This window comes from Nocardia ignorata NBRC 108230 (genome assembly GCF_001612905.1).
In the GTDB taxonomy this organism is placed as follows: Bacteria; Actinomycetota; Actinomycetes; order Mycobacteriales; family Mycobacteriaceae; genus Nocardia; species Nocardia ignorata.
Map to the genome: position 1 here is coordinate 1 of NZ_BDBI01000022.1, position 54,181 is coordinate 54,181.

Here is a 54,181-nt window from a genome sequence, read left to right on the forward strand (position 1 = left end):
CGCCCGCGCTGCCCGCGATCGCGATCCCGCCCGCACCCGGCATGCCGTCGATTCCAGGTGTCGCCGCGCCGAATGTGGCTGTGGCAGCACCGGCCCCGGCCGATGCGCCGCCGCCCCCGGCCGCCGCACCCGCGCCGCCTGCCGCCGCCGCGCCCGCTCAGGCCGCCAAGCCCAATCACGAGGTCCGGCCCACCAGCGACAACAACGGCCTGCCCGAACCCGAACTGCTGTCGGTGATCGGCGGTCTGATAGCGCTCGCCCTGGCCGGGACCGGTTCGGGCGCAGTGAGTTTTCAAGGTGCCGCGGCCGCCCAGGCGCGGGTGAACGCGGCGCGTGCCGAGTTCTTCGGACCGAGGTCGTGAGGGGATCTTCGATGAGCAAGAGCAAGACCCAGTCCACCTCGCGGTCCTATCGTCGCGTCGCCGCCGCCGTCGACGCGGTGTGCGCGGTCGCCGCCGACTTCGACGCGACCACCCTCGATGAGGTGGTCGCGGCGGTCTCGCTCGAGCGGCAGCGCGAAATCGAGATCACCAGTGCGCAATTGGGCCCCGGTGTGTGCGGCCAGCGGCGCTTCTACCCCGAGCGCGACATCATCGTGCTCGCCGACGCCCTGCCCAGCCGCGACCACACCCTCGCCCACGAACTCGGCCACATCGTGTTCGACCACGAGGGCGCGCCCGCGGTCGAGACGACACTCGAGGTCAGCGACGACCTCATCGCCTACATGCTCAGTCAGCGCGCCCACGCCCAGATCGTCGAGGACGGAGCCGACGACCTGGCCGAGTGGGAGGCCGAGACCTTCGCGGCCATGCTCATGACACGACTGCGCGTCTTCAACAACCGGGGCGCAGGCGTCTCGGTCCTTCGATTCGATGAGGCACTCGGATGACACTCTGGTTGACAGCCCTGCTGGTCTGGGTTGCCGCGGGTGCGCGAGTGGGGCGCGTGCTCGTCAAGCCCGCGACAACGGCCCGCGTGGCCATCGTCGTCGCGGTCGCCGCCGTCGCACTCGCCTCGACCGTCGCCATCCCCGATATCGCCGTCGCCGTCGACAACCTGCTCCCGGGCGGCCTGCACAGCGGCTGGCTGTCCACGGGCATCGTCGATTCGGCGTGGATCCTCTTCACCACCGCCACGTCGGTGGTCGCGTCCGCCGCCTGGCCGGTCGTGTCGCGACGCAACCTGCGCCAGGTCGCGATGATCGTCTACGGCATCGGCGCCCTCGCCATCGCGCTGACGCTGGCCTGGTCGTTCACCTTCGGCTGGATCGTCGTCGCGCTCGGCGCGGTCTTCATCGTCACCACCGGTCTGCGCAATCTGGACTGGACCACGCTGGGTCGCGGCATCGCGATCTACACGGCGGGAACGGCATTGGTGGCCGTGCTGGCCTTCGCCAACGCCGGCCGCGCCTTCCAGGGTGCCGAGCCGACCCCGCCCGGTCAGCCGACGTGGGGCTGGCAGGCATGGGAGATCGCGAGCCTGCTGATCTCGCTCGGCGCGGTGTCGATCGTCATCGAGCTGTGGTGGCGGGCCCGAATTTTGTTGCGGCGCATCCGCCCGCTGCACAAGCTGATGGTCGGCAGGTTCCCGGAGGTCGTCGCACCCGAGCAGAACGCCACCTCGGCGCAGCTGAAGGCCTCCGACCACGTAGCCCAGGTGATGGACGCGCTGTATCTGCTCTCGGGCAGCGGCATCGTCATCCCGGCGGCGGGCGAGCCGCCGAACTCCGTCCCCGAGCGCGCGGCCGTGGTGGCCGAGTGGGCGCGAAACCCGTTGGGGGACTTGTTCGTAGACGCGCGCTGGATCGCGCCGCCGCCCGGCGTGAGCCCACGCGGCTGGGTGCTGGCGCTGGCGAAGCGATACGAGGTGGCGGTGGCCACGGCGGGCGCACCGCAGAACGCCGCCGCGTCGAGCTGACGCAGACAACAAGAACGGGCCTGAGCTGGTGTTTCCACCGGCTCAGGCCCGTTCTTCGCGTATCCGCCTGGTTGTTCCTATTCCGTTCCGTCCGGAGGAATTTCGGGCAAGCCTTCGCTGGCCCGCAACTTCTCCGCCATGGAGGTGAGCAGATTCTGTGATTCTTCCGAGAGGTCGAATGCCCTGCTGGACAGACGACGCAGCCCGTAACCCTGCAGCTGCGCAAGCAGTTCCAGGTCGTGATCGATCTTGGCCGCGTAGATGTCGTTGAAGAAGTAGTCAGGCTTGACCTTGAAGAACTTCGCCAGGGCGGCCACCGTCTCGTCGGACGGGTTGGTTCGTTGTCCCGACCGCAGCTGCGAGAGATACGGCTTGGAGATCGGATGCCCGGAGGCAGTCAGCGCAGCCGCAACCTCTGCGTTGGTGTGCGGCTTGCGCCCCGGGGGATGCACGGTTTCGAACAGCTTGTTCAGCCGCGCCGCGAAATCAGCCATTGTGAGCCGCCCAATTCCCTTCACTGTACTAACAGTCGTTATCTCGGATACGTATCATTGATATTAGCGGCTCAGTAACTGAAAACCTACGCCTGATTCAGGATTTCTCTGCGGATTCCGACGCTCACCTGCGTACAGGGCCCGCGACGGCCGCGTTTGCGGGGTCACGTCAACGACTCTTGTGGAGTCGATGGGTGCCGGAGTTCGTGCCCGTCGCGGGGGTCTTCCACCTCGGACCCATGATAGCCCAAAGATTGCTGATGTCTCATCATCCCCCTCGCCCCTCGGATCGTGTGGCGTACGACACGTTCCGGGCGCCTGGAGATGAATGTTCAACCTGGGCGCCCGGTTTCGGTACGTCCAGTCTACAGCCGTTCGATGATCGTGCCGGTCGCGAGGGCTCCACCGGCGCACATGAGAACCATCGCGGTTCCCTTGCCGGTGCGTTCGAGCTCGTGTAATGCGGTCGTGATCAGACGAGAACCGGTGGAACCGACAGGATGCCCGATTGCGATCGCACCGCCGTTGACATTTACCCGTTCCATGTCCGGCTGATGTACAGAAGCCCACGAAAGGGCAACCGCCGCGAATGCTTCGTTGATCTCGAAAAGATCGATATCGCCGATCGCCATTCCCGAGCGTTCCAGCAGTCGCGTGCATGCCTGCACAGGTCCGTCCAGATGGAACTCCGGTTCGGCGCCGACGAGTACCTGGGTGCGGATCCGTGCGCGCGGACGCAAACCCTTTCGGCGGGCGACGGTTTCGTCCATCAGGAGCACCGCCGCCGCGCCGTCGGAAATCTGCGACGAGGTACCCGCGGTGTGTAGGCCGTCGGTGACCACCGGCTTGAGCTTGGCCAGCCCCTCGATCGTGCTCGCGCGCAAGCCCTCGTCGCGGGTCACCTCGGCCTTCTCGCCGGTCGGCGCACCCTCGCTGTCGAGCACGGGCGCGACCACGGGCAGCACCTCGCGATCGAAACGGCCTTCGGCCCAGGCGGCGGCGGCCAATTGCTGTGAGCGCAGGCCAAATCGGTCGAGGTCGTCGCGAGTGAGCCCGCGCCGCCGCGCGATTCGCTCGGCCGCGCCGAACTGATCGGGCAGATCGATCGACCACGACTCGGGCCTGCGCGGCCCCGCTTCCGTGCCCACATTGGCGCCGAGCGGCACCCGGCTCATCGCCTCGACACCGCACGCCATGCCGATGTCGATGGCCCCGGTGGCGATCAGCCCCGCGACGAGGTGGTTGGCCTGCTGTGCCGAACCGCACTGGGCGTCGATGGTCGTCGCGCCGGTCTGCCACGGCAGGCCCGCGTGCAACCACGCGACGCGGGTGACGTTGTTGGACTGCTCGCCGGCCTGGGTGACGCAGCCGCCGATCACCTGCTCCACTTCGGCCGGATCGAGATCAGCCCGGTCGAGCAGTCCGCGCTGGGCCAGGCCGAGCAGTTCGGCCGCGTGCAGGCCGGAAAGCCGCCCGCGCCGCTTGCCGATCGGGGTTCGCACTGCCTCGACGATTACCGGTGTGCCCATCTGCATCTCCCTCTGAACTGCAACGTGTTCTGTTTATGTAAGCGGGGCAAAACCGCGAGGTTCTTCCGTCGTGGCATACCCTGTGCTTGAATGATTGTAGAACGTGTTTCAGTTTGTCGAAGGAGACATCTGGTGGTAGATCCGCGCAACGAAGCCACGGGTACCCTGCCGAACCTGCCCGAGGGGTTCGACGTCACCGACCCGGCCATCTACGCCGAGCGTGTCCCGGCGGAGGAGTTCGCTGAGCTGCGCCGGTCGGCGCCGATCTGGTGGAACCCGCAGCCGCCCGAGGTGGGCGGTTTCCACGACGACGGGTTCTGGGTGGTCAGCAAGCACGCCGACGTCAAGGAGGTCTCGCGCCGCAGCGATGTCTTCTCGACCTACGAGAACACCGCGATCCCGCGCTTCAACGACGACATCAAGCGCGAGCAGATCGAGCTGCAGCGCTTCGTCATCCTGAACAAGGACGCCCCGGAACACACCAAGCTGCGCAAGCTGATCTCCAAGGGCTTCACCCCGCGCGCGGTGAACAGCCTGCGCGCCGAGCTGTCCTCGCGTGCGGAGAAGATCGTGAAGGCCGCGGCGGAATCGGGCGGCGGCGACTTCGTCACCCAGGTGGCCTGTGAGCTGCCGCTGCAGGCGATCGCCGAACTCATCGGCGTGCCGCAGGAGGACCGGATGAAGGTCTTCGAATGGTCCAACGACATGACCGGCTACGACGATCCCGACAATGTCGATGTCGACCCCGTCGCCGCGTCGATGGAGCTGCTCGGCTACTCGTACCAGATGGCCGAGGCGCGCAAGGCCTGTCCGGCCGACGACCTGGTCACCACCCTGATCGAGGCCGACGTCGACGGTGAGTCGCTGAGCGCGGAGGAGTTCGGCTTCTTCGTCATCGTGCTCGCGGTCGCCGGCAACGAGACCACCCGCAACGCGATCAGCCACGGCATGATCGCGTTCATGGAGAACCCCGATCAGTGGGAGCTCTTCAAGAAGGAACGCCCCGCCACCGCGGTCGACGAGATCATCCGCTGGGCCACCCCGGTCACCTCCTTCCAGCGCACCGCGCTCGAGGACACCGAACTCGGCGGCGTGCAGATCAAGAAGGGCCAGCGCCTCGTGATGCTGTACCGCTCGGCCAACTTCGACGAGGACGTCTTCGAGAACCCGGAGAAGTTCGACATCATGCGCAAGGAGAACCCGCATCTGTCCTTCGGCGGCACCGGCGCGCACTTCTGTGTCGGCGCGAACCTGGCCCGCCTGGAGATCGAGCTGATCTTCAACGCCATCGCCGACCACCTGCCCGACATCACCAAGATCGGCGACCCCAAGCGTCTGCGCTCGGGTTGGCTCAACGGCATCAAGGAGCTCCCGGTCGACTACAAGACCAAGGGATGCCCGGTCTCGCACTGAGGCCACCAGACAGAACAGCCCCGGACCGAAAGGCCCGGGGCTGTTGTGTTTTCGGCGTTCAGGAGGCCTTGCGGCTGGTCGCCATCGCCCGGTCGACCTCCCAGAAGGCACGCAGCGCCGCGATCTTGCCGTCGGCGTCGACCTTGTAGGTGAAAACGCCCTCGGCATCGATGAGGTAGCCGGCCATGGTGGTGCGGATCAGGCCGGTGAAGGCGATCTCGTTGCCGCAGGCGAAGGAGTCCTCGAACAGGAACTCGATCGAATCGGTGTTGGCGATGGCCTTGTCCCAGAACGCGCCGATCGCCTCGTGGCCGCGATGGCCCACGCCCTCGGGGTCGAAACCCGACGGGCCGACGGGATCTTCGACGATCCCGTCCTCGGCGAACAACGCGATCCAGGCGGCGCGATCCTTGGCACGGACCGCGGCCTGGGATGCCAGTCCCGCATCGCGCGCGTTCACGACGCCGCCACGATGGGATCGGCGATGTACTTCTCGGCGAAGCGGCGCAGCGAGTCCTGTTTGGCGGCGAGTTCACCGTCGAAGCCGATGCCGTCGAAGAGCCACGGCACCACGATGATGTCGGTGACGCCCGCGTCGGCCAGGTCTTGATAGCCGCTGCGGCCGTGGCGATCGATGCAGACCGCCTGGATCTCGAAGGGTTCGGTATCCCTGCCGTACTCCGCCCGCAGCGTGCGCAGGGTCGCGATGGTCTCGGTGAGCTCGTCGAACTTCATCATCGCCGAGGTCCAGCCGTCGCCCACGCGGGCCGCGCGGCGCAGGGCCGGACCGGTGTGGCCGCCGATGTAGAACGGCACCCGCTCGGTGGGAGCAGGGCTCATCTGCAACGGGTCGAAGTCGAAGAACTCGCCGTGGTACTCCACCATGCCGCCGTCGAGGACGAGTTTGATGACCTCGATCATCTCGTCCACCCGGGCGCCACGCTTGGCGTAAGGCACGCCGCACCACTCGAATTCCTCGGGCGCCCAGCCGATTCCGACGCCGAAGCCGAAGCGGTTGCCCGACATGTTGGCGATCGAGCCGACCTGGCGGGCCAGCAGCAGCGGATTGCGGGAGCCCAGCTTGAGCACGTTGGTGTAGAACCGCAGGTTCGTCGTCACGGCCGACATGGACGCGGCGGCGATGAGCGGATCCACCCACGGTGTCTCCGGGCCCCAGAACCGGCTCCCGTCCGGGGTGTACGGATAGTCGGCGCTCTGGGACTTCATGTAGAACAGCGAGTCGGGCAGGCCGATCGAGGTGAAGCCGCACTCCTCGGCCGTCTCGGCCAGCTCGGTGAGCTGGTCGAGCGGGCTCAGCGCGACCCCGAGAGTGAATTTCATTCGGGGCGCTCGCTTCCCACGACCCACATCGCGAAGTACTGCGACCCGCCACCGTAGGCATGGCCGAGGGCCTTACGCGCGCCCGCCACCTGGTAGTCGCCCGCCCGGCCCATCACCTGCTTGGCCGCCTCGGCGAAACGGATGAGGCCCGATGCGCCGATGGGGTTGGACGAGAGCACCCCGCCCGACGGGTTCACCGGCAACCGGCCGCCGATCTCGGTCTCGCCCTTGTCGGTGAGTTTCCAGCCATCGCCCTCGGCGGCGAAGCCGAGGTTCTCCAGCCACATCGGCTCGAACCAGGAGAACGGCACGTAGATCTCGGCGACGTCGATCTCCTCGAGCGGATCGGTGATGCCGGCGGCAGCCCACAGAGCGGCGGCCGCGTCGCGACCGGCCTGCGGATTCACCTGATCGCGCCCGGAGAAGGTGGTCGGTTCGGTGCGCATCGCGGTGCCGTGCACCCAGGCGACCGTCTTGCCCTGTGCCTCGACGGCGGCCGCGGCCTCGGCGTTGCCGAGCACTACCGCGCAGGCGCCGTCCGAAGAAGGGCAGGTCTCGTCGAATCGGATGGGGTCCCAGAGCATCTGGGAGGCCAGCACGGCTTCGAGGGTGATGTCGGGCTGGTGCAGGTGCGCGAGGGGATTCTTGGCACCGTTGCGCCGGTCCTTCACCGCCACCTGGGCGCCGATGTGCATGGGCGCGTTGGAGCGGCGGATGTAGGAGCGCACGTGCGGGGCGAAGTATCCGCCCGCGCCCGCGCCGACCGGCATGGTGAACGGCACCGGAATCGACAACGCCCACATGGCATTCGACTCCGACTGCTTCTCCCAGGCGATCGCGAGCACCTTGCCGTGCACACCGGCCTGCACCAGGTTGGTGGCGACGATGCCGGTAGACCCGCCGACCGACCCCGCCGTATGCACGCGCAGCAGCGGTTTGCCGATGGCGCCGAGTGCTTCGGCCAGGTACAGCTCGGGCATCATGACGCCCTCGAAGAAGTCGGGCGCCTTGCCGACCACGACCGCATCGATCTCGTCGATGGTCAGGCCCGCGTCGTCGAGCGCGCGATCGATCGCCTCACGGCACATGCCCGCCATGGACACGTCCGCACGTTTTGTCACGTGATGTGTTTGACCGGTGCCGAGCACCGCTGCGGGGAAGCTCATGATGCCTCGGATTCCAGGACGGCGACCAGGTTCTGCTGCAGCGCTGGGCCGCTGGTCGCATGGGCGAGGGTCCGGTTCGCGGTGCCGGACATGATGGCCGTGGCGGCATTGCCGATCCGCTCGAGACCCGCCGCGAACATCGGGTTGGCCGCGAGCGCACCGCCGGACGGGTTGATCGTTGTATCGGGGGACAGGCCGATCGCCTCGGCCAGGATCAGCTGCTGATGGCTGAACGGTGCGTGCAGTTCGGCCACGTCGAAGTCCGTGTTGCCCCGCGTCACCGCCGCAGCCGCGCGGGTGGTGGACGGCGAGCGGGTCAGGTCGCGGACGCCGAACCCCTGGGCGTCGATATTGTGCGCCATGCCGGTGATCCAGGCCGGGCGCTCGCACAGTTCGCGTGCTCGGTCGCCCACGGCGAGCACGATCGCGGCCGCGCCGTCGGTAATCGGCGCGATGTCGTGCGCCCGCAGTGGGTCGGCGACATACGGTGCGGCGAGCAGGGATTCGATGTCGGTACCGGCGACGGCCGCCATGTCCTGTTCGGTCCAGCGTCCCGCGTCGAGTCCCGCGCGCGCCTGCAGGCCCGCGACGGAGACGGAGTCGGGCCACAGCGGGCCGACCAGATACGGGTCGAGTTGCCGACTCAGCACCTGGCGCAGCGTGCCCGCCGATGACTTGCCGAAGCCGTACACGAGGGCGGTTTGTGCCTGTCCGGAGAGCAGTTTCACCCACGCCTCGTAGAGCGCCCACGCGGCGTCCATCTCCACGTGCGACTCGTTGATCGGCGGCACCGCGCCGATCGCGTCGACCGCCGAGATGAACGAGAACGCGCGCCCGGCAAGGTAATCCGAGGAACCCGAGCACCAGAAGTCGATGTCGGACTTGGTGATGCCGAGGTCGGCGTAGAGCTGCTGGAAGCACGGCACGAGCATCTCGACGCCGTTGGTGGTGCCGAAGGTCTCCGGCACGTGCGGTGCGTGGGCGAACCCCACCACCGCGATTTCGGGAATAGTCACGTCGCCTCTCTCAGAGGTGGTGCTGGTAGGACTCGTACGGGGCATCGGGCTCACCCGTCGGGCGGAAGTGGTCGATATTGGCCAGTGCGTGGCCCCACTCCTCACGGGGCTTCCACACGGCCTCGACCCGCATACCCATGCGCACCTCGGACGCCTCGCACCCGAGGACCAGGTGCAGGAACGGGATATCGGCACCGTCGAGAAGCACGTAGGCGGCGACGTAGGGCGGCTTGATCCGCTGGCCGAGGAACGGCACGTTCACGATGCAGAAGGTGGTCACCGTGCCCTTGTCGGGCAGTTCGACCAGGTCGTCGGTGGGGGTGCCGTCGGTCGGGTTGGCCCCGCGCGGCGGGAAGTACACGGCCCCACCCGCTTCGGAGCGTCCGCCGATCAGCTTGCCCTCGGCGAGGCCGCGCAGGTACACGCTCTCCTGGGGCGAGGCGGTGTGCTTGTAGCTCATGTCGACGGGCGTCACCAGCACGGTCACCGGCTCGGCGGCGTCCTCGGCGGGTGGCGCGGTCGCGCCCTCGCCCGGCTCGAAGCAGGCGATGTCGGCGATGGTGCCCGCGCGTTCCTCGGCCCAGCGCACGCGCACCCGCATCCCGGTGCTCACCTGCGCGGGCTCGGTCACGTCGAGGGCGTGGAGCATGCTGGTGTCGGCACCGTCGAGCTGTACGAGCACCCAGGCGAACGGGCGGTCGAACGGCTGACCGGGTAGCGGCTCGGCCACCCACGTCCACGATCGCACCGTGCCGGTCGTCTCCACCTGTACCAGTTCGGCCAGCGGGGCCGAGGTGATGGGATCGTATTCCTGGGCGGGCACGAGCACCCGGCCGTCACTGCCGCGCACGCCGAGTATGCGGCGTTCACGCAGTCCGGTCAGGAAGGCTCCGATGATCGGTCCGACGGATCTGGTGTAGTCGAACTGCACCCGAAGGGGTGCACTCAATACTTCCACTGCGGTATTCCCCTGGGTCACGATATCGAGTAGAACAGGTTCTTATTCTGCACGCAAGGATTCGCCGGAAAGGGCGTCGGCCATGAAATTCGGACTGCAACTCGGATACTGGGGTGCGCAGCCGCCCACAAACGCGGGCGAGATGGTCGTCGCGGCCGAGGAGGCCGGGTTCGACGCGGTGTTCGCGGCCGAGTCCTGGGGGTCGGATGCCTTCACCCCACTGGCCTGGTGGGGCTCCGCCACGCAGCGCGTGCGGCTTGGTACTTCGGTCGCCCAGCTGTCGGCGCGCACCCCGGCGGCGGCCGCCATGCACGCGCTCACGCTGGATCATCTCAGCGGTGGCCGGGCCATCCTCGGGCTCGGTGTGTCCGGCCCGCAGGTGGTGGAGGGCTGGTACGGGCAGCCGTTCGCGCAGCCGCTGCGGCGCACCCGCGAGTACGTCGACATCGTGCGCAAGGTGCTGGCCCGCGAGGCGCCGGTGACCTCCGACAGTCAGGCCTACGGCCTGCCCTACACCGGTCCCGGCGCCACCGGCCTGGGCAAACCGCTCAAGCCGATCGTCCATCCACTGCGCGCCGACCTGCCGATCTGGCTCGGCGCCGAAGGGCCGAAGAACATCGCGCAGACCGCCGAGATCGCCGACGGCTGGCTCGCGATCTACTACGCCCCGCGCCTGGCGGGTATGTACAACGAGTGGCTCGACGAGGGCTTCGCGCGGCCGGGCGCACGGCGTTCACGCGCGGATTTCGAGATCGCGGCCAGCGCGCAGGTGGTGGTCACCGACGATCCGGCCGCCGAGATCGAGCGGATGCGCTGGGTCACCTCGCTCTACATCGGTGGCATGGGCGCACCCGACCTGAACTTCCACGCCCAGGTCTACAAGCGGATGGGCTACGACAAGGAGGTCGACGAGATCTCGGCGCTGTTCCGGGCCGGGCGCAAGGCCGAGGCCGCCGCCGCGGTGCCCGACGAGCTCATCACCGACACCGCGATCTTCGGCGACGAGGCGCACGTCCGCGCCCGATTGCGGGAATGGGAGGACGCCGGTGTGACCATGATGCTGATCTCGGTTTCCGATGCCGAACAACTTCGTCGGCTCCAACCCCTTGTTACGCGGTAGAACACGTTCTAAATTCGTAGGGTGAGCAGTCAGCAGACAACGGAAATCCTCGGACTGTGGAATATCGCCGCGGCCGAACCCGAGCGGGTCGCCGTCGTCGACCCGGACGGCCGGGAGATCACCTATCGAGAATTGGCCACCCTCGCCAACCGGTACGCCAACGGGCTACGCGGAATCGGATTGCGAACCGGAGACGTCGTTGTCAGCATGCTGCACAACGGCGTCGAGGCGATCGCCGCGTACTTCGCCGCCTACCAGTGCGGTTTCTACATCGTCGCGGTCAACTGGCATCTGACCGCGCCCGAGATCGCCTACATCCTCCAGGACAGTGAAGCCTCGGCCTTCCTGGCGAGCGAACGGTTCGCCGCCACCGCCGCCGCGGCCGCCGACGAGGCCGGACTCCCCGCCGACGCGCGGTTCGCCGTGGGCACCATCGAGGGCTTCCGGCCGGTGTCGTGGCTCGGCGCGGCCGATACCGGCAGGCCGGACGAGCGCTCGGTCGGCGCACCGATGCTCTACACCTCCGGAACCACCGGGCGCCCCAAGGGCGTTCGCCGCCCGCTGACCGGCGCCGATCCCGACGAGGTCCCCGCGCCGAACAAGGCGTTCTTCAGCCTCTTCGGGCTGGCGCCCTACGACGACCACGTGCACATCTGCGGTTCGCCGCTCTATCACACCGCCGTACTGAACTTCTCGACCATCTCGATCCAGTTGGGGCACAAGCTCGTGCTGATGGACCGGTGGGACGCGCAGGACATGCTCGCGCTCATCGAACGGCACCGGGTGACCCACTCGCACATGGTGCCGACCCAGTTCCACCGCCTGCTCGCACTGCCCGAAGAGGTGCGCGCCCGCTACGACGTGTCGTCGCTGCGCAGCATGGTGCACGGCGCCGCGCCGTGCCCGCCGCAGACCAAGCGGCAGATGCTGGACTGGTGGGGTCCGGTCGTCACCGAGTATTACGCCGCCACCGAGGGCGGCGGCACGGTGATCTCCGGGACCGAATGGCTGGCCAAGCCGGGATCGGTCGGCAAGGCCTGGCCGTGGTCGGTCATCAAGATCCTCGACGAGGCCGACGGCACCGAATTGCCGCCGGGCAAAGAGGGTCTGGTCTACATGAAGATGGGCGCCTCGAGCTTCGAGTACCACCACGCCAAGGAGAAGACCGAGGAGTCGCGCGTCGGTGATCTGTTCACCGTCGGCGACATCGGTTACCTCGACGAGGACGGTTATCTGTTCCTCTGCGACCGGCGCTCGGACCTCATCCTCTCCGGCGGCGTGAACATCTACCCGGCCGAGATCGAAGGCGTGCTGATGAGTCACCCGAAGGTCGCCGACGTGGCGGTTCTGGGTGTGCCCGACCCGGATTGGGGTCAGCAGGTGAAGGCGTTCGTGCAGCCGGTCGACGGTGTCGCGGGCGACGACGAACTCACCACCGACCTGCTCGCCTTCGCGGCCGGTCAGCTCGCCAAGTACAAGCTGCCCCGCACGGTGGAATTCCGTGCGGAGCTGCCACGCGACCCCAACGGCAAGCTGTACAAGCGTCGGCTGCTCTGAAAGAGCCTGCCGCTCAGGCGGCTTCGCGCCACTCGGGCGGCAGGCCGAACAGCGGGAACAGGCGCTGGGTGTCGAGGAAGAAGTTGAGGCCGGCGATGGTGTCGCCCTCGAGTTCGAGCACCGTGATCGACCACGGCACCCAGACGCCGGGCTCCTCGCTCGGCTTGTAATGGCCGAACGCGGGCAGGCCGTTGGCGCCTTCCAGCGGGACCATCCGCGAATCGCGGCAGGCACTTCCGGTGCCGAGCATGAACGCCGCCACGTTCTCCGGACCGGAGATCCAGAGGTCGAAGGGCGGCATCGACAGCGCCACATCGGCTTTCAGCAAGGTGGTGAGCGCGTCCATGTCGTAGGCCTCGAAGGCCTTCACGAAATCGTCGACGAGCTTGCGCTGATCGGGGTCGGTGTCGTCGAAGCCGTCGGTGACGGTCGGCTGTACCTTCGACATCGTCGAGCGGGCGCGTTGCAGCGCGCTGTTCACCGACGCGGGCGACATCATCAGCGCCTCCGCGGTCTCGCTCGCCGAGAAGCGCAGCACCTCGCGCATGATCAGGATCGCGCGCTGGGTGGCGGGCAGATGCTGACACGCGGCGACGAACGCCAGACGCAAGGTGTCTTTGGTCGAGGCGTGCTCGGCCGGGTCGGCGCCGAAGGCGAGCGCGTTGGGGATCGGCTCGATCCACACGTAATCCGGCTGCGGCATCGGCAGCGGCGAATCCGGGCGGCCCGGGCCGTTCAGATCCATCGGTCTGGCTCGGCTCTGCGGGCGATCGAGCATGTCGAGACAGATGTTGGTGGCGATCTTGTAGAGCCACGAGCGAAGGCTCGCACGACCCTCGAAGGAATCGTAGGAGCGCCAGGCGCGCGTGAACGTCTCCTGCACCGCGTCCTCGGCCTCGAAGGAGGAGCCGAGCATGCGGTAGGCGTACGCGCACAACTCGCGCCGGTGGGTTTCGAATGCGGCGAGGACCTCGGGGTCCGGTCCGGTGGTTGCGGTTGTGGCGTCCGTCATGGTTTCACGATGCCACAGGGGTCCGACAGCCGACAGGGGACGAATCGGACTATCGAGATTTCGCGAATTTTCCGGTTCGGCGATGAATCCCCACGCGTCACAGCGTCTACATGAACGAGACCGCAACGACGCTCCGAAAGGCTGAAAACCATGAGCAGCAAGATGATCTTCATCAACCTCCCCGTCGCCGACCTCGACCGCTCCAAGGGGTTCTACGAGGCGCTCGGGTGGAAGGTCAACGAGGACTTCACCGACCAGAACGCGGCCTGCATCGTCGTCGACGACAACATCTGCCTCATGCTGCTGACCAAGGACTTCTTCACGACGTTCAGCAAGCGTCCCATCGCCGACACCGGCAGCCAGGTCGCCGCGGCTTACGCGCTGTCGCTGGGGAGCGCCGAGGAGGTCGACGCTCTCACCGACGCCGCCGTCGCCGCGGGTGCGCGCGAGGAAGTCAACGACGACAAGCGCGCCGAAGAGGCACAGGTCGGCATGCACGGCCGCACCTTCATCGACCCGGACGGCCACCAGTGGGAGCCGTTCTTCATGAATTACCCGGGGGCCTGAGCACCGTTGCCGAACAGGGCGCCGGGCACCTGCCCGGCGCCCTGTTCCGTGTCAGGAGCCGGTGAAGTTCGGCTTGCGCTTCTCGGCGAAGGCCCGGGGGCCTTCCTTGGCGTCGGCCGATTTGAAGACCTCGATGCCGATCTTCGCCTCGATGGGGAACGCCTCGTTCTCCGGCATGGCCTCGGTTTCGCGCAGGGTGCGCAGCATCGCCTGGACGGCGAGTGGGCCGTTGTCGGCGATCTGGCCTGCCAGGGCGAGGGCCTTGTCGAGGGCGGTGCCGTCAGGGACCACGTGGCCGATCAGGCCGATCTCCTTGGCCTCGGTGGCGGTGATGTGCCGGCCGGTCAGCAGCAGGTCGGCGGCCACGGTGTAGGGAATCTGGCGGGCCAGGCGCACGGCGGAACCGCCGAGCGGGAACAGGCCCCAGCGGGCCTCGGAGACGCCGAACTTGGCGCTTTCCCCGGCCACGCGCAGGTCGGTACCCTGCAGGATCTCGGTGCCCCCGGCGATGGCCGGGCCCTCGACCGCGGCGATGAGCGGCTTGCTCAGCCGCCGTCCCTTCAGCAGGGCCGGGAGGTAGGCCGGGTCCCAGCCGCCGCCCGCGGCGGTGTCGCCCGGATGCGACGAACTCATCGCCTTCAGGTCCATCCCCGCGCAGAACGCGCCGCCCGCGCCGGTCAGGACCGCGACGCGGATGTCGGGATCGCTGTCGACCTGGTCCCAGGCGTCGCGCATGATCGCCATCATCTCGCCGGACAGGGCGTTACGCGCCTCCGGACGGTTCATGGTGACGATGAGGACGTGGTCTCGCTTCTCGACCAGACAGTGGGCCATTTCGATGTCTCCTGACGTTCAGCCTTGTCAGAAACAGTAACACGTTCTATTTTTGTCTTTGTGAGCTACAACATAGCCGATCTCGTCGAACACGCCGTCGACCTGATGCCCGACCGGATCGTGCTGGTCGGCGAACATCGTGAGTCGACCTACGCCGAACTGGAGGAGCGGGCCAACAAATTGGCCCACTACCTGCTGGAACAGGGTGTACGTCCCGGCGACAAAGTCGGAATCTACAGCCGGAACACCGTGGAGGCCGTCGAAGCGATGGTCGCCGTCTTCAAGGCGCGGGCGGTGATGATCAACGTCAACTTCCGCTACGTCGAGAACGAGTTACTACACATCTTCGACAACTCGGACATGGTCGCCCTGATCCACGAGCGCCGCTACACCGACCGGGTGGCCGCGGTGCGCGACAAGGTGCCCGCCCTGAAGACGGTGATCGTCGTCGAGGACGGCACCGACACCCCGGCCGCGCCGGGAACGGTGGAATACGAAGCGGCCCTTGCCGATTCGTCCGGCGAGCGCGACTTCGGCGAACGTTCGCCCGACGACATCTACATGCTCTACACCGGCGGAACCACCGGCCTGCCCAAGGGCGTCATGTGGCGCCACGAGGACGTCTGGCGGGTACTCGGCGCCGGCATCAACTTCGTGACCGGCGAATACGTCAAGGACGAATGGGAGCTGGCCAAGGTCGGCGCCGCCAACCCGCAGATGGTGCGCTACCCGATCCCGCCGATGATCCACGGCGGCTCGCAGTGGGCCACCTTCCACAGCCTGTTCGGTGGCGGCAAGGCCGTGATGATCCCAGAATTCAGTGGGCATGGTGTCTGGCAGGCCGTCGACAAGCACGGCGTGAACCTGCTCTTCATCACCGGTGACGCGATGGCGCGCCCGATGCTCGACGCGCTCGCCGAGGGCAACCCGGAAACCGGTGAGCCCTACGACCTCTCGACGCTGTACGTGCTCGCCAGCAGCGCCGCGCTGTTCTCGCCCTCGCTCAAGGACAAGTTCCTCGAGGTACTGCCCAACCGGATGATCTCCGACTCCATCGGTTCCTCGGAGACCGGCTTCGGCGGTCTGGCGCTGGTAACCAAGGGCGCCACCCACACCGGTGGTCCGCGGGTGAAGATCGACGCGGCCACCCAGGTGCTCGACGAGGACGGCAAGCCGGTGGAGCCCGGTTCCGGCGTCGTCGGCATGCTCGCGCGCAGCGGCCACATCCCGCTCGGCTACTACAAGGACGAGGTGAAGTCGGCCGCGACCTTCAAGGAGTACAACGGGATTCGCTACGCCATCCCCGGCGACTACGCGCGCGTCGAGGAGGACGGCACCGTCACCATGCTCGGCCGTGGTTCGGTGAGCATCAACAGCGGTGGCGAGAAGATCTACCCCGAAGAGGTGGAGGGCGCGCTCAAGGCCCACCCCGAGATCTTCGACGCGCTCGTCGTGGGTGTGGAGGACGAGCGGTGGGGTCAGCGAGTGTGTGCCGTGGTCCAGTGTCGCGGTGACAAGCGCCCCACCCTCACCGAGCTGAGGCCGCTGCTCACCCAGGAGATCGCCTCCTACAAGCAGCCACGCAGCCTGTGGTTCGTCGACGAGATCAAGCGCTCGCCCGCCGGTAAGCCCGATTACCGCTGGGCCAAGGAGCAGACCGACGCCCGTCCCGCCGATGAGCACGCCGACGCAGGCGCCTCCTGAGCTGACACCATCGAATCGGCCCGCCCAGCATCTCGCTGAGCGGGCCGATTCGCGTCTACCGGGCCTTCGCCACCGCTGGACATGTGATCACCACGCTCTGGTGGCGGCCTCTCGGGCTTTGCCGCCACCAGAACGTGGTGGCTCAGCGGGCGCGGAGTTCGGCGAGTTGGTAGGCGAGCCGGGTGCGGACGGCGGGGATTCGGGTGAGGACGCGCATGGCGGTGTTGCGGAGGGCGCGGGCGGGGGTGGAGCCGAGGGTGGCCATTTTCGTCATGCGATCGGTGAAGGCTACGACTTCGGTCGCGATGGGCCTACGGGTCGTTTCGTAGGTGTCGAGCAGGGAATCCGACTCGCCCGCCGCGACTTTCGCGAGCAGGGTGCCGAGCAGGGCGGCGTCCTGGATGCCGGTGTTCATGCCCTGTCCGCCCGCGGGGCTGTGGACGTGGGCGGCGTCGCCCGCGAGCAGGACACGCCCGGCGCGGTACCGGTCGGCGACGCGGTGGTGCACGCGGAAGCGTGAGCTCCACAGGACCTCGTCGACGCGGACCTCGCCCGCCGGGCCGCGGGCGTCGAGGACGGCCTGGATGTCCGCGCGCGTGGGGTGTTCGGGTGCCTCGTCCACAGTGGCGACCACGCGGTAGCGCTCGCCGTCCGCGTCGGGGAGCGGGGCGACGACGGTGACGCCTTCGGGTGAAAGGTGTAGGGATACCTCGCTACGCGGGGACGGCCAGGTCATCCGGACGTCGGCGAGGACGAACGAGGCGGGGTAGGTGTCGCCGGTGAAGCCGATGCCCGCCTGCTCGCGGACCACACTGTGCATACCGTCGGTGCCGACCACGTAGTCGGCCGCGATGCTGCCCGGTGTGCCGTCGGCGTTCACGTATTCGACGGTGGCGGAGTCCTTTTCGTTCCGGACCGCGGTCACCGTGATCGGGCGGTGCACCCGCCCGCCCGCCTTGTGGAGGCGAGCGAGCAGGACACGCTCGGTGACATCCTGGGGGACCATCAGGGTGTAGGGGAACGCGGTCGGCAGGCCACCGAATTCGATGGTGGCCAGGGTCTTCGGGCCGTCGTGCACCTTGAAGGTCGGCACCTCGATGCCGAGTCCGACGAGTTCGTCGGCGATACCGAGCTCGTCGAGCACCTCGAGTGTCCTGGCGTGTACCACGGCGGCGCGAGAAGTGTTGGCGCCCTCGGCGAGACGGTCGATGAGCACGTGCTCGACGCCCGCTTCGGCGAGCACGATCGCGGTGGTGAGGCCGGCGGGGCCCGCGCCGACGATGACTACGGAAGTGGTTGCGGGGAGGGTGGTGGCGGCCATTTCGACTCCTGGTCAACGGATGTTTGCCAACGCTTGTAGGCATAACGGTAGACCCAGGGGCGCTAGAAAGTCAACAGCTGTTGGCCTACAATCGTTGGCATGTCATCCGCACAGCAAGAGCAGCCGGTCCGACGCTCCGATGCCACCCGCGCGGCCATCCTCGCCGCTGCCCGCGCCCGCTTCGCCGCCGACGGCTACGCCAAGGCCACCATCCGCGCCATCGCCGCCGACGCCGACATCGACCCATCGATGGTGATGCGCTACTTCGGTTCCAAGGACGGCCTCTTCGCCGCCGCGGCCCAGATCGACCTCGACCTCCCCGACCTCGGTGCCGCCGACCCGAACACGTTGGGGGAGCTGCTGATCCGCCGCTTCCTCACCATCTGGGAGGACAGCGACAACACCGTCCTGCTGATCCTGCTGCGCACCTCGATCACCGACGACGCGGTAGCCGAGCGAGTCCGCGAAATCTTCGCCGCCCAGGTCCTCCCCGCGGTCCTGCGCTTCGGCGATCCGGCCGACGCCCCGCGCCGGGCCGGATTGATCGTCACCCAACTCCTCGGCCTGGCCCTGTGCCGCTACATCCTGCGCATCCCACCGGTCGTGCAGATGCGCTCCGGGAGCCTTGTCGCCGATATCGGACCGGTAATTCAGCAGTACTTGGACTCGGGCAACTCCGGTCCCTGACCAGCTCCGCAGCGGGTTGCTCAGGCGGAGAAATTCCTGGTAGTACGCGGTACCGCCCGGTACCATACTGGCTATGGCGGGTCTCAATGTGCGGTTTTCCGACGACGAACTGGACGCTCTGCGGCAGCGCGCCGAGGCGGAAGGGCGCAGCATGCAGCAATTCGCGCACGATGCCGTCATCGCTGCGATCAACGAGCGCTCACGGTTGTTCAACGAAGCCGCAGATCACGTGCTGAGGGCAAGTGAAGAGCTGAATCGCAGACTCGCCTGATGCAGTTTTTGACGCTGTCCGAGCTGATCGCTTTGGCGAGGCGTCTGGGAACGCTGGATGTCCGGGACTACGGCTTGCTGGATTCGGCGCTGGCGCGGCCGCAGTCGAGCGTCTTCGGCCAAGACGCCTACCCTGACGTCTGGCAGAAGGCCGCCGCGCTGATGGAGTCGCTCGCACGAAATCACGGCTTGGTCGACGGGAACAAGAGGCTCGCGTGGTATGCGACGTGGGTCTTCTTGCACCTCAACGGGTATCCGCTGGATGAAGCGTTCGACGTGGACCGTGCCGAGCAATTCGTACTCGACGTATGCCAGGGCAACCTCGAAGTGCCCGCCATCGCAAAGGAACTCGTCTACTTCGCTGGGTAGGCGGGCACGGACCATGGGTTATCCCGCCAGTTGCGAGCCGAGGGCGAGGAGGTGGGGGGTCGCGCCGCCGAGGGCGAATTCGTGGTGCTTGGCGGCGGTGAAGTAGTTGTGGGTGATGTGATCGCGGTCGATGCCGAGGCCGCCGTGGACGTGGACGACGGTGTGGGCGACCTTGTGGCCCGCTTCTGCTGCCCAGAACTTGGCGATGTGTACCGCTTCGGTGGCGGGCAGGCCCTCGGACAGGCGCCAGGCCGCCTGGGTGACGGTGAGGCGGAGGCCGCCGATGTCGATGTAGGCGTCGGCCAGGCGCTGGGCCACCGACTGGAAGGAGCCGATGGCCTTGCCGAACTGTTCGCGGGTGCGGGTGTGCTCGGCGGTGATGTCGAGTGCGCGTTCCAGGGTGCCGAGCTGCAGGGCGGAGAGGCCGAGCCAGGCGCGCTCGCGCAGCCAGGTGAGGATGTCGGCGCCGGCTTCCACGGTGCCGAGCAGTTCGGCCGGGGTATTCGCGAACTCGACGAGGAATTCGGGGGACAGGTCGACGACCTGCTGCGGCGTCACCGCGGCATTCGCCGGGTCGACCAGGAATACCGCCACGGTGCCGGCAGCCGAGTCATTGCCGGAGATCAACGCGGGGACCAGGATTCGCTCCGCCCGGTCCGCGTACGGGACGGTCGTCGCGACGCCGGTCAATGTCCATGCGGCGCCGGTGCCGCGCGAAGGCGAAGCGCCACCGGCTGAATCGGTGGCCGAGATACCGGCAGCGGTCGGGTTGCTGCTCGCCGGATCGGCCGCGGAGGCGGGGCTGTCGGCAGAGGCGGGAGTCGCGGTGATCCCGGGTGCACCGATCGGATCGTGCAGTGACGCCGACAGAGCCGCCGTCAGCACCACCTCACCCGCCCCTGCGCGCTGTGCCAGCGCGTGCTGGTCCGCCTCGCCGAACCGCGCGAGCGCACCCGCACCGAGCACGATCGACCACAGGTACGGCACCGCGGCAACGCAGCGGCCGAGTTCGCGCAGGACAGCGGACTGCTCGAGCTCGCCGAAATCGCTGCCGCCCAGCGCGTCCGGCAGTGCGGCAGCGAGCACGCCGGTTTCGGCGAGCGCCTTCCAGAGCTGCTCGTCGAAGCGGCCCGGTGTGTCGAGCTCACGCAGCCGATCGGCGGTGACGAGTTTGGCGCAGACCTCGCCGGTGAGGCGGGCGAGGTCGGTCTGGGCTTCGGTAGGGGTGAAATCCATGGCGGTTTACCGGCTTTCGTGGATCAGCGGGCGGCGGCGGGCTGGCGCAGGGCGGTCATGGCGATGATGTCGCGCTGCACCTCGTTGGTGCCGCCGCCGAAGGTGAGGATCAGGGCGGCGCGGTGCATCCGCTCCAGCCTGCCGAGCAGTACCGCACCGGGGGAGTCCTGGCGCAGGTAGGCGTCGGCGCCGACCACTTCCATCAGCAGCCGGTAGGCCTCGGTGGCCAGCTCGGTGCCGTACACCTTGCACGCCGAGGCATCCCACGGACGCGGCGCGGCCTCGCCGCCCTGGTCGGCGCGGCTGGCGATCTCCCAGTTCAGCAGCTTCAGATATTCGACCTTGGCATGTACGCGGGCCAGATTCAGCCGTGCCCATTCCTGGTCGATCACGCGAGAACCGTCGGGCAGCAGCGTGTCGCGGGCCCACGCCGTCGTCTGCGCCACCGCGAGCGACAGCGGCCCGGCCGAAGTGAGAGCGACCCGCTCGTGGTTGAGCTGGTTGGTGATCAGCGACCAGCCGCCGTTCTCCGGGCCGACCATCGACGACGCGGGCACGCGAACATCCTGGTAGTAGGTGGCGCTGGTGTCGGGCCCGGCCATGGTGTGCACCGGTGTCCAGGAGAAGCCCTCGGCGGAGGTCGGCACGATGAACATGCTGATCCCCTTGTGCTTCTTGGCAGCGGGGTCGGTGCGCACGGCCAGCCAGATGTAGTCGGCGTAGGCGATGAGGCTGGTCCACATCTTCTGGCCGTTGATGACGAAGTCGTCGCCGTCGCGCACCGCGGCGGTGCGCAGCGAGGCCAGGTCGGTCCCCGCGCCCGGCTCGGAATAGCCGATCGCGAAGTGCAGCTCACCGGCGGCGATGCGGGGCAGGAAGAACTTCTTCTGCTCCTCGGTGCCGTACTGCATGATGGTCGGCGCCACCGAGTTGAGCGTCAGGAACGGGACGGGCGCACCCGCGATGGCGGCCTCTTCCACGAAGATCAGCTGATCCATGGTGGTCCGGTCCTGGCCGCCGTACTCCTTGGGCCAGCTCAGCGTGAGCCAGCCGTCGCGGCCCATCTGACGCACCACCTCGCGGTATACGTCGCCCTCGCCGTACTCGCCGGTCTGCAGGCTCAGCGCCTTCTTGCGCTCCGGTGTCATGAGCCCGGCGAAATACGCGCGCAGCTCGGCGCGCAATTCTTCCTGCTGCGGCGTGTACGCGACGCGCATGCTTCCCACCTCGGTGTCGAACTCCAGCTTCGGTGAGCCGATCATTGCACAGCAACTGGAACATGTTCCAGTATTGACAGTGAATCGGTGCCGGTTCCGCCGCGCGAGGTATGCCATCCGGGTTACTCTCGCCGAGACCGTCTGGAAGGAAGATCCCATGAAGATCATCGTCGATTTCGACCGCTGCGAAGCGAATGGCGTGTGCGTCGGAATCGCCCCTGACATGTTCGAACTCGATGACGACGATCAGCTGACCGTCGCCGAGGGTGATGTCGCCGCCGACCGCGTCGCCGACGCGGAGGAGGCAGTGGCGCAGTGCCCGAAGGCCGCGCTGAGATTGGCGTAATCACCTCTTGTCGTATGGTGAAACACGTTCTAGAGTCGGCCCGATGAGTGTGATGCAGACTTCACTGGAGGGCCGGGTCGCCATCGTGACCGGTGCGGGCGCGGGTCTCGGCCGGGCCGAGGCGCTCGCGCTGGCCTCGGCGGGCGCGGCGGTGGTCGTCAACGACCTCACCGAGGACGCGGCCGCCGAAACGATCGCCGCAATACGCGAACTCGGCGGAAAAGCGGAATTCGTCGGTGGAAGTATCGCCGAACGTGCCACTGCCGACGCGCTCGTCGCCACCGCGCGGGAATCGCTCGGGGGCCTCGATATCGTTGTCAACAATGCGGGTATTACGCGCGATCGCATGCTGTTCAACATGTCCGACGAAGACTGGGACGCGGTACTCGCCGTTCATCTGCGCGGCCATTTTCTTTTATCGCGCAATGCTTGCTCGTATTGGCGAACGGCCGCCAAAGCGGCGGGCGAACCGGTGTACGGGCGGTTGATCAATACCTCCTCCGAGGCCGGTCTGCTCGGTCCGGAAGGCCAGGCGAACTACGGTGCGGCCAAGGCGGGCATCACTGCACTCACCCTTTCGGCGGCGCGCGGATTGTCGCGCTACGGCGTGCGGGCCAACGCGATCTGCCCGCGTGCGCGCACGGCCATGACCGAGGCTGTTTTCTCCGAGGCGCCCGAGGGGCAGGTCGACCCGCTGGCTCCCGAACATGTCGCGAAACTGGTCGCCTACCTGGCCTCACCCGCGGCCGACGAGGTGAACGGGCAGGTCTTCGTGGTCTACGGCCCGATGGTCGCGCTGATGGCGCCGCCGACGGTCGAGCAGCGCTTCGACGCCGCGGGCGAACAGTGGGCCGAGGACGATCTCGCCTCGACCCTGCGGCAGTACTTCGCGGGCCGCCCGGCCGATCACACTTTCTCGGCGCGAGCGCTTCGCGATCTCGGCTGAGGTTGCCCGATGTTGGCCGGGCGGAAAGTCGCCGTCCCGGCTCGCCGCAGATCTGTTGTACGCCGGTCCAGGTATTGGTAGACATGGACGTCGGCATGTGTGGTGTCTCACAGGAGGTCTGGGTGAAGCGGTCAGGAGTCGTTTCAGTTCGGACGGCATTTTCCGGGAAAAACTCCTGGTACAAGTCTCCGGAAATCGCAGACATTCGCGAGAACGTGTTCTAGTCTTTGGGCAGTCTTCAGATCGGGGTGGCGGTGAGGTACGGAAACGCGGACGCCATGGTCCGCCCGTCTAACGAGGAGGATTGCCGGTGAACGACCTCCTTGCTGTCCCGTTGCGGGCAGTCGGCGGATTCTTCGAACTCGGCGCGGAAGTGGCACGAGCCGCCTTCCGCAGGCCGTTCCAATGGCGTGAGTTCGTCGACCAGTCCTGGTTCGTCGCCCGCGTCTCCATCCTGCCGACGCTGCTGGTGGCGATCCCGTTCACCGTGCTCGTCGTCTTCACCCTCAACATCCTGTTGCGCGAGATCGGTGCCGCCGACCTCAGCGGGGCGGCCGCCGCGTTCGGCGCCGTCACGCAGGTCGGCCCGATCGTCACGGTGCTGATCGTGGCCGGAGCGGGCGCGACAGCGATCTGCGCCGACCTCGGCGCCCGCACCATTCGCGAGGAGATCGACGCGATGAAGGTGCTCGGCATCGACCCGGTGAGCCGGCTGGTCGTGCCGCGCGTGCTCGCCTCGATGTTCGTGGCGCTGATGCTCAACAGCCTGGTGTGCACGGTCGGCATCGTCGGTGGCTTCGCGTTCTCGGTGTTTCTGCAAGGCGTGAATCCCGGTGCTTTCGTCAACGGCATTCCGCTGCTCACCAATCTGCCCGAGCTGATCATCTCCGAAATCAAGGCGGGCCTGTTCGGGCTCATCGCCGGAATGGTCGCCTGTTATCTCGGGCTGCAGGTGAAAGGCGGGCCCAAGAGTGTTGGCGACGCCGTGAACCAGACCGTCGTGTTCGCCTTCATGGCGCTGTTCGTGGTGAATGTCGTCGTCACCGCGATCGGCCTGAAATTCACGGTGCGGTGAACACATGGCCTTCGTAGTTCGTTCCAAATTCCCGCGGGCGGTCCGTCGTTACGAGCGGGCGTCCAAAGCGCTGGACTCCCTCGGTGACAAGGCGATCTTCTTCGTCAAGGCACTCGGCTCGGTACCGCGCGCACTTGTGCACTACCGCACCGAGACCATCCGGCTCATCGCCGAGATCAGCATGGGCAGTGGCGCTCTCGCCGTGATCGGCGGCACCGTGGTCATCGTCGGCTTCCTGACGCTGATGGCGGGCGGCACCATCGCGGTGCAGGGTTACAGCTCGCTCGGCAATATCGGCGTCGAGGCGCTCACCGGCTTCTTCGCCGCCTTCATCAATGTGCGCATCGCGGCGCCGGTGATCTCCGGTATCGGCCTGGCCGCGACCATCGGCGCGGGCGCGACCGCCCAGCTCGGCGCCATGCGCGTGGCCGAAGAGATCGACGCGCTGGAATCGATGGCGATCCGGCCGGTGCCGTTCCTGGTGGGAACCCGGGTGCTTGCGGGCATGATCGCGATCGTGCCGCTCTACGCCCTGGCGGTGATCGCCTCGTTCATCGCCAGCCGCTTCGCCACCGTGGTGATCTACGGGCAGTCGGCGGGCGTCTATGACCACTACTTCTCGACCTTCCTCATCCCCAGCGACATCCTGTGGTCGTTCGCGCAGGCGATGGTGATGGCCCTGGCCGTGATGCTGATCCACACCTACTACGGCTTCCACGCCGCGGGCGGTCCGGTCGGCGTCGGTGTGGCGGTCGGTAACGCGGTGCGGGCCTCGCTGGTCGCGGTCGTCACGGTGACGCTGCTGATCTCGCTGGCCATCTACGGCACCTCCGGCAACTTCCACCTCTCGGGATAGCGGTATGGACACCTCACGGATCGTTGCCGCACTGCAGGGCGGGCTCGGGCGCAAGCTCGCGGCCCTTGCCCTCGTCGGCGTACTCGTCGCGGGCGCGGCCTTCGCGATCGCGCTGTTCCAGGGCGCGTTCACCAACACCGCCGTGGTGCTGGTCGACGCGCCACGCTCGGGCCTGGTCCTCGACCCCGACGCCAAGGTGAAGGTGCGCGGCGTCGAGATCGGCCGGGTCGCCGACATCGACCTGGCCGCCGACGGCGCGACCCTGCGGTTGGAACTCGACCCCGACCAGCTGAAGCTCGTGCCCGACAACGCCGGGGTCGACATCCGCTCGACCACGGTGTTCGGTGCCAAATACGTCAATTTCATTGTGCCGGAACAGCCTTCTTCGAAGTCGCTGGCGCCGGGCAGCACCGTCTCGGCGAGCTCGGTGACCGTCGAGTTCAACACCCTGTTCCAGCACCTGTCCGATGTGCTCGCCCAGGTGGAGCCCGAAAAGCTGAACGCGACCCTGACCGCGCTCGGTACCGCCCTCGAAGGGCGCGGTGACAAGTTCGGCGATCTGCTCGTCCGATCGGATCGCTATCTGCGCGAACTGAATCCGTACCTGCCCACGCTGCAAACGGACCTGGACAAGACCGCGCAGGTGACCGGGATCTACGCCGATGTCGCCGATCCGCTGTTGCGCACGGTCGACAATTCGACGGGCACCGCGCAGACCATCACCGAAATGCAGGGTCAGCTCGACAACGTGCTGGTGAATGTGATCGGCCTGTCCGACACGGCCGGAACTGTCCTGCGGGAGAACGAGAACGATCTGGTGACCGCACTCGACCTGCTGCGTCCTTCCACCGCGCTGCTGTACGACTACCGCGAATCGGTGAGCTGTGTGGTCAACGGACTCGGCACACTGATCCCGATCGCCGAGGACATGATGGGTGGTTTGCTGCCCGGTGTCGGCATGAACGCGAGCTTCATGCTCGGTGCCAAACCCTACAGCTACCCGGACGACCTGCCCAAGGTGAACGCGACCGGAGGCCCGCGCTGTGAAGGCGTGCTGGACCGCGTCCCGGAGAGCCATTCGGACTACCTGGTGACCGACACCAGCGAGGGCGCTCCATACGCACCGACCACGCGCCACGAATTCCACGGCATGCCTCGGGTATTCCAGCTGCTGCTGGACGGAATGCCGGGAGTGACACGGTGAAGAACACAGGGACGACGATCAAACTGGCGATCTTCACCGTGGTGATGACGCTGGTATTCGCCGGTCTGGCAATCGTTTTGAGTCAGGCGCGGTTCTCCAGCGAGAACGGCTATCGCGCGGTGTTCACCAGCTCCTCGGGCATGGTGCCCGGCGCCAAGGTGCGCATCGCCGGTGTGCCGGTGGGTTCGGTGACCTCGGTGAAGGTCGGCGACGACAACCTCGCGCACGTCGAGTTCGATGTCGACACCAAGTACGCGGTCCTGGCCAGCACCCGGGCGGCGATCAAGTACGAGAACCTGGTCGGCGACCGGTATCTGGAGCTGCTGGAGGGGCCGGGTTCGGCTCGCCGGCTTTCCGACGGCGACACCATCGGCCTCGAGCAGACCCAGCCGGCCCTCGACCTCGACCTGCTGCTCGGCGGATTCAAGCCGCTGCTGCGCGGGCTCGACCCGGCGCAGGTCAACGACCTCACCGAGGCGCTGCTGCAGATCTTCCAGGGGCAGGGCGGAACGCTCGTGTCGCTGCTCAACAGCGGTGGCGGCTTCGCCAAGACCCTGGCCGATCGCGACGCGCTGATCGGCAGTGTGATCGACAACCTGAACACCGTGCTCGCCACGGTCAGCGATCGCGGCGACCAATTCGCCACCACCATCGACGAACTGCAGCGCCTGGTCAGCGACCTGTCCGCGGAGCGCGATCCGATCGGCAACGCGTTGCCGAGGATCGCGGGCGCGACCAAGGAGGTCAACGACCTGCTGGTGCAGGCCCGTCCCGATCTGCGCTCCACCATCGAACAGACCGGTCGGCTCGCCACCAACCTGGACGAGGGGTCCGATCACATCCAATGGGTGCTCGACAGACTGCCGGATACCTACAAGAAGCTCATCCGGATCGGCGCCTACGGCTCCTTCCTTCAGCTCTACATCTGCGGTACCAACTTTTTGATCAGTGGCCCCGATGGCAAGCCGATGGAAGTCCACATGCCGGCGCTGCAGGTCACCGGAAGGTGTAAGCCCAATGAATGACGAGTCCTCGCCTGCGGCGACGATCGGCATCGTCGGCGTGGTGCTGGCGCTGACGATCTCGCTCGCGACGCTGCAATTCACCGACCTGCCGTTCATCCGCTCGGGTGCGACCTTCACCGCGAACTTCCTCGACGCGGGCGGTCTCGTCCCCGGCGACCCGGTGCATGTGGCCGGTGTGCGCTCCGGCGAGGTACGGCAGGTGAACCTCGACGGCGACAAGGTCCTGGTGAAGTTCGACCTCGACGAGTCGATCGTGCTGGGGGAGAAGACGACTGCCGCGATCAAGACCAACACCGTGCTCGGCCGCAAATCGTTGGACGTGGTACCGGACGGCCCCGGCGCCATCGGCGCGCGGGACACCATTCCGGTCGAGCGGACCACCTCGCCCTACTCGCTCAACGAAGCACTGAGCGATCTCGGCGGTACGGTGCGTGACCTCGACCTGGAGCAGGTCGACCAGACCCTCGACACGCTGTCGGCGGCGTTCGCCGATACGCCGGGACCGCTGCGTAACGCGCTCGACGGTGTCACCGCGCTCTCCCGCAGCATCAACACCCGCGACCAGGCGCTGACCGACCTGCTGGCCAGGGCACAGAACGTCACCAAGATCCTGGCCGACCGCAGCACCCAGCTCAACACGCTGCTCATCGACGGCAACGCGCTGCTCGGCGAGCTCGACCGGCGCCGGGCCGCGATCAACCAGCTCGTCGTGTACATCGACGATGTGGCCAAACAGCTTTCGGGCCTGGTCGCCGACAACGAGCCGCAGATGCGGCCGACGCTGGACCGCCTGAATTCGGTCCTCGCCCTGCTCCAGCGCAATAAACAGAATCTCAACGACGCCCTCGACGGTCTCGGTCCCTACGCCGCCGCGCTCGGCGAGCAGGTCGGCAACGGGCCCTGGTTCAACGCCTACGTGGTGAACGCGTCCAGTGTCGAGCTCCGTCCGCTCGTCGACGCGCTGGTCTGGCCCGAACAACTGCCCCAGGACGTGATCGACATCTTCACCCACCCCAGGACGCCGTACATCGCTCCTGCCGAGGAGGATCCGCCGCGATGAGTGTCACCCAGCAGGTGCGCGGGTTGCCGCGCTGGACGATCGCGGTGGCGGTGGTGGTGATCGCGGCGCTTGTCGCGGTCGGTGTCTACCTCGTGACCGGCGTCGGAAAGAACACGGTGACCGCCTCGTTCACCTCGACCACCGGTCTGTACGCGGGCGACGAGGTGCGCGTTCTCGGCGTCACCGTCGGCAGCATCGACTCCATCGAACCGGGCCGCGGCCAGGTTCAGGTGAAGATGAGCATCGACAGCGATATCGACCTGCCCGCCGACGCGCGCGCCGTCATCATCGCGCCGTCCTTGGTCTCGGCCCGGTTCGTGCAGCTCGCGCCTGCCTACAGCGGCGGCCCGAAACTGGCCGACGGAGCGCAGATTCCGCTCGAGCGCACCGCGGTGCCGGTGGAGTGGGACGAGATCAAGGCCGAGCTGACCAAACTGTCGGCGGCGCTCGGTCCGGTCGGTGACGACAAGCAGGGCTCCTTCGGCCGCTTCGTCGACACCGCGGCCCAGAACCTCGACGGCAACGGCCAGAAGTTCCGCGACACCCTGCGTGAACTGTCCGCGACCCTGACAACCCTGTCCGACGGGCGGACCGACCTGTTCGCCACCATCCGCAACCTGCAGAAGTTCGTCGAGGTGCTCTCGGCGAGCAACGAGCAGATCGTGCAGTTCAGCGGCAGGCTCGCGTCGGTGTCGTCGGTGCTGGCCGGTGCGTCGGAAGAACTCGGCGCCGGTCTGGACAGTCTCGATGTGGCACTGGCCGATGTGAAGCGGTTCCTCGAGGGCACCGGTGGTGAGCTGACCGAGGGCGTCGAGCGACTCGCCGATGTCACCCAGACGCTGGTGGACAATCGGCCCGAGATCGAACGGGTGCTGCACTCCGGCCCCACGGCGATGGTGAACTTCTACCAGCTCTACAAACCGGCTCAGGGCTCGCTCACCGGTGCTGTCGCACTGAACAACACGGCCAATCCGCTCAGCTTCCTGTGCGGGTCGATCCGGGCCATCGAACACAACAACTCCGACAAATCCGCGGACCTGTGCGCGGAATTTCTCGCGCCCGTGATCAGTTCGCTCGCCATGAACTATGTGCCGATCATGACCAACCCGGCCAGCGGCGTCACCGCCTTCCCTGAGCAGTTGGTGTACAGCGACCCGAGCCTTGAAGGTGCGGTCCAGCAGGACCAGCCGCCCGGCGCGGCACCGATCACCGTGCCCGAAGGCCTTGCGGGGCTTGCTATTCCAGGAGGACCGCGATGAGGCGGCGCATACTCGCCGGGCTGGCCGTCGGCGTCGCCGTGGCGCTCGCCACCACCGGCTGTCAGTTCGACGGGCTCAACTCGTTGCCCATGCCGGGCTCCGAAGGGCGGATGGACGGCTCTTACACGGTGCGCATCCAGATGCCCAATGTCACGACGCTGACCCGGAATTCGCCGGTGCGGGTGAACGACATCGAGGTCGGCAACGTCACCGGGATCGAGGTCGAAGGCTGGCACGCGCTGGTGACGGTCTCGCTCAATCCCGATGTGCGCCTGCCTGCCAACGCGGTCGCCAAGATCGGGCAGACCAGTCTGCTCGGCAGCAACCACGTCGAATTGGCCGCCCCGACAAGCGAACCGCCGACCGGACAGTTGCGGGGCGGCGATGTCATCCCGCTCGAACGGGCCGGTGCCTACCCGACCACCGAACAGGTGCTGTCGTCGCTGTCGGTGGTGCTCAACGGCGGCGGGATCGCCCAGCTCGAGACGATCACCACCGAGCTGAACGCGATGGTGAACGGTCGTGAGGGCGAGATCGCCGACCTGCTCCCGCAGCTCAACGAGCTGACGACCGGGTTGCAGCGCCAGACCGGCAGCATCATCGCCGCGATGGAGGGTCTGGATCGGCTGGCGGTGAAACTGGCCGGTCAGCGTGAGGTGATCGCCGAGGCGATCGAGCAGATCCATCCCGCGCTCACCGCCCTGGCCGACCGATCGGCGAACATCGCCCGGGCGATCACGGCGCTCGGTGAGCTCGGCGACGTCAGCGAACGACTGATCAAGACCAGCGGCGACGACCTGGTGGCCAACCTGCGCAGTCTCGGCCCCGTGCTGCAGACGCTGGCCGACACCGGAACCAACCTGATCCAGGCGCTCGGCATCCTGCCGACCTTCCCGTTCCCGATCAGGAATATCGACAACGCGATCATGGGCGACTACCTGAATCTGTTCATCACCTTCGACCTGACCGCCAGCCGTCTCGACAGCAACTGGCTCACCGGTACGCCGCTCGGCGGTCGCTTCGGCGGTGTCGAGGGTGTGGTCGGCTCGTTCGCGCCGTCGACCGCCACGGATGCCGGTGACCCCGCCACCGCGCCGATGGCGCCCGCACCGGCTCCCGCACCCGCCATCCCCGGGCTACCGTCCATTCCCGGCCTGCCCGCCATCCCCGGTATCACCGCGCCGCTGCCCGGCCAGGAAGGGGCGGGTCGATGAAACTCACCCGGTTCGTGCGAGCCCAGCTCGCGATCTTCGCGGTGCTCACCGTGATCGGTCTGGTCGTGATGAGCGGCAGCTACCTGCATGTGCCCGCGATGTTCGGCATCGGCCGGTACGCGGTGACCGTGCAGCTCGCCGCCACCGGCGGGCTCTACCCGACGGCCAATGTGTCCTATCGGGGCCAGAACATCGGCAAGGTGGAGGCGGTGCGGCTCACGCCCGCGGGCGTCGAGGCAGACCTGTCGATCGACAGCGACTACAAGGTCCCCGCCGATTCGAGTGCCTGGGTGCGCAGTGTCTCGGCGATCGGCGAGCAGTACGTCGACCTCGTGCCGAGCGAACAGCCCGCCGACGGACACCTGCGCGACGGCTCGGTGATCCCGGTGCAGCGCACCCATCTGCCGCAGGACGTCGGCGCAATGCTCGACCAGGCCGACAAATTGCTCGCCACCGTCGCCGACACCCGCCTGCGCCAGGTGATCGACGAGGCGTTCCTGGCGTTCAACGGCGCCGGACCCGACCTGCAACGGTTCATCGACTCCGCGGCGCTGCTGATCCAGCAGGCCGAGACCGACATCGAACCGACCAAGAAGCTGCTCGACCAGATCGGCCCGCTGCTCGACACCCAGATCGAGTCCGAAGCCGATATCCGTTCCTGGACAAACGATCTGGCAACGATCACCGACCAGCTCCGCGAAAGCGACCCGACGCTGCGAAACCTGATGAACAACGGCCCTTCCGCGATGGAGGTGGTGAACAAGCAGTTCCAGGATCTGCGTCCCACCCTGCCGCTGCTGGCGCGAAACCTGGTGAGCCTCGGTCAGGTCGGCGTGACTTACGACGCCAGCGTGGAACAACTCCTGGTCGTCTTCCCGCCGTTGATCGCGGCGCTGCGCACCGCCATCCGCGGTCCGGCCAAATACGGCGTGATGGTCGACTTCATGACCGTGCTCAACGACCCGCCCGCCTGCACCACCGGCTTCCTGCCCGCGGAGCAGTGGCGCCAGCCCAGCGAGCTGACGCCGATGGACACTCCGCCCGGGCTGTACTGCAAGGTCCCGCAGGACTCGAACATCGCGGTCCGCGGCATCCGCAACACCCCGTGCATGGAGTTCCCCGGCCGCCGCGCACCCACCCCCGAACTGTGCCGGACCGGGTTCGTGCCCGAGGGCAACAACCCGCCGTTCGGCGAGGTCGAGCCGGTCGCTCCGGCGTCCGCACCGGCAGGCGCATCGACGGGCGCTGTGACGCCCGCCGCAGCGCGCCCCTATGATCCGTCGACGGGTACGTACCTGGGAACAGACGGACGCACCTACCGCCAAGGTGACATCGCCACCGATGGTTCGGGCACCGTTCCGGCCAGCTGGCAGGCGATGTTGGAGGAGCAGCAACGATGAACGACAACGACAACCGCCGCCCGCGTCGCCGGGCAGCACGCTCGGCCGGGCCACCGGTCGAGGACAAGGCGGCCGTGACGGTGGCCGTGAGTAAAAGCGAATCCGTATCACCAGCCGCTGAGGCCGCCGAGTCGGCGGACACGGTGAAGTTCACGAAGGGCGCCGCCGCACCCACCGTGAAGTTCGGCAAGGATGCCGTCGAGCCCACCGCCCCGACCGAGAAGATCGACAAGGACGCCGTCGATTCGTCCGCTCCGACCGTGAAGTTCACCGGCGGCATCGCGCAGTCCGAGGACGCGGCGGTGCCGAACGTTCCCGACGCGGAGAAGAAGTCGCGCGTGCGTCGCGTCCTCGCCGTCGCGGCGGCGGCCGTCCTCGTGCTCGCGCTCATGGTCGGCGCGGGGCTCTCCGCTGTCGCCGCGTTCATGACCGACGCCGAAGAGGACCTGCGCGCGGAGTACACCGAGACCGCACGTCAGGCCGTGCTGAACCTGACGACCATCCGCGCCGAATCCGCCAAGGAAGACATCGACCGCATCCTTGCCGTGGCATCGGGCGACTTCAAGTCCGAGTTCGACGGTCGAGTGGACCCGTTCATGGATGTCGTCAAGCAAGCCAACGTGGTGTCCAACGGCAGCGTTGTCGAGTCGGCCATCGTCTCGGCCGACCTCGAATCCGCGCAGGTGCTCGTCGCCGCCAAGCAGACGGTGACCAACAACGGTTCGCCCGAACCCCAATCGCGTCAGTACCGATTCCGCATCACCGTGACCAACGGTGAGACGGGCATGACCGTGTCGAAAGTGGAGTTCGTCGGATGAGCCGCAGAAGCGCACAGATCATTTTCGGCGTCCTCGCCGTCTTCGGCCTGATCGCCGCCGCCGTGCTCGGCGTCAGCGGCTACCAGCTGTGGGAGCACGACCGCACCGAGCAGGCCCGCGGCGAGGCGATGAGCACGGCGAGCCGCACGGTGAGCGCCATGTTCAGCTATGAACACGTCACGGTCGACACCGAGCTGCCCAAGGCCGCCGACGGCCTGAGCGAGTCGTTCCGCAACGACTACCTGCGGCTCATCGAGGAAGCCATCGCGCCCGGCGCCAAGGAGAAGCAGCTCACGGTCAAGGCGACAACGCAGGCCGAAGGCGTGATCTCCGCCGAACCCGAGCACGCGGTGGTGCTGCTGTACCTGAATCAGGTGACCACGAGCAAGGACGCGCCGCAGGGCACCGCCTCGGGCAGTCGCGTCCGGGTGTCGCTGGACAAGACCGGCGATCGCTGGCTGGTTTCCCAGGTCACGCCGGTCTGAGTCCTATCGGCTGGTGTCGGGGTAGTTGTCGTCGTCCTCGCTGAGTAGCGCGGAGCCGGCCACATTGCCCTGGGAGAGGGCGTCGAGGAAGGCGCGGGCCCAGCGGTCCACGTCGTGGGTGAGGACCTGGCGGCGCATGGAGCGCATGCGGCGGCGTTTGGTGTCGCGGTCGTCGTCGAGGGCGCCGACGATCGCGTCCTTCACGCTGTCCAGGTCGTGCGGGTTGCACAGGTAGGACTGCCGCAATTCGGCTGCCGCACCGGTGAATTCGCTGAGAACCAGGGCGCCGTTGAGGTCGCTGTGGCAGGCCACGTACTCCTTGGCGACCAGATTCATGCCGTCACGCAGCGGTGTGACGAGCATGGCGTCGGCGGCCACGAAGAAGGCGATCAGCTCGTCGCGGGGGATCGGCCGGTGCAGGTAGTGCACCACCGGGTAGCCGACGCGGGCGAATTCGCCGTTGATCCGGCCCACCTGACGTTCGATGTCGCCGCGCATCTTGATGTAGCTCTGTACGCGCTCACGCGACGGCGTGGCCAGCTGGACCATCACTGTCTCGGCCGGGTCGACGCGGCCCTCCTCCAGGAGCTCCTGGAGGGCATTGAGGCGGATGTCGATGCCCTTGGTGTAGTCGAGGCGGTCGACACCGAGCATGATGTTCTTCGGGTTGCCCAGTTCGGCGCGGATCTTGGCCGCGCGTTCACGCACCGACCGGCGCCGTGAGTGCTCGTCGAGTTCGGCGGAATCGATCGAGATCGGGAACGCGCCGACGCGCACCGTGCGGAAACCGACCTGGACCACACCCAGCTTGGACCGCACCCCGATGGTGCCGCGCGAGGTGGGCTGACCGGCCAGCCTGCGGGCCAGGTACAGGAAGTTCTGCGCGCCACCGGGCAGATGGAAACCGATCAGGTCGGCGCCGAGCAGGCCCTCGACGATCTCGGTGCGCCACGGCATCTGCATGAACAGCTCGACCGGTGGGAACGGGATGTGCAGGAAGAACCCGATCGTCAGATCCGGGCGCAACATGCGAAGCATCTTCGGCACCAGCTGCAGCTGGTAGTCCTGCACCCAGACCGTCGCGCCCTCGGCGGCCACCTTCGCGGTCTCCTCGGCGAAGCGCCGGTTGACCTCCACATAGGCCGCCCACCAGGCCCGGTCGTACACGGGCCGCACGATCACGTCGTGGTACAGCGGCCACAGGGTGCCGTTGGAGAACCCCTCGTAGTAGTCCTCCACCTCCTGCGACGACAGCGGCACCGGATACAGCTCGAGCCCGTCCTCGATGATCGGCTCGACGTCGACATCGGGCACCCCGGCCCAGCCGACCCAGGCGCCCTTGTTGCTGCGCAGTACGGGTTCCAGCGCGGTCACCAGACCGCCGGGGCTGCGCTTCCACCGGGTTGTGCCGTCGGGCAGTTTCTCGAGGTCGACCGGGAGCCGGTTGGCGACGACGACGAATCCCGATCCCGCACCCGAGGGTGCCACGGGTTCTTCGGACGGACGGTCGTTGGACTGTTCATCGATCATCTGGTCCACTCACGCATCCTTTGCGTCGCAGGGTGCCGTTTTGAGGTTGTAGTAGGTGGTTGCTCAGCTGGGGCCGATGCCGAGCATCGACAGCAGCATGCGGCACTCGTCGGCGTCCTCGGCATATGCCGCGACCACGCGCTGCGCCTGGCGAGCGGTCTCGTCGGCCAGCGGCTCGAGCTCGTCGTCGGCGATGTCGTTGGCGGTGCTCTTCGCGGCCATAGTGGTTCGTCCTCCCGGTTTTCCAACGCTCTTCGTGCGAGTAGTCAATAGTATCGGGCGCCGGTTACCGTGGATTGGTTCGTCAACCCGACCGAAAGGTTTCCCCATGCCACTGGCCACGGTGAACGGCATCGCATTGAACTATCAGGTCAAGGGCGACCGTACCAAGGGCACCGACGTCAAGGGCGGCGGTCCGCTGGTGGTGTTGATCATGGGAACCGGTTCGCCCGGCCGCGTCTGGGAGCTGCACCAGGTGCCCGCGCTGGTCGCGGCCGGATACCGGGTCTGCACCTTCGACAACCGCGGCATCGCGCCGTCCTACGAGGCCGCGGGCGGTATGCGCATCGAGGAGCTGGTCGCCGACACCGCCGCGCTCATCGAACTCCTCGGCGAGGGTCCCGCGCTGGTCGCCGGCACGTCGATGGGTGCGCGGGTGGCCCAGGAACTGGCCCTCGCCCGTCCCGATCTCGTGCGCAAGGCCGTGTTCATGGCCGGGCACGGCCGTCTCGACCAGTTCCAGAAGACCCTGTCGGCCGGTGAGCAGGACCTCGACGCCTCGGGCGTGCAGCTGCCCGCCAAGTTCGAGGCGGCCGTCACCGCGGTGATGAACCTGTCGCCCGCCACCATGGCCGACCGCAACGCCGCCCGCGACTGGCTCGACCTGTTCGAATTCACCGGCGGACCGGCCACCGCGGGCATCCGCGCCCAGCGCGCCATGGACCACGACTTCGACCGCGTGGCCGCCTACCGCGCGATCACCGTGCCCTGTCTGGCGATCGGTTTCGCCGACGACCGGATGATTCCCCCGTACCTGTCGCGCGAGGTCGCCGAGGCCATCCCCGGCGCCCGATACCAGGAAATCCCCGACGCGGGTCATTTCGGCTACCTCGAACGGCCCGAGGCCGTGAACAAGATCCTGCTCGATTTCTTCGCGAGCTGAGGTAACCGCCTACGCGTAACGTATGGCTTGCTAGGGTCGACACAACGCTCGGGGCTTGCCGGCCTCAGCGATCCCGTACACAGCGCCAGTATCCAGTGAGGTGAAATGAGCACCAACCCCTTCGACGACGAGGACGGCCGCTTCTTCGTTCTGGTCAACGACGAAGAGCAGCACTCCCTGTGGCCCGCGTTCGCGGAGGTCCCGGCGGGTTGGCGTGTCGTGTTCGGCGAAGAAAGCCGGGCCGCGTGCGTCGAGTACGTCGAGAAGAACTGGACCGACATGCGTCCCAAGAGCCTGCGCGACGCCATGGCCGCCGACGACGCCGCCCGCGCCCAGTCCTGACCGGTACCTTCCGAATACTGCGCCGGGACCGCTCGCTGGGCGTCCCCGCGTGACACCGAACTCGGTGTCACGCGGCGGACGTGTCCGGTTATGATGGTCGCTGCCCTCCGGGGACCCGCCTCCTTAGCTCAGTGGTAGAGCACCGCTCTTGTAAAGCGAAGGTCGTCAGTTCAATCCTGACAGGGGGCTCTCTCAGCCCTGACCCGACGTTCGGGTCAGGGCTTTTTCGTGCGGCATCGCTCGACAAGCCGATCGTCTGTCTACTGTGAAATGGTGAGCTCGTCCTGATTCATCGGTGCGGTAGCAACGGGATGGAGGATCGGCGTGGCTGTTTACGAGGTGGGGCATCGGTCGGCTGTGGTGAGTGGGGCGGGGTCGGGGATCGGGCGGGCGGTGGCGCTCGGGCTGGCGGGGAACGGGGCGTCGGTGGTGGTGTTCGATCTGAACGAGGGGGCGGCGCGGGAGGTCGCCGACGAGATCGTGGTCAACGGGGGGACTGCGGTGGCTTTGGCCGGGGATGCGGCTGATCCGGGCGATGTGGCCAGGAGTGTTGCCGCAGCACAGGAGATGTTGCCGTTGGGGATCGCTGTGAACAATGCGGGGATCACGGGGGAGCGCAACGCGATCGGTGATTATTCGATCGAGGGGTGGCGCAAGGTGATGGCGGTGAATCTCGATTCCGTCTTCTACGGAATGCGCGAGCAATTGCCGGTGCTCGCGGCGAACGGTGGCGGGGCGATCGTGAATATGGCCTCGATCCTCGCCAGTGTCGGAAATCCCGAATACGCCGGATATGTCACCGCCAAGCACGCGCTGCTCGGCCTGACGAAGAACGGTGCGCTCGAATACGCGCGGCAGAATGTCCGTGTGAACGCCGTCGGACCCGGCTACATCCGCACCCCGCTCCTGGCCGACGATCCCGAAACCACCAAGTTCCTGGAAGACAAGCATCCGATCGGCCGCCTCGGTACGCCGGACGAGGTCGCCAACCTGGTCCTGTTCCTCGCCAGCGACGCCGCCAGTTTCATCACCGGCAGCTATCACCTCGTCGACGGCGGCTACACCGCGCAGTGAAAGAGTCTGCCTACCAAGCCGACTGGTTGTGATCGGCGGCGGCTCGGGCGATGAGGTTTCGGAGCTCGTTGTTCAAGCGGTCGGCGGTCAGGGGGTGGGCTGAGACTCGGGTGGCGTCGCGAAGGAGATAGCGGCCGTCGTCGGTGTAGTCGATGACCTGGAGTGTTGTGCCACCCTCTTGCCAGCCGTCCAGGGCAGGGCCCTTGTCGACGCGGAATTCGGCGTAGGTGCGGAACGGGCGTTCGAGGAAGGCCAGGGCGTGTTCGGCCGGAGTACGACGGGTGGCGTAAGGGTCTGGGGTGGTGGTGAATTCGTCGCGGTGCAGGTCGAAACCCTGGCTTGTGCCCGGCGGAACCGTCGGCAGGATGGAGATCAGCCGCTGGGTCACGGCGTGGGCGGGGCGCAGGTAGATGAGGATATTGCCGCCCTGGCCGTATTCGGGGCCGGGGAGTTGAGCCGCGACGGTGCCGATGGTGGACTCGGTTGTCGCACACGCTCGGACCATGCGGGTCCGGCCGTCGAAACGGTGACCGAACAATTCGATGCGGATCTCCGGATGCGCCAAGGCGTGCAGGGCGTGGTACAGCGACTCGTCGTCGCCGATCTTGGCGATGAGGGAGTCGGCGGCGATCCGGCATTCACGGTCGAACTCGGCCTGGGTTTCCACACCCGCGGTGAAGGTCAGTGGCCACGGCATGCGGTCGCGGCCGAGAGTTTCCCAGGCGACCCAGAATTCGAACTGGGTGAGTTCCCAGTTGTCGGTCATGCGTCGCCACCGATGACCGGTGGGACATGCGCCCGGTCCGGACCGAGCAGTTCCTCGTGCACGCCGCGCAGATAGTCGGGAGCACCGTGTTCGTTCTCGTCGTCCTTGCCGCCGCGCGCGCCCGGTGCGCCCATGCCGCCCATGCCGGGCATCCCCGCCCGGCCGGCCGAGCCGCCTGCGGACGCGGCGAGCTTCTGGCCCGCGCCTGCGCCGGGGGCGGCACCGCCTGCGCCGGGGAGGGAGCTGCCCGCGCCGGGAACGCTCGGGCTTCCGCCGCCCGCACCCGCGCCTGCACCTGCGCCGCCGCCTGAGCCCAGGCCGTTCGGGGTGGTGCCTGCGGGCGTGGTGGCGGCTGGGTTGGTCGCCGGGGTGGAGGCCGGGGTGGTGTCCTCGGGTGTCGTGGCGGCGGGTTCCTCCGTCGACGATGCGGAATCGTCGCCGCTGTCCTCGTCGTCGCCCGGTTCGGTCGTTGTCGGGTCTTCCGGCTCGGCAGTCGTGTTCGCCGGGTTCGTACCCGGGGTTCCACCGGTGTTGTTGTTGTCGCCGTTGGTGATTCCGCTGCCGGGGCCGTCGCCGGGATCGCCGTTCCCCGGGTTGTCCTGCTGCGGCTTGGACGGTCCCGGAACCTTGGGGACCTGGGTGTCGGACTGCTGGGCAACCGGCTGGTAGACGGTTCGCATGACTTCACGGGCGGCTGCCTGCGCGGCTTCCGCCCGGCCGGCGCTTGCGCTATCGATGACCTTCCCGGTGGCGGGAGAGAGGACGGACACCAGAATTCCCAATTTGCTGTCGCCCTGGTCGTCGGACTCGTGCGGCACCGAGTACTTCACCTGTTGAAAGCCCGACCGCGCCTCGTCCATCTTGTTGGCGATCAGCCTGGCGGCCTGATCGACCTTGTGGATATCCGCGAGATACGCCTTGGTGCTGGCCAGCGCCTGCGTGGCAGCGCTACCGGCCCATCCACGCTCCATCTCCTTGCTGATGTTGTCGTGGAATGCGGTTGCTTTGGCCGTCGTGTCGTTGGCGAGCTGGGTCCAGCCTTGAATGCTTGTGCTCATCTGGCCGATGTCGATCGACTCGACGAACTGCATGATGCGGGAATGCGACATGTCGGTGAAAGATTCCATCACCGGCGGCACGACCTGCTGGGTGTACTCACCGGAGAAACCCGAGGCCAGGGCCTGGTTCTCACCGTAAATGCGGTTCCGCTCCTTGTTTCCGTCGGCCTGCGCGTCCAGTTCGGACTGCGCCGGCGAGATATCGGAATCGAACAGTGAGCCGACGCGATCCGTGGCCGCGCGTAGATTCGACAGTCCGGTCATAAAAGCTACGAACGGCATGGTTCCCCCAGTAGTCAGTCGAGCGTGTTGGTCTGCTGCTTGATCGCCAGTTGAGAGGCTTCGTCGCAGTTCTTGAATGCGGCGCCGGCTTTGCGGTACATATCGGCCATCGCGGTGAGTACTTCTTGATGCTCCCGGATCGCCGCGATATACGATCCAGTTCCTGATTCGCCGTTCGCCAGATCAGCGAATTTCTTTCCGAGGGCTTGAGCTGAACCGAGGTCGCCGAATGATTCAACTTGAACCATTCGCTGTGAGCGAAAGGCCAGTGCATCGAGTTCGCTCCGATAGTCTTCGCACCATTTCGCGCATCGCTCGGCCGCATCGTGCTCGATGATGAGACGGCCGGCTGAAGCTTCTCCTGCTAGCGTCTCGAATTGCTTCGCCGTTGCGTTTTCGTCAGCCATCGCTGGTTCTTCCTGGTCTCTTATGCGCTATTGGGGCAGGATCGATGCGAAGTGTGGGGCCATCTCGTTTACGCGCGCACACGGATCGGTGGTCGATTTGCTACTCAACGCCTTACTTGCCACGATCTCTATTCGGCCCTGGGTCGTATCGAAAACGATGCCGCATTCCTCGGAGGGGCTCTTGTCGCCGAGTTGATACTGCAGTCCACTTCGATTGTCGATCGTGACTTCTTTGAAGTCGCGGTAGTACGTATTCGTGCGGTATTCCGAGATCGTGTAGGTACTCGACAGAAGCGACAGGAAGAAGTCCCCAGCTCGCCATCCGCACCCCTTCCACTCCGCCCTCGGCACCGAGAACGGATTGTCGTCCTTGGACGCCGGATCGGCCCCCGCCGCGACCAATGCACTCTCCGGCACCCCACACGGATCGAACAACTGCTCCTTCGTCAACGGAGCCCCACTCACCTCCGGCTGCCCGTCCACACTCTGCCCACACCCGGAGAGCACGAGCGCAACGCCCACCCCCACGGCGATCCCCACCAGTCGCATCGTCTCTCCTCTTCGCACAGAACCACTCGATGTCTTCAGACGCACGCCGACCCGTTCCGGTTCCATTGCTGACCAACCCCTCGAGTTGACGGGCCGACGCTGTCAGCCTCCCGCGGCCCGCGAGCGTTGCGGCTGGGCCGGGCGACGTAAAGCCGCTTGCCCACCGTATCCACGGTGTCCATATCGGCGGCGACCGAGTTGTCGCCGTGGCGGTGCCCGTGGGTTGGCACGGGCACCAGTAGCGATCAGGCGGGGACGTTGGCTCCGTAGCCGAGGTCGCGGAGGGCGGCTTTGATCTTGGACTGGGCTTCGTCGAGGGATTCGGGGGTGGGGGAGTTGTCGGCTCCGGAGATGTCGAAGTCGCCCATGGAATAGGCGGGGAAGACGTGGGTGTGCAGGTGGGGGACCTCGAGGCCGGCGATGAGAAGGCCGGCGCGTGGGGCCTCGAAGGCGGCGCGGACGGCCTGGCCGATCTTCTGGGCGACGGCCATCAGGCGGGCCATCACGTCGGGGTCGATGTCTTGCCACTGGTCGATCTCGGCGCGGGGCACCACGAGGGTGTGGCCCTGGGTGACGGGGGCGATGGTGAGGAAGGCGACGAATTCGTCGTCCTCCCAGACGAACCGACCCGGAATCTGACCTGCGATGATCGCGCTGAAAACGGATGCCATGCAGGCGAGCCTAGTTAGATCGCGACGTAGTGGGACAGGATGCCCTGCACCTCGTAGATGTCGACCTGACGGTTGAATCGCTGCTTCACGGGTTCGTGGCTGCCGCTGAGCCAGATGTAGAGCTCGGCGTCGAGGTCGAAGGTGCCCGCGGTTTCGACGGCGAAGTGGGTGATCGAGCGGTACGGGATGCTGTGGTAGCTGACTTTGCGGCCGGTGACGCCCTGTTTGTCGATCATGATGAGGCGGCGGTTGGTGAACAGCATCGCGTCGCGGACCAGGAGGTATGCGGCGTACACCTGCTCGCCCTGGCCGAAGAGTTTGGCGTATTCCTGCTGGGCGGCGGCGGGGTCGATGCGACCCGCGTTGCCCATCATGCCGTCGAGTAGTCCCACGATCGTCCCCCGGTTCCGCTGTTGGTTCCATTGTGGCCCAGCGGAACCCGGTTCGGCCAGGGTGAACGGTGGTGGACGGGCAGATGTCGGGATCAGGGGGTCGCGAGTGGACGCGCGGCGGCGCGACTAATCTGTGGCGGTGCGCGTACTCGTCATCGGTTCCGGAGCCCGTGAACATGCCCTCGTCCTGGCGCTGCGCCGGGATCCGTCGGTGACGGCGGTGATCGCCGCCCCGGGCAATCCCGGTATCGGCCAGCAGGCCGAGCTGCGACCGGTCGATCCCTGCGCGGCCGAGGACGTGACCGCGCTGGCCCGGGAGGTCGCGGCCGACCTGGTGGTGATCGGGCCCGAGGTGCCGCTGGTGCTCGGTGTGGCCGACGCGGTGCGCGCCGCCGGGATCCCCGTGTTCGGCCCGTCGGCCGACGCGGCACGGATCGAAGGGTCCAAGGCGTTCGCCAAGGATGTGATGGCGGCGGCCGGTGTGCGGACGGCGCACAGCGAGATCGTCGACAACCCGGCCGACCTGGATGCCGCGCTCGACCGTTTCGGCCCCACCTGGGTGGTCAAGGACGACGGCCTGGCGGCGGGCAAGGGTGTGGTGGTGACCGCCGATCGCCGGGCCGCCCGCGATCACGGTGCCGAGCTGCTCGAGCAGGGTCATCCGGTGCTGCTGGAGTCGTTCCTCGACGGGCCGGAGGTTTCGCTGTTCTGCCTGGTCGACGGCGAGACCGTGGTGCCGCTGCTGCCCGCGCAGGACCACAAGCGCGTCGGTGACGGCGACGCGGGCCCCAACACCGGCGGCATGGGCGCCTACACCCCGCTGCCGTGGCTGCCCGCCGAGACGCTCGCCGAGATCGTCGACGATGTCGTGAAGCCCGTTGCGGCCGAACTGGTTCGGCGCGGCAGCGGTTTCTCCGGGCTGCTGTACGCCGGTCTGGCGATCGGCGCCAACGGTCCCGCCGTCGTCGAATTCAATTGCCGTTTCGGTGATCCCGAGACCCAGGCGGTGCTCGCGCTGCTCGACAGCCCGTTCGCCGAGCTGCTGCACGCCACCGCCACCGGCCGCCTCGCCGAGGTCGAACCGCCGCGCTGGAAGGACGGTTCGGCCATCACGGTCGTGCTCGCCGCCGAGAACTACCCCGCCCGGCCCCGCACCGGCGACGTGATCACCGGCGCCGAGGAAGGCGCCCTCGACGGTGACACCCTCGTCCTGCACGCGGGCACGGCCCTGCGCGAGGACAAGGCGCTGGTCTCCGCGGGTGGCCGCGTCCTCAATGTCGTGGGTATCGGCGAGGACCTGGCCGAGGCCCGCGAACGCGCCTACGCCCGTCTCGCCAAGATCAAGCTCCCCGGCAGCCACTTCCGCACCGACATCGGCGCCACGGAAGTCGTTGTCCCGGAACGGAAGCAGTAAACGGTCAGGTCAGGCTGAGCCCGTGACGGGCCAGCCAGGCCTGCGGGTCCACGTGCTGGCCGTTCTGGACGATCTCGAAGTGCAGGTGGGGGCCGGTGGAGTCGCCCCGGTTGCCGATGCGGGCGATCTGCATACCCGCGGGGACGCGTTCGCCCGGGGAGACGAAGAAGTCGTACATGTGGCCGTAGATGCTGATGGTTCCGTCGTCGTGGCGGATGCGGACCCACAGGCCGAAGCCCTGGGCGGGGCCCGCCTCGACGACGGTGCCGTCGGCGACGGCGTAGATGGGGCTGCCGATGGGGCCCGCGATGTCGATGCCGCGATGCATGGTGCCCCAGCGTGAGCCGAATCCCGAGGTGAACAGGCCCTTGGCGGGCAGGCTGAAACCGCCCGTCGACGGGGTGCTCGAACCGGGAACCATGACGCCGGGCACCACGGGGGCGCGCTCACCCATCCAGTCCTGCCACTGTCCCGACGACGCGGCCGCCGCCTCGGCCTTGGCGCGTTCCAGGGTGGCGCGGGCCGCCGCGGCGACCACCGCGGCCTCGCGGCGCTTCTCGCCGTTGTCGATGGCGACGAGCAGGCGGCGCACCGACTGCGGGTTGGGCGGGATCTGCGGGGGATGGGCGATGGCGACCCGCTGGGCCTCACCCGGTGCGAGCGGCCGGTCGACGAGCCCGCTGAACTGCCCGTCCGAAGCCACGAGCACCGCGACCACCGCGACGCCCGCGACGAGCACACGCCGCTCGACGAGCACCGCACGCAACTGATCGCTGCTCGGCCTGCGCGACCACAGTTCCGTCGCCTGCCGAGAAGGCCGCTGCCAGAACACTTTCCGAACGTCACCGCGCCGCAGGTCGGCCGCGATCTCCCCGAGTGCGGGATACTTGCCGACCCACGCCGCCACCCGATCCCGCACCGGAACCTGCGCAGGCAGGTGCTCGCGCCAATTGGCGCGCAGGACAAGGCCGTTCACATTCGAACGACGCGGACGTGAGGTGCCCGACCTGTTCGGTGTGTCGTCGACGGATGCGGTGTCGCGGTCGGGCTCGCGCACCTCACCCGACGCGAGTCCGTGCACCTCAGTCCGCCTCATACCGCCCCCACGACCCTGCCCGGCGCCCCACTGCCGGTGGCGTCGGTGCCTGCGTATTCGCTGTCGGAGCCATTGTGCCGACCATATCTGTGCAGGCGCGCGATCGGGTGATCTACCGTCTCTCGGGTGTCCACAGAATCGCTACGGTCGACCATTCCTCCCTTCTACGTGATGGACGTGTGGAAGGCGGCCGCCGAACGCGCCAGGTCGCACGGTGACGTGCTGGTACTCGCGGCGGGGCAGCCGTCGACACAGGCGCCCGCACCGGTGCTGCGGGCGACACGCGCGGCGATCGACCACGAGCTGCTCGGCTACACCGAGACGTTCGGGATCCTGCCGCTGCGCGAGGCCATCGCGGGCCATCACAGCGAGACCTACGGCTACGACGTGCACCCCGACGAGGTGGTGGTGACCACCGGATCGTCGGGCGCGTTCACGCTGATCTTCCTCGCCGCCTTCGACGTGGGCGACACCGTCGTGGTCGCCCGGCCGGGCTACCCGGCCTACCGCAACACCCTCACCGCCCTCGGCTGCCGGGTCGTCGAGCTCGACTGCGGCCCGCAGACCCGCTTCCAGCCGACCGTGGCGATGCTCGAGGCGCTACCCGAACCGCCCGCGGGGCTGGTGTTGGCGAGCCCGGCGAATCCGACCGGGACCATGATCGACCCGGCCGAACTGGCCGCCATCGCCCGCTGGTGCGAAACGCACGGCACGCTGCTGATCTCCGACGAGATCTATCACGGCATCACCTACGCGGGCGCGAGCACGCCGACCTCCTCGGCGTGGGAGTTCTCCCGCGACGCGGTGGTGATCGGGTCGGTGTCGAAGTACTTCTCGATGACCGGATGGCGGTTGGGCTGGATGCTCGCGCCCGCGCACCTGCGTCCCGCGTTGCAGCGGCTGGCGTCGAACATGACCGTGTGCCCGCCCGCGATCTCGCAGTACGCGGCGGTGCACGCCTTCGGACCCGAGGCCAAGGACGAACTCGACGGGCACGTGCGTCGGTACGCGACCAATCGGGCGTTGCTGTTGGAGGGTTTGCCAGCGCTCGGCATCACCGATCTGGCGCCCGCCGACGGCGCCTTCTACGCCTACGCGGATATCGGTCATTTGACCAGTAATTCACTGGAGTGGTGCGCACGGGTTCTCGCCGAAACCGGAGTGGCGGTGGCACCGGGTCTGGACTTCGATACCGAGCGCGGTCTTCGCACGATTCGCTTTTCCTTCGCAGGCGCCACAAACGACATTTCCGCAGCGCTGGACCGGTTGTCAACGGTGATGTCCCCCAACAACTTTCCCTAGTACGAACACATCGGTGCCGGGATACGGTAAAACTCAGATATCCCGAATTCCCAGCGTTTCCCCGATGACGATTGCGCACGGTTGAACTGATGATGACTGGCACGATGGCACGGTGACCACCGCGACGACTCCGAAAGGCGAACGACGTCGCCAGGCTCTGGTGGCGGCGGCGGCTGAACTGTTGCTCGAAGGCGGCTTCGACGCCGTGCGACATCGTTCGGTGGCCTCGAGAGCCGATCTTCCCCTCGCGTCCACCACCTACTACTTCGCCTCACTGGAAGATCTGATCGCCAGCGCCGTCGAGTTCAGCGGCGCCCGTGAACTCGACGCGATGCGCCGCCGCGTCGGCGATGTGAGCCACCGCAGGCGCGGCACCGAGGCGACCGTCGACCTGGTGCTCGACCTGCTGGTCGGCCCCGACGACAGCGATCTCGACGCCCGTGGCCAATTGATCGCCCGCTACGAGCGGTCGGTCGCCTCCGCGCGGCACCCCGAGCTACGCGAGGTGCAGCTGCGACTACGCACCCAGCTCGAAGACCTGCTCGCCGACGTGTTGCGCCGCTCCGACCGGGTGGTGCGCCCCGAGCAGTTACGCAGGCTCGTCGCCGTCGTCGACGGTGCCGTCGTCGCCGCGCTGATCGAGGGACACCCCGAGCCGCGCCGCCCCGCCCGAGCCGGATTGCTCGAGATGATCGACATCGTGGCCCCGCCCGTGGTGCCCAACATGATGCCCCAGCAGGGCGAACGGGTCAGGCAACTAGACTGAGTGCTCGTGAGCCTCGTCCCGAATGTCCTCGCCACCCGATACGCCAGCCCGGAGCTCGTCGCGCTCTGGTCGCCCGAGAACAAGATCGTGCTCGAGCGCAAGCTGTGGCTCGAGGTGCTGCGCGCCCAGTCGCAGCTCGGGATCGACGTTCCCGCAGGGGTGGTCGAGGACTACGAGCGGGTCATCGATCACGTGGACCTGGCCTCGATCGCCGAGCGCGAGCGGGTCACCCGCCACGATGTGAAGGCCCGCATCGAGGAGTTCAACGCGCTGGCCGGGCACGAGCACGTGCACAAGGGCATGACCAGCCGCGACCTCACCGAGAACGTGGAGCAGCTGCAGATCCGGCTCTCGCTCGAGCACGTCTACGACCACGGTGTCGCCATCGCCGCGCGGCTCGGTGAGCGGGCCGCCGAGTATCAGGCGCTGGTGATGGCCGGTCGCTCGCACAATGTCGCCGCGCAGGCCACCACGCTCGGCAAGCGTTTCGCCTCCGCCGCCGACGAGGTGCTCGTCGCGCTCACCCGGCTGCGCGAACTGATCGACCGCTACCCGCTGCGCGGCATCAAGGGCCCGATGGGCACCGCCCAGGACATGCTCGACCTGCTCGACGGTGACGCGGGCAAGCTCGCCGCCCTCGAACAGCAGGTGGCCACCCACCTCGGTTTCAAGAACGTCTTCACCAGCGTGGGCCAGGTGTACCCGCGCTCGCTCGACCACGACGTGCTCTCGGCGCTGGTGCAGCTGGGTGCCGGGCCGTCGTCGTTCGCGCACACGATCCGTCTGATGGCGGGCCACGAGCTGGTCACCGAAGGGTTCCAGCCGGGTCAGGTCGGGTCCTCGGCCATGCCGCACAAGATGAACACCCGGTCCTGTGAGCGGGTGAACGGTCTGCAGGTGGTGCTGCGCGGCTACGGCTCGATGGCCGCCGAGCTGGCGGGCGCGCAGTGGAACGAGGGCGACGTGTTCTGCTCGGTGGTGCGTCGCGTCGCGCTGCCCGATGCATTCTTCGCCATCGACGGGCAGATGGAGACGTTCCTGACCGTGCTCGCCGAGTTCGGCGCCTACCCGGCCGTCGTCTCGCGCGAGCTCGACCGGTACCTGCCGTTCCTGGCCACCACCCGGATCCTGATGGCGGCGGTGCGGGCCGGTGTCGGCCGTGAGACGGCGCACGAGGTCATCAAGGAGCACGCGGTCGCCGTCGCCTTGGCCATGCGTGAGCAGGGTAGCGAACCCGATCTGCTCGATCGGCTCGCCGCCGACGAGCGGATGCCGCTAGACCGTGCCGCACTCGACGCGGCGCTGGCCGACAAGTCCGCGTTCATCGGCGCGGCCACCGATCAGGTGTCCGAGGTGATCGCCCAGGTGCAGAAGCTGGTCGAGGCCAACCCGGAGGCCGCGCGGTACACCCCCTCACCGATTCTGTAGAGCCGTGCGCGTGAGCCCGCCACTGCCCGCCGTGCGGCGGCGGTGGCGGGCTCTCGTGCGTTTTCGATACCGTGCGCGGATGAATCCGTACACGATCTTCTCCGACATCGTCGCCGGTCGGGCGCCCGCTTCCAAGGTGTACGAGGACGACGATGTGCTGGCGTTCATGGATATTCGTCCTGTGACGCCCGGCCATGTGCTCGTGGTGCCCAAGGTGGCCGCGCCGAGCCTCGCTGAACTCGATCCGGTGTTGGGCGGCAAGCTGTTTCAAGTGGGGCAGCGGATCGCGGCGGCCCTGCGTGACAGCGAGGTGGCCGCCGACGGCGTGAATTTCTTTCTCGCCGACGGTGTTACGGCCGGCCAAGAGGTATTCCACGTGCACCTGCACGTCATTCCGAGAACGCCCGGCGACGGCTTCGGATTGCGCGCACGACCCACCTCGCCCGCGCGCGCCGATCTGGATTATCTCGCCGGCTCGATCCGGGGCGCTCTTACCCGCTGACCTGCGATTTCGGACGAAGCGGGCAATACGTACCCAAAAGTTTGCCGAAGAAACGCCCAAATCGCCGAATGCTTCCTCGACGTTCATCGGTGGGTTACTTTGGACTGTCATTGGCATGCGGTTATGGAGGGTAGATCGTGCGTCGTTCAGGTGTTGCTGCTTCAGTGCTGGCATTCGCCATCGCGTTCATCGGTCCGGGCGTTCTGCAGCCCGCACCCGCCGCGGCCGCGGACATCGTCGGGGAGCGTGTGCTCACCCCGAACCGCACCGCGATCACCGTCACCTCGCCCGCGATGGGGCGCAATATCGAGCTGCAGGTTCTGCACCCGGCGGGCGGCGGGGCGCGCGGTACGTACTACCTGCTCGACGGCCTCGATCCGGGCATCGGCCAGAGCACCTGGACCAATGCCACCGACGCCGAGGCGTTCTTCCGTGGCAAGCACGTGAACGTGGTGCTGCCGATGGGCGGACAGGCCAGCTACTACACCGACTGGATCGCCGACGACCCGCGTTTCGGCCGATACAAGTGGGAAACGTTCCTCACCCGCGAACTGCCCGGCCTGATCGACGCCCGCTTCGACGGCAACGGCGTGAACGCCATCGGCGGCCTGTCGATGGGCGGCAACGCGGCCTACATCCTGGCCGCCCGCAACCCCGGCCTCTACCGGGCCGTCGCCGGCTACAGCGCGTGCCCCGACATGGGCATGGCGGCGGGCGCGATGATGTTCTCCATCACCAACCGTGGTGGTAACCCGCTCAACATGTGGGGTGCGCCGGGCAGTCCCGAATGGGCGGCGCACGACCCCGCCCAGCTGCTCGACAACCTGCGCGGCAAGGCGCTGTACATGTCGACCGGCACCGGTATCCCCGGCCACCACGAGGCCCAGCTCAAGCCTCAGCTGCCGGAGAACATCGTTCTCGGCGGTCCCATCGAGGTCGGCGTCAACGGTTGCATGGCCTCCTTCGGTCAGCGTCTGGCCGCCGCGGGCATCGGAGCCGACATCGACTACCACCCCGTCGGCACTCACTCGTGGGGCTACTGGCAGGACGCCCTGCACCACTCCTGGCCCACCATCGGGCCCGCTCTCGGGGCCTAGCGGGTCGAGCGGCGGCGCAGCAATGCGCCGCCCGCCACGGCCAGGATCGAAAGCGCCACGGCGACAAGGACATAACCGGCGGGGAAGCCGAGAATTTCGACGTACTCCTTCTTGACTATGCGGTCGCGCACGGTGGTGTCGGTGTCGGCCGGGGCGAAAGTGAAGTCGGAGGTGATGGCGGCGGGGCGGGGTATGGAGACCGACAGTTCGGTCAGGTAGGTCTTGCCCGCGGCGAGCGCGATCAGATCGGGGTCGGTGAGCGCACCCACGGGGGACGCGAATTCGGTCGTGGTGGACTGGGATTCGGTGTCGGCGTCAATGCGGGTGAGGCGGTGGTCGCCGAAGACGTAGAGGTGCACCGATTGGGGAGTGGTCGCCGCGGCCGACATGCGCATCGGATAGACGAGGCGATCGGAATCGAAGGTGAGGCGCACCGGGTCGAGGGCTCCGTCGAGGGGTTCGGGGCTGGTGAGCCGCATGGCGACGAACGACCAGCCTTCGCGCAGATACGGCTCGAGGGTGGCGCTCACCTCCGGCCGCAGCTGATAGCCGTTGGTGGACAACCACTCCCGCACGCCGGTGAGGTCGCCGCCGCGTAGCGTCGTCGCCTCGAGCGGACCCAGTTGCACCTGGCCGAGCACTTCCGGCCCGGAACCCGGTGCACCGGCGGAGGATTCGTACCTGTCGCTGTCGAACCAGGAGCGGTCGACGACCACCTCCGGCGCCGTGAGTCGCGACAACTCGGCGAACGACGCGGCACTACCGGCCGACACCGTGGCAGGAGTGGGGGTCGGCACGATGAGCGCCGCATCGGCGCCGGTGAACCGCATCCCCAACCGCATCAGAATGGTTTCGCGCCGACCGTCCCAGCCGAGCACGGCGGTCTCACTGTCCACCCGCGCCGAGCCGTCGCCGCTCACCACCCCGCCACACGCACACGCCACCGCGGGCGCGACGACAACCGAACCGGAAGCCAGCAGCAGCGCACCGGCGACAACAAGCGAACGAACCGTCCCGCGAATCCCCATGCGAGCAGGTTACGGATTCCACCCCGAGCCGCCATCCGCAGAAATACTCACCCCGATGAGCGGGGCGGATCCCGGTGACGGCCGAGTTGGCGGGCCGGGGTCGAGGGCGGCGACTACGGTGGACCCATGGCTGGCGAGAATCAGACGGTGGTGTCGGCGCCGATCGCGAAGAAGGTGCCCGTCGAACGGGTGCACCACGGCGACACGTTCGTCGACGAGTACGAGTGGCTGCGGGACAAGGAAGATCCCGAGGTCATCGCGTACCTGGAGGAGGAGAACGCCTACACCGCGGCGCGCACCGATCAGCTGCAGCCCCTGCGGGACAAGATCTTCGACGAGATCAAGGCGCGGACCCAGGAAACGGACCTGTCGGTGCCGACCCGGCTGGGGGAGTACTGGTACTACTCGCGCAGCTTCGAGGGCAAGCAGTACGGCGTGCACTGCCGCTGTCCGATCGACGCCCAAGCCGAGGGCATCGACGCCTGGACGCCGCCGCAACTCGAGGTGGACACCTCCATCGAGGGTGAGCAGGTGCTGCTCGACAGCAATGTGCTCGCCGAGGGTCTCGACTTCTTCGCCCTCGGCGCGTTCTCGCTGAGCCACGACGGCAACCTGCTCGCCTACTCGGTCGACAGCACCGGCGACGAGCGCTACACCCTGCGCATCAAGGACCTGCGCACCGGCGAACTGTTGCCCGACGAGGTCGTCGGCGCCGCACCGGGGGCCACCTGGTCGCTGGACGGGACGCACATCTTCTATCAGACCGTCGACGAATCCTGGCGCCCCGACACCGTGTGGCGGCACCGCGTCGGCACCGCATCCACCGACGACGTGAAGGTCTTCCACGAGCCGGACGAGCGCTACTGGGTGAGCGTCGGCGCCACCCGCTCCGAGAAGTACCTGATGATCTGGCTCGGTTCCAAGATCACCACCGAGGGCTGGGTGCTGGAGTCGGACAACCCCGAGGGCGAGTTCCGGGTGCTGCTGCCCCGGCGCGAGGGCGTGGAGTACTCGGCCGAGCACGCGGTGATCGCGGGTGCGGACCGTTTCCTGATCCTGCACAACGACGTGGTCGACGGCGTGAAGGCGGAGAACTTCGTCCTCGCGCAAGCGCCTGCCACCGACCCGTCGGACATGACGATCCTGATCGGGCACCGCGAGGACGTGCGGCTCGAGGACATCGACGCCTTCGCCGACCACCTGGTGCTCGGCTACCGCCGCGGCGCCCTGCCCCGCCTCGCGGTGTGGCCGCTCACCCCGGCGGGCTACGGCGAGCTGACCGAACTCGAGTTCGGGCTCGAATTGTTCTCCGCCGGTATGGGTTCCAGCCCGGAGTGGGAGCAGCCGACGCTGCGGGTCGGTGTCACCTCGTTCATCACCCCGATGCAGGTGTTCGACTACGTGCCCGCCACCGGGGAACTGCTGCTGCGCAAGGAGCAGCCGGTACTCGGCGGCTACAACGCCGAAGACTATGAGCAGCACCGTGATTGGGCAGTCGCCTCCGATGGCACCCGCATCCCGATCTCGCTGATCCAGCGGCGGGATCTGCCGCCGGGCCCCAAGCCGATGCTGCTCTACGGGTACGGCTCCTACGAGGCGAGCATCGATCCGTCGTTCTCGGTATCGCGGCTGTCGCTGCTCGATCGCGGCATGGTGTTCGCGGTGGCGCACGTGCGCGGCGGCGGCGAGATGGGCCGGCTCTGGTACGAGCACGGCAAGACCCTGTCGAAGATGAACACCTTCACCGACTTCGTCTCCGTCGCAAGCCATCTCGTCGACGCGGGCACCACCGCACCCGACCGGCTCGTCGCCGACGGCGGCAGCGCGGGCGGTCTGCTGATGGGGGCGGTGGCCAACCTGGCGCCGGAGCTGTTCGCGGGCATCCTGGCCAATGTCCCGTTCGTCGACCCGCTCACCTCCATCCTCGACCCGTCGCTGCCGCTGACGGTGATCGAGTGGGACGAGTGGGGTAACCCGTTGGCCGACAAGGACGTCTACGAGTACATGAAGTCGTACTCGCCGTACGAGAACGTCGAGGCCAAGGACTATCCGCCGATCCTGGCGATCACCAGCCTCAACGACACCCGCGTGCTGTACGTGGAACCGGCCAAGTGGGTCGCCAAGCTGCGCGCCACCAAGACCGGTGACAGCGAAGTGCTGCTGAAAACGGAGATGAGCGCGGGTCACGGCGGGGTGAGCGGCCGCTACGAGAAGTGGAAGGAAGTCGCGTTCGAGTACGCCTGGGTGCTGGACACCGTGGGCCTGGCCGACAAATAGACGCTCGCTACTGTTCATCGCGCAACCACGCTGCCGTCACCTCCGGCTGCCATCGTTGACACATGAACGGCGAGCTGATCGTTTCGGTGTCGGGAATCCGGGATACCACGCGCGATGCCGCGATCGAGTTCGCGGAGCTGATGGATCAGCGCGGGGTGCGGCTGTCGCTGCTGGTCGCGCCCCGGCTGAAGGGCAAGTACCGGCTGGTCGACGACCCGGCGACGCAATCGTGGTTGCGCGGGCGACGGCTGGCCGGTGACGCCATCGTGCTGCACGGCTACGACCAGGCGGCCACCAAGTCGCGGCGGGCCGAATTCGCGACGCTGCCCCGGCACGAGGCGACGCTGCGGCTCAAAGCGGCCGACCGGGTGATGGAGCAGGTGCAGTTGCGCACCCGGCTGTTCGCGGCCCCGCGCTGGGACGCCTCCGCCGGTGCGCTCGCCGCCCTCCCCGACGTGGGTTTCCGGCTCGCCCTCGGCCTGACCACCATGCTCGACTTGGAAAACAACGTGACGCAGCGTTCTCGTGTGTACGGCATCGGCGAGGGCTTCCGGGCCGAACCCTGGTGGTGTCGGGCGCTGGTGATGGGCGCGGCCCGCACGGCCCGGCGCGGCGGCGTCCTTCGTCTGGCGATCTCGGGCGCGCAGTTGCAGCGTTCGGGTCCGCGTCAGGCCGTGCTCGACGCGGTCGACCTCGCGCTCTACCACGGTGCCCGCAGCACCGTTTACCGCTGGGAGCCGGTCCCGGCCAGCAAGGCCGCCTGACCGGCCCCGCCGCGCGCGGATCGGCGATCACCCGCGCGCGGCGGCGGCCTATCGGCCGCCCTGCCTTCGCTGTCCGAATATTCGCGCTGTAATCGTGCCCGTTTCGAAGCCGCCGGTCGGCTGCCGCACGGTTACGCTCCTCGAGCGTTATTCGAGGGGTTTCCGCTAGTTGTGTGAACACAGCAGGAGGCAGCGCTGATCACGGGCACCGCGACGAAAGCCGCGACCACGACGAAATACCTGTCCTGGGTGACATTGGCGCTGATGACCACGAGTTCGGTGGCCAGTCTGCGTTCGGCACCGACAATGGCCGTCTACGGGCTTGCCTGTGTTTTTCTCTACATCGTTCCCGCCGTTCTCTTTCTCATGCCTACCTCGCTGGTGGCGGCGGAATTGGCATCGGGCTGGGACGGCGGTGTCTACAAATGGGTGGGCGACGGCCTGAGTATTCACCCCTCGCTCGCGTCGAACGGCCCGTACGTGGCGATCGTGATCATCACCGTCTACTGGGCGGGGGTGTATGTGTCCTCGTGCGGTCCACGTGTCGTCGTTGCGCAATCCCGGCAAGGAATTCCCCAAGGCCATGGCATTGGCGGCAGGGTTGGTGCTGGTCATCTTCATCCTGCCCGCCCTGGCGATCAGCTGGGTGGTGCCCTCGGCCAGCCTGAGTCTGACGGCCGGTGTGATGCAGGCGTTCGACGGATTCTTCAGCCACTTCCACATCGGATTCCTCACCCCGATCGTCGGCATCGCCCTGGTGGCCGCCGCACTGGGCCGGTGATTCCCAATGTGTCGAGCGCGTATTGGATTCTGTCGGTGATCACCACGCAGGTGTATCTCATCATGTGTGTGCTGATG

Annotated in this window: 56 protein-coding genes, 1 tRNA gene and 1 pseudogene; 36 read left to right on the forward strand and 22 right to left on the reverse strand. The window is 67.4% G+C overall.

The genetic code is table 11. The annotated features are described in order from the left end of the window. The 3 genes and pseudogenes from NI2_RS34480 to NI2_RS18200 all read left to right on the forward strand — a co-directional run. Window positions 1-362, forward strand: a pseudogene (locus tag NI2_RS34480) (cell surface protein); the annotation flags it as partial. An 11-nt stretch (window positions 363-373) separates the two neighbouring features. After that, window positions 374-889: a M78 family metallopeptidase domain-containing protein gene (locus NI2_RS18195; RefSeq protein ID WP_067492264.1), complete on the forward strand. Its 516-nt coding sequence runs from the start codon at window positions 374-376 to the stop codon at window positions 887-889. Next, window positions 886-1,917, forward strand: coding sequence for a hypothetical protein (locus tag NI2_RS18200; RefSeq protein ID WP_067492265.1), 1,032 nt, complete (start codon window positions 886-888; stop codon window positions 1,915-1,917). The genes NI2_RS18195 and NI2_RS18200 overlap by 4 nt, the downstream gene beginning before the upstream one ends. A 77-nt stretch (window positions 1,918-1,994) precedes the next feature. Here the strand turns inward: NI2_RS18200 and NI2_RS18205 are convergent, their stop codons facing one another. Beyond that, the gene (locus NI2_RS18205; protein ID WP_019044759.1) at window positions 1,995-2,411 is read right to left on the reverse strand and encodes a helix-turn-helix domain-containing protein; all 417 of its coding nucleotides are present in this window, start codon (window positions 2,409-2,411) and stop codon (window positions 1,995-1,997) included. 365 nt (window positions 2,412-2,776) lie between these two features. Beyond that, a complete protein-coding gene (locus NI2_RS18210; RefSeq protein WP_067492308.1) occupies window positions 2,777-3,940 on the reverse strand; it encodes a steroid 3-ketoacyl-CoA thiolase in 1,164 nt (387 codons plus the stop codon). 132 nt (window positions 3,941-4,072) lie between these two features. On the opposite strand from NI2_RS18210, the gene NI2_RS18215 reads away from it, so the two are divergent. After that, the gene (locus NI2_RS18215) at window positions 4,073-5,353 is read left to right on the forward strand and encodes a cytochrome P450 (protein ID WP_174552215.1); all 1,281 of its coding nucleotides are present in this window, start codon (window positions 4,073-4,075) and stop codon (window positions 5,351-5,353) included. Window positions 5,354-5,411: 58 nt separating this feature from the next. Here the strand turns inward: NI2_RS18215 and NI2_RS18220 are convergent, their stop codons facing one another. From NI2_RS18220 to NI2_RS18240, 5 genes are read right to left on the reverse strand one after another with little or no spacing between them, the layout of a single operon-like run. Beyond that, window positions 5,412-5,813: a nuclear transport factor 2 family protein gene (locus NI2_RS18220; RefSeq protein ID WP_067492266.1), complete on the reverse strand. Its 402-nt coding sequence runs from the start codon at window positions 5,811-5,813 to the stop codon at window positions 5,412-5,414. Next, window positions 5,810-6,694 carry a TIGR03619 family F420-dependent LLM class oxidoreductase gene (locus NI2_RS18225; protein ID WP_067492267.1) on the reverse strand — a complete coding sequence of 295 codons (885 nt, stop codon included), beginning with the start codon at window positions 6,692-6,694 and terminating at the stop codon, window positions 5,810-5,812. The genes NI2_RS18220 and NI2_RS18225 overlap by 4 nt, the downstream gene beginning before the upstream one ends. Then, window positions 6,691-7,860, reverse strand: coding sequence for a thiolase family protein (locus NI2_RS18230; protein ID WP_067492268.1), 1,170 nt, complete (start codon window positions 7,858-7,860; stop codon window positions 6,691-6,693). The genes NI2_RS18225 and NI2_RS18230 overlap by 4 nt, the downstream gene beginning before the upstream one ends. Next, window positions 7,857-8,870, reverse strand: a complete 1,014-nt coding sequence (locus tag NI2_RS18235) for a thiolase family protein (RefSeq protein WP_067492310.1) — start codon at window positions 8,868-8,870, stop codon at window positions 7,857-7,859. Before NI2_RS18235 ends, NI2_RS18230 begins: the two co-directional genes overlap by 4 nt. Before the next feature lie 16 nt (window positions 8,871-8,886). After that, on the reverse strand, window positions 8,887-9,855 hold the full coding sequence (locus NI2_RS18240) for a Zn-ribbon domain-containing OB-fold protein (protein WP_067492269.1): 969 nt from the start codon (window positions 9,853-9,855) through the stop codon (window positions 8,887-8,889). Window positions 9,856-9,916: 61 nt separating this feature from the next. Between NI2_RS18240 and NI2_RS18245 the strand changes: the two genes are divergently transcribed. Together NI2_RS18245 and NI2_RS18250 are read left to right on the forward strand one after the other, a co-directional pair. Further along, a complete protein-coding gene (locus tag NI2_RS18245; RefSeq protein WP_067492270.1) occupies window positions 9,917-10,954 on the forward strand; it encodes an LLM class F420-dependent oxidoreductase in 1,038 nt (345 codons plus the stop codon). Between the two features lie 21 nt (window positions 10,955-10,975). Further along, complete coding sequence (locus NI2_RS18250) at window positions 10,976-12,511, forward strand: acyl-CoA synthetase (protein WP_067492271.1); 1,536 nt, start codon at window positions 10,976-10,978, stop codon at window positions 12,509-12,511. Between the two features lie 13 nt (window positions 12,512-12,524). Here NI2_RS18250 and NI2_RS18255 read toward each other — a convergent pair whose 3' ends face one another. Beyond that, window positions 12,525-13,523 (reverse strand): sigma-70 family RNA polymerase sigma factor, encoded by a 999-nt coding sequence (locus NI2_RS18255; RefSeq protein WP_067492272.1) that lies wholly within the window; start codon window positions 13,521-13,523, stop codon window positions 12,525-12,527. Between the two features lie 150 nt (window positions 13,524-13,673). On the opposite strand from NI2_RS18255, the gene NI2_RS18260 reads away from it, so the two are divergent. Further along, window positions 13,674-14,090, forward strand: a complete 417-nt coding sequence (locus tag NI2_RS18260) for a VOC family protein (protein WP_067492273.1) — start codon at window positions 13,674-13,676, stop codon at window positions 14,088-14,090. 51 nt (window positions 14,091-14,141) lie between these two features. Here the strand turns inward: NI2_RS18260 and NI2_RS18265 are convergent, their stop codons facing one another. Then, entirely contained in the window at window positions 14,142-14,924 is a 783-nt protein-coding gene (locus tag NI2_RS18265) for a crotonase/enoyl-CoA hydratase family protein (RefSeq protein ID WP_067492274.1), read from the reverse strand. A 60-nt stretch (window positions 14,925-14,984) separates the two neighbouring features. Between NI2_RS18265 and NI2_RS18270 the strand changes: the two genes are divergently transcribed. Beyond that, complete coding sequence (locus NI2_RS18270; protein WP_067492275.1) at window positions 14,985-16,628, forward strand: acyl-CoA synthetase; 1,644 nt, start codon at window positions 14,985-14,987, stop codon at window positions 16,626-16,628. 142 nt (window positions 16,629-16,770) lie between these two features. Here NI2_RS18270 and NI2_RS18275 read toward each other — a convergent pair whose 3' ends face one another. Continuing rightward, window positions 16,771-17,949, reverse strand: a complete 1,179-nt coding sequence (locus tag NI2_RS18275) for an FAD-dependent monooxygenase (RefSeq protein WP_067492276.1) — start codon at window positions 17,947-17,949, stop codon at window positions 16,771-16,773. A gap of 99 nt (window positions 17,950-18,048) precedes the next feature. Between NI2_RS18275 and NI2_RS18280 the strand changes: the two genes are divergently transcribed. The 3 genes from NI2_RS18280 (at window position 18,049) to NI2_RS18290 (ending at window position 19,275) form a co-directional block, all read left to right on the forward strand. Continuing rightward, window positions 18,049-18,636, forward strand: a complete 588-nt coding sequence (locus NI2_RS18280; protein ID WP_067492277.1) for a TetR/AcrR family transcriptional regulator — start codon at window positions 18,049-18,051, stop codon at window positions 18,634-18,636. A gap of 73 nt (window positions 18,637-18,709) precedes the next feature. Next, complete coding sequence (locus NI2_RS18285) at window positions 18,710-18,907, forward strand: YlcI/YnfO family protein (RefSeq protein WP_067492278.1); 198 nt, start codon at window positions 18,710-18,712, stop codon at window positions 18,905-18,907. After that, window positions 18,907-19,275 carry a type II toxin-antitoxin system death-on-curing family toxin gene (locus NI2_RS18290; RefSeq protein WP_067492279.1) on the forward strand — a complete coding sequence of 123 codons (369 nt, stop codon included), beginning with the start codon at window positions 18,907-18,909 and terminating at the stop codon, window positions 19,273-19,275. The genes NI2_RS18285 and NI2_RS18290 overlap by 1 nt, the downstream gene beginning before the upstream one ends. Window positions 19,276-19,293: 18 nt before the next feature. Here NI2_RS18290 and NI2_RS18295 read toward each other — a convergent pair whose 3' ends face one another. Both NI2_RS18295 and NI2_RS18300 read right to left on the reverse strand, forming a co-directional pair. Beyond that, window positions 19,294-20,511, reverse strand: coding sequence for an acyl-CoA dehydrogenase family protein (locus NI2_RS18295; protein ID WP_067492280.1), 1,218 nt, complete (start codon window positions 20,509-20,511; stop codon window positions 19,294-19,296). 23 nt (window positions 20,512-20,534) lie between these two features. Continuing rightward, the gene (locus NI2_RS18300; protein WP_067492311.1) at window positions 20,535-21,728 is read right to left on the reverse strand and encodes an acyl-CoA dehydrogenase family protein; all 1,194 of its coding nucleotides are present in this window, start codon (window positions 21,726-21,728) and stop codon (window positions 20,535-20,537) included. Between the two features lie 157 nt (window positions 21,729-21,885). Here NI2_RS18300 and NI2_RS18305 point away from each other — a divergent pair, with 157 nt between their 5' ends. The 12 genes from NI2_RS18305 to NI2_RS18360 all read left to right on the forward strand — a co-directional run bounded on the left by NI2_RS18305 (window position 21,886) and on the right by NI2_RS18360 (window position 33,416). Then, window positions 21,886-22,074: a ferredoxin gene (locus NI2_RS18305; protein WP_067492281.1), complete on the forward strand. Its 189-nt coding sequence runs from the start codon at window positions 21,886-21,888 to the stop codon at window positions 22,072-22,074. A 43-nt stretch (window positions 22,075-22,117) separates the two neighbouring features. Beyond that, window positions 22,118-23,020, forward strand: a complete 903-nt coding sequence (locus NI2_RS18310; protein ID WP_067492282.1) for a 3-oxoacyl-ACP reductase — start codon at window positions 22,118-22,120, stop codon at window positions 23,018-23,020. Between the two features lie 310 nt (window positions 23,021-23,330). After that, window positions 23,331-24,095 (forward strand): MlaE family ABC transporter permease, encoded by a 765-nt coding sequence (locus tag NI2_RS18315; RefSeq protein ID WP_067492283.1) that lies wholly within the window; start codon window positions 23,331-23,333, stop codon window positions 24,093-24,095. Between the two features lie 4 nt (window positions 24,096-24,099). Then, window positions 24,100-24,951, forward strand: coding sequence for an MlaE family ABC transporter permease (locus NI2_RS18320; protein ID WP_067492284.1), 852 nt, complete (start codon window positions 24,100-24,102; stop codon window positions 24,949-24,951). Between the two features lie 4 nt (window positions 24,952-24,955). Next, window positions 24,956-26,155 carry an MCE family protein gene (locus NI2_RS18325; RefSeq protein ID WP_067492285.1) on the forward strand — a complete coding sequence of 400 codons (1,200 nt, stop codon included), beginning with the start codon at window positions 24,956-24,958 and terminating at the stop codon, window positions 26,153-26,155. Next, window positions 26,152-27,180 carry an MCE family protein gene (locus tag NI2_RS18330; protein WP_084476514.1) on the forward strand — a complete coding sequence of 343 codons (1,029 nt, stop codon included), beginning with the start codon at window positions 26,152-26,154 and terminating at the stop codon, window positions 27,178-27,180. The genes NI2_RS18325 and NI2_RS18330 overlap by 4 nt, the downstream gene beginning before the upstream one ends. Next, window positions 27,173-28,240 (forward strand): MCE family protein, encoded by a 1,068-nt coding sequence (locus NI2_RS18335; RefSeq protein ID WP_067492286.1) that lies wholly within the window; start codon window positions 27,173-27,175, stop codon window positions 28,238-28,240. The genes NI2_RS18330 and NI2_RS18335 overlap by 8 nt, the downstream gene beginning before the upstream one ends. Beyond that, complete coding sequence (locus NI2_RS18340; protein WP_067492287.1) at window positions 28,237-29,499, forward strand: MCE family protein; 1,263 nt, start codon at window positions 28,237-28,239, stop codon at window positions 29,497-29,499. The genes NI2_RS18335 and NI2_RS18340 overlap by 4 nt, the downstream gene beginning before the upstream one ends. Then, the gene (locus NI2_RS18345; protein ID WP_067492288.1) at window positions 29,496-30,713 is read left to right on the forward strand and encodes an MCE family protein; all 1,218 of its coding nucleotides are present in this window, start codon (window positions 29,496-29,498) and stop codon (window positions 30,711-30,713) included. The genes NI2_RS18340 and NI2_RS18345 overlap by 4 nt, the downstream gene beginning before the upstream one ends. Further along, complete coding sequence (locus tag NI2_RS18350; RefSeq protein WP_067492289.1) at window positions 30,710-32,113, forward strand: MCE family protein; 1,404 nt, start codon at window positions 30,710-30,712, stop codon at window positions 32,111-32,113. The genes NI2_RS18345 and NI2_RS18350 overlap by 4 nt, the downstream gene beginning before the upstream one ends. Beyond that, entirely contained in the window at window positions 32,110-32,931 is an 822-nt protein-coding gene (locus tag NI2_RS18355; protein WP_067492290.1) for an Rv1363c family protein, read from the forward strand. The genes NI2_RS18350 and NI2_RS18355 overlap by 4 nt, the downstream gene beginning before the upstream one ends. After that, entirely contained in the window at window positions 32,928-33,416 is a 489-nt protein-coding gene (locus NI2_RS18360; protein ID WP_067492291.1) for an Rv1363c family protein, read from the forward strand. Before NI2_RS18355 ends, NI2_RS18360 begins: the two co-directional genes overlap by 4 nt. Before the next feature lie 3 nt (window positions 33,417-33,419). Here the strand turns inward: NI2_RS18360 and NI2_RS18365 are convergent, their stop codons facing one another. Both NI2_RS18365 and NI2_RS34485 read right to left on the reverse strand, forming a co-directional pair. Then, complete coding sequence (locus NI2_RS18365; RefSeq protein ID WP_067492313.1) at window positions 33,420-34,946, reverse strand: alpha,alpha-trehalose-phosphate synthase (UDP-forming); 1,527 nt, start codon at window positions 34,944-34,946, stop codon at window positions 33,420-33,422. A gap of 63 nt (window positions 34,947-35,009) precedes the next feature. Continuing rightward, window positions 35,010-35,168, reverse strand: coding sequence for a hypothetical protein (locus tag NI2_RS34485; RefSeq protein WP_166655756.1), 159 nt, complete (start codon window positions 35,166-35,168; stop codon window positions 35,010-35,012). 106 nt (window positions 35,169-35,274) lie between these two features. On the opposite strand from NI2_RS34485, the gene NI2_RS18370 reads away from it, so the two are divergent. The 4 genes from NI2_RS18370 to NI2_RS18385 all read left to right on the forward strand — a co-directional run bounded on the left by NI2_RS18370 (window position 35,275) and on the right by NI2_RS18385 (window position 37,524). Next, on the forward strand, window positions 35,275-36,108 hold the full coding sequence (locus tag NI2_RS18370) for an alpha/beta fold hydrolase (protein WP_067492292.1): 834 nt from the start codon (window positions 35,275-35,277) through the stop codon (window positions 36,106-36,108). Between the two features lie 105 nt (window positions 36,109-36,213). Beyond that, window positions 36,214-36,450 (forward strand): MbtH family protein, encoded by a 237-nt coding sequence (locus NI2_RS18375; RefSeq protein WP_022565839.1) that lies wholly within the window; start codon window positions 36,214-36,216, stop codon window positions 36,448-36,450. A gap of 117 nt (window positions 36,451-36,567) precedes the next feature. Further along, a tRNA-Thr gene (locus tag NI2_RS18380) sits at window positions 36,568-36,639 on the forward strand. 135 nt (window positions 36,640-36,774) lie between these two features. Further along, window positions 36,775-37,524, forward strand: coding sequence for an SDR family NAD(P)-dependent oxidoreductase (locus tag NI2_RS18385; RefSeq protein WP_067492293.1), 750 nt, complete (start codon window positions 36,775-36,777; stop codon window positions 37,522-37,524). Between the two features lie 10 nt (window positions 37,525-37,534). Here NI2_RS18385 and NI2_RS18390 read toward each other — a convergent pair whose 3' ends face one another. The 6 genes from NI2_RS18390 to NI2_RS18415 form a co-directional block, all read right to left on the reverse strand. Continuing rightward, window positions 37,535-38,290, reverse strand: coding sequence for an ESX secretion-associated protein EspG (locus NI2_RS18390; RefSeq protein ID WP_067492294.1), 756 nt, complete (start codon window positions 38,288-38,290; stop codon window positions 37,535-37,537). Further along, the gene (locus NI2_RS33875; protein ID WP_067492295.1) at window positions 38,287-39,612 is read right to left on the reverse strand and encodes a PPE domain-containing protein; all 1,326 of its coding nucleotides are present in this window, start codon (window positions 39,610-39,612) and stop codon (window positions 38,287-38,289) included. Before NI2_RS33875 ends, NI2_RS18390 begins: the two co-directional genes overlap by 4 nt. Window positions 39,613-39,644: 32 nt before the next feature. Beyond that, on the reverse strand, window positions 39,645-40,037 hold the full coding sequence (locus tag NI2_RS33880) for a hypothetical protein (RefSeq protein ID WP_133733947.1): 393 nt from the start codon (window positions 40,035-40,037) through the stop codon (window positions 39,645-39,647). A gap of 27 nt (window positions 40,038-40,064) precedes the next feature. Beyond that, complete coding sequence (locus NI2_RS18405) at window positions 40,065-40,586, reverse strand: DUF3558 domain-containing protein (RefSeq protein WP_067492297.1); 522 nt, start codon at window positions 40,584-40,586, stop codon at window positions 40,065-40,067. Window positions 40,587-40,831: 245 nt separating this feature from the next. Beyond that, a complete protein-coding gene (locus NI2_RS18410) occupies window positions 40,832-41,257 on the reverse strand; it encodes an HIT family protein (protein ID WP_067492298.1) in 426 nt (141 codons plus the stop codon). Window positions 41,258-41,271: 14 nt separating this feature from the next. Further along, window positions 41,272-41,649 carry a PH domain-containing protein gene (locus NI2_RS18415; protein WP_084476517.1) on the reverse strand — a complete coding sequence of 126 codons (378 nt, stop codon included), beginning with the start codon at window positions 41,647-41,649 and terminating at the stop codon, window positions 41,272-41,274. Window positions 41,650-41,788: 139 nt separating this feature from the next. Between NI2_RS18415 and purD the strand changes: the two genes are divergently transcribed. Beyond that, entirely contained in the window at window positions 41,789-43,063 is a 1,275-nt protein-coding gene (purD, locus tag NI2_RS18420) for a phosphoribosylamine--glycine ligase (protein ID WP_067492314.1), read from the forward strand. 4 nt (window positions 43,064-43,067) lie between these two features. On the opposite strand, the gene NI2_RS18425 is transcribed toward purD, so the two are convergent. Next, on the reverse strand, window positions 43,068-43,895 hold the full coding sequence (locus NI2_RS18425) for a M23 family metallopeptidase (protein WP_443093644.1): 828 nt from the start codon (window positions 43,893-43,895) through the stop codon (window positions 43,068-43,070). A gap of 390 nt (window positions 43,896-44,285) precedes the next feature. Between NI2_RS18425 and NI2_RS18430 the strand changes: the two genes are divergently transcribed. The 5 genes from NI2_RS18430 (at window position 44,286) to NI2_RS18450 (ending at window position 49,254) form a co-directional block, all read left to right on the forward strand. Next, a complete protein-coding gene (locus NI2_RS18430; RefSeq protein ID WP_133733948.1) occupies window positions 44,286-45,461 on the forward strand; it encodes a pyridoxal phosphate-dependent aminotransferase in 1,176 nt (391 codons plus the stop codon). 112 nt (window positions 45,462-45,573) lie between these two features. After that, complete coding sequence (locus NI2_RS18435; protein WP_067492301.1) at window positions 45,574-46,227, forward strand: TetR/AcrR family transcriptional regulator; 654 nt, start codon at window positions 45,574-45,576, stop codon at window positions 46,225-46,227. A 6-nt stretch (window positions 46,228-46,233) separates the two neighbouring features. After that, on the forward strand, window positions 46,234-47,655 hold the full coding sequence (gene purB, locus NI2_RS18440) for an adenylosuccinate lyase (RefSeq protein WP_067492316.1): 1,422 nt from the start codon (window positions 46,234-46,236) through the stop codon (window positions 47,653-47,655). Window positions 47,656-47,734: 79 nt separating this feature from the next. After that, window positions 47,735-48,157 (forward strand): HIT family protein, encoded by a 423-nt coding sequence (locus tag NI2_RS18445; protein WP_067492302.1) that lies wholly within the window; start codon window positions 47,735-47,737, stop codon window positions 48,155-48,157. A gap of 164 nt (window positions 48,158-48,321) precedes the next feature. Beyond that, entirely contained in the window at window positions 48,322-49,254 is a 933-nt protein-coding gene (locus tag NI2_RS18450) for an alpha/beta hydrolase (protein ID WP_243749833.1), read from the forward strand. Here the strand turns inward: NI2_RS18450 and NI2_RS18455 are convergent. Next, complete coding sequence (locus tag NI2_RS18455) at window positions 49,251-50,282, reverse strand: DUF2330 domain-containing protein (protein ID WP_067492304.1); 1,032 nt, start codon at window positions 50,280-50,282, stop codon at window positions 49,251-49,253. The genes NI2_RS18450 and NI2_RS18455 overlap by 4 nt on opposite strands. Window positions 50,283-50,408: 126 nt before the next feature. On the opposite strand from NI2_RS18455, the gene NI2_RS18460 reads away from it, so the two are divergent. The 3 genes from NI2_RS18460 (at window position 50,409) to NI2_RS35600 (ending at window position 54,104) form a co-directional block, all read left to right on the forward strand. Further along, window positions 50,409-52,559, forward strand: coding sequence for a S9 family peptidase (locus NI2_RS18460; RefSeq protein ID WP_067492305.1), 2,151 nt, complete (start codon window positions 50,409-50,411; stop codon window positions 52,557-52,559). Window positions 52,560-52,621: 62 nt separating this feature from the next. After that, a complete protein-coding gene (locus NI2_RS18465; RefSeq protein WP_067492306.1) occupies window positions 52,622-53,323 on the forward strand; it encodes a DUF2334 domain-containing protein in 702 nt (233 codons plus the stop codon). Between the two features lie 520 nt (window positions 53,324-53,843). Next, entirely contained in the window at window positions 53,844-54,104 is a 261-nt protein-coding gene (locus NI2_RS35600; RefSeq protein WP_307657492.1) for an amino acid permease, read from the forward strand. Window positions 54,105-54,181 lie beyond the last annotated feature (77 nt).

Excerpts from the sequence above, each read along its gene's own strand:
- NI2_RS18195 (WP_067492264.1), top strand. The coding sequence starts at position 374 with ATGAGCAAGAGCAAGACCCAGTCCACCTCGCGGTCCTATCGTCGCGTC.
- NI2_RS18200 (WP_067492265.1), top strand. The coding sequence starts at position 886 with ATGACACTCTGGTTGACAGCCCTGCTGGTCTGGGTTGCCGCGGGTGCG.
- NI2_RS18205 (WP_019044759.1), bottom strand. The coding sequence starts at position 2,411 with ATGGCTGATTTCGCGGCGCGGCTGAACAAGCTGTTCGAAACCGTGCAT.
- NI2_RS18210 (WP_067492308.1), bottom strand. The coding sequence starts at position 3,940 with ATGGGCACACCGGTAATCGTCGAGGCAGTGCGAACCCCGATCGGCAAG.
- NI2_RS18225 (WP_067492267.1), bottom strand. The coding sequence starts at position 6,694 with ATGAAATTCACTCTCGGGGTCGCGCTGAGCCCGCTCGACCAGCTCACC.
- NI2_RS18230 (WP_067492268.1), bottom strand. The coding sequence starts at position 7,860 with ATGAGCTTCCCCGCAGCGGTGCTCGGCACCGGTCAAACACATCACGTG.
- NI2_RS18245 (WP_067492270.1), top strand. The coding sequence starts at position 9,917 with ATGAAATTCGGACTGCAACTCGGATACTGGGGTGCGCAGCCGCCCACA.
- NI2_RS18255 (WP_067492272.1), bottom strand. The coding sequence starts at position 13,523 with ATGACGGACGCCACAACCGCAACCACCGGACCGGACCCCGAGGTCCTC.
- NI2_RS18260 (WP_067492273.1), top strand. The coding sequence starts at position 13,674 with ATGAGCAGCAAGATGATCTTCATCAACCTCCCCGTCGCCGACCTCGAC.
- NI2_RS18265 (WP_067492274.1), bottom strand. The coding sequence starts at position 14,924 with ATGGCCCACTGTCTGGTCGAGAAGCGAGACCACGTCCTCATCGTCACC.
- NI2_RS18275 (WP_067492276.1), bottom strand. The coding sequence starts at position 17,949 with ATGGCCGCCACCACCCTCCCCGCAACCACTTCCGTAGTCATCGTCGGC.
- NI2_RS18280 (WP_067492277.1), top strand. The coding sequence starts at position 18,049 with ATGTCATCCGCACAGCAAGAGCAGCCGGTCCGACGCTCCGATGCCACC.
- NI2_RS18285 (WP_067492278.1), top strand. The coding sequence starts at position 18,710 with ATGGCGGGTCTCAATGTGCGGTTTTCCGACGACGAACTGGACGCTCTG.
- NI2_RS18290 (WP_067492279.1), top strand. The coding sequence starts at position 18,907 with ATGCAGTTTTTGACGCTGTCCGAGCTGATCGCTTTGGCGAGGCGTCTG.
- NI2_RS18295 (WP_067492280.1), bottom strand. The coding sequence starts at position 20,511 with ATGGATTTCACCCCTACCGAAGCCCAGACCGACCTCGCCCGCCTCACC.
- NI2_RS18300 (WP_067492311.1), bottom strand. The coding sequence starts at position 21,728 with ATGCGCGTCGCGTACACGCCGCAGCAGGAAGAATTGCGCGCCGAGCTG.
- NI2_RS18305 (WP_067492281.1), top strand. The coding sequence starts at position 21,886 with ATGAAGATCATCGTCGATTTCGACCGCTGCGAAGCGAATGGCGTGTGC.
- NI2_RS18310 (WP_067492282.1), top strand. The coding sequence starts at position 22,118 with ATGAGTGTGATGCAGACTTCACTGGAGGGCCGGGTCGCCATCGTGACC.
- NI2_RS18320 (WP_067492284.1), top strand. The coding sequence starts at position 24,100 with ATGGCCTTCGTAGTTCGTTCCAAATTCCCGCGGGCGGTCCGTCGTTAC.
- NI2_RS18325 (WP_067492285.1), top strand. The coding sequence starts at position 24,956 with ATGGACACCTCACGGATCGTTGCCGCACTGCAGGGCGGGCTCGGGCGC.
- NI2_RS18335 (WP_067492286.1), top strand. The coding sequence starts at position 27,173 with ATGAATGACGAGTCCTCGCCTGCGGCGACGATCGGCATCGTCGGCGTG.
- NI2_RS18340 (WP_067492287.1), top strand. The coding sequence starts at position 28,237 with ATGAGTGTCACCCAGCAGGTGCGCGGGTTGCCGCGCTGGACGATCGCG.
- NI2_RS18345 (WP_067492288.1), top strand. The coding sequence starts at position 29,496 with ATGAGGCGGCGCATACTCGCCGGGCTGGCCGTCGGCGTCGCCGTGGCG.
- NI2_RS18350 (WP_067492289.1), top strand. The coding sequence starts at position 30,710 with ATGAAACTCACCCGGTTCGTGCGAGCCCAGCTCGCGATCTTCGCGGTG.
- NI2_RS18355 (WP_067492290.1), top strand. The coding sequence starts at position 32,110 with ATGAACGACAACGACAACCGCCGCCCGCGTCGCCGGGCAGCACGCTCG.
- NI2_RS18360 (WP_067492291.1), top strand. The coding sequence starts at position 32,928 with ATGAGCCGCAGAAGCGCACAGATCATTTTCGGCGTCCTCGCCGTCTTC.
- NI2_RS18365 (WP_067492313.1), bottom strand. The coding sequence starts at position 34,946 with ATGATCGATGAACAGTCCAACGACCGTCCGTCCGAAGAACCCGTGGCA.
- NI2_RS34485 (WP_166655756.1), bottom strand. The coding sequence starts at position 35,168 with ATGGCCGCGAAGAGCACCGCCAACGACATCGCCGACGACGAGCTCGAG.
- NI2_RS18370 (WP_067492292.1), top strand. The coding sequence starts at position 35,275 with ATGCCACTGGCCACGGTGAACGGCATCGCATTGAACTATCAGGTCAAG.
- NI2_RS18375 (WP_022565839.1), top strand. The coding sequence starts at position 36,214 with ATGAGCACCAACCCCTTCGACGACGAGGACGGCCGCTTCTTCGTTCTG.
- NI2_RS18390 (WP_067492294.1), bottom strand. The coding sequence starts at position 38,290 with ATGACCGACAACTGGGAACTCACCCAGTTCGAATTCTGGGTCGCCTGG.
- NI2_RS33875 (WP_067492295.1), bottom strand. The coding sequence starts at position 39,612 with ATGACCGGACTGTCGAATCTACGCGCGGCCACGGATCGCGTCGGCTCA.
- NI2_RS33880 (WP_133733947.1), bottom strand. The coding sequence starts at position 40,037 with ATGGCTGACGAAAACGCAACGGCGAAGCAATTCGAGACGCTAGCAGGA.
- NI2_RS18405 (WP_067492297.1), bottom strand. The coding sequence starts at position 40,586 with ATGCGACTGGTGGGGATCGCCGTGGGGGTGGGCGTTGCGCTCGTGCTC.
- NI2_RS18410 (WP_067492298.1), bottom strand. The coding sequence starts at position 41,257 with ATGGCATCCGTTTTCAGCGCGATCATCGCAGGTCAGATTCCGGGTCGG.
- NI2_RS18445 (WP_067492302.1), top strand. The coding sequence starts at position 47,735 with ATGAATCCGTACACGATCTTCTCCGACATCGTCGCCGGTCGGGCGCCC.
- NI2_RS18455 (WP_067492304.1), bottom strand. The coding sequence starts at position 50,282 with ATGGGGATTCGCGGGACGGTTCGTTCGCTTGTTGTCGCCGGTGCGCTG.
- NI2_RS18460 (WP_067492305.1), top strand. The coding sequence starts at position 50,409 with ATGGCTGGCGAGAATCAGACGGTGGTGTCGGCGCCGATCGCGAAGAAG.
- NI2_RS18465 (WP_067492306.1), top strand. The coding sequence starts at position 52,622 with ATGAACGGCGAGCTGATCGTTTCGGTGTCGGGAATCCGGGATACCACG.
- NI2_RS35600 (WP_307657492.1), top strand. The coding sequence starts at position 53,844 with ATGTGTCCTCGTGCGGTCCACGTGTCGTCGTTGCGCAATCCCGGCAAG.